Origin of the sequence: Actinospica sp. (genome assembly GCF_035552695.1) — a bacterium.
In the GTDB taxonomy this organism is placed as follows: Bacteria; Actinomycetota; Actinomycetes; order Streptomycetales; family Catenulisporaceae; genus Actinospica.
Map to the genome: position 1 here is coordinate 1 of NZ_DASZKT010000113.1, position 57,209 is coordinate 57,209.

The window sequence follows — 57,209 nt, forward strand, 5'->3', positions numbered from 1 at the left end:
CGGCTCGACCTACCTGCAGCTGCTCGAGCCGCTGCACGCCGAGTCGCCGATCGCCAAGTTCCTGGAGAAGAACGGCGAGGGCGTGCACCACGTGGCCTTCGGGACCGCGGACGTGGTCGCCGAGACCGCCGCCGTCACCGATACCGGCGTACGCGCGCTCTACGAGGAGCCGCGGCACGGAACCTTCGGCTCGTCGATTAACTTCCTGCACCCGAAGGACTGCCAGGGCATTCTCACTGAGCTCGTGCAGTCCCCGGCCCACGAATAACGAGCAGCCGCAGCACGGAACCTTCGGTTCATCGATGCAGCAACACCCAGCACCCCAAGGAGCAACATCCAGCACCCCAAGGACTGCCAGGGCAATCTCACGAAACTGGTACAGTCCCCGTCCCATGAGTGACGACGAACTCGCCGGGCTGGCCGGGCCGATCGGGCTCGGCCAGGGCGAGAAGGTGCCGAACCAGCTGCGGATCCTGGCGGCGCAGGAGAACCTGGGCACGCTGCGGTCGGTGCACCGGCCGACCACCTGGCTCGGCAGGATCACCGTCCGGGGCCGGTTCTTCGTTTTCGACCAGGGCGTCGTGCTCGAGCAGGGGGACGGGGCGCGGCTCATGCTGTTCCGGGTGGGCACGATGCGGATCAGGGAAATGGGCGGGATCTTCCTGCTCGCAGGGCCGCACGGGCGGGTCAAGTACGTGGCCACGCAGTGGTCCGACGGCGGGGTGCTGGCCAACGCGCTGACCGGCTGGGCGCCCACACACCCGTGGCAGTAGGCGGACCCGGGTAGACTTTCCGGTCTGGTTTCCATCCCAGTCCATTTCCGGAAGGGCCCCGAATTGCCACAGCCCGACGCCGCGTCCGCCGAGATCGAGCGCGAGCAGCTGCACGTAGACCGCGTCTACGAACGCCTCGAGGCCACCCGCGCCCGGGCCCGCGCCTACGAGGCCGAGGGGCACCTCCGCGCGCAGTTCGGGCACGAGGGCGGGCTCGTCGAACGCGACTCGATCGTCTACCAGGCGGCGATCTGGCTGCAGCGGCTCGACGCCGAGGAGGAGGGACTGGTCTTCGGCCGCCTCGACTTCGAGGACCGCGAGGTGCAGTACATCGGCCGGCTCGGCGTGCGCGACGAGGAGTACGAGCCGCTGACCGTCGACTGGCGTGCCCCGGCCGCGGCCGTGTTCTACCAGGCGACGCCGGTGGACCGGCGCGGAGTGGTGCGCCGCCGCACGATCAAGAGCGCGGGCAAGCGGGTGACCCGGCTGGACGACGACCTCCTCGCGCCGGAGAGCCCGGTGGCCGGCGAGCTGACCGTGATCGGCGACGGCGCGCTGATGGCGGCGCTGACCCGCAAGCGCGGCACGGTCATGCACGACATCGTCGCCACCATCCAGCGCGAGCAGGACCTCGCGGTGCGCTCCCCCGGCGACGGCGCGACGCTGATCACCGGCGGTCCGGGCACCGGGAAGACGGCCGTGGCCCTGCACCGCGCCGCCTACCTGCTGTTCAACGAGCGGCGGCGCTTCGAGTCGGGCGGCGTGCTGATCGTCGGTCCGTCCCGGGTGTTCACCGCGTACGTCGAGCAGGTGCTGCCCTCGCTCGGCGAGCACACGGCCGCGCTTCGCTCCCTCGGCGAGCTGCTGGACGGGGTGCACGCGACGCGGCACGACCCGGCCGCGGTCGCGGCGGTCAAGGGCGGTATCACGATGCTGTCGATCCTCGAGCGCGCGGTGCGCACCGCGCCGCCCGGGGTGCCGGAGACCTTCCGGACGACGTATCAGGGCAATGTCATCCATCTGGACCGGCGGGCGCTGGGCCGGGCGCGTTCCATCGCCCTCGGCCGCGGCAACTCGGCCGGCGGCGGCCCGCAGCCGAACGCGCAGCGCGCGCACGCCGCGACGGCGCTGCTGGAAGCCGCGTGGGAGCGGCTGCCGCGCGAACTGCGGGACCGGCGGCGGACCGAGCGCGCCCACTTCGACCGGGAGCTGCGCGACCGGAGCGAGTTCGACCTCTTCCTCGAGGAGTGGTGGCCGTACCGGAGCCCGGTCCAGGTGCTGCGCGGGCTCGCGGACGAGGCGACGCTCAAGGCCTTGGCAGGTCCGGACCTGAGCGACGAGCAGATCCGGCTGCTGAGCGCGTCCTGGCAGCACGGGGACGACGACTGGTCGGTGGAGGACGTGCCGCTGCTGGCGGAACTCGACCAGGCGCTCGGCCCGGTCCCGGTCGAGGAACGCGAGCCGGAGGACCCCTTCGCGGACAACAGCGTGCTCGAGGTCTCCTCGTGGGTGGACCGCAACGCGGCGGCCAAGGGGGACGCCACCCGCGAGACCTACGCGCACGTGATCGTGGACGAGGCCCAGGACCTCTCGCCGATGCAGTGGCGGGTGCTCGGCCGGCTCGGGCGGCGCGCGTCCTGGACCGTGGTCGGCGACCCGGTGCAGTCCGCGTGGCCGGACCCGGAGGAGTCGCGGCAGGCGATGGAGCTCGCGCTCGGCGATCAGCGGCGCTACCGGCACGAGCTGCGGACCAACTACCGGAACTCGGCCGAGATCTACGAGTACGCGGCCCGCTTCGCCAAGCGCGCGATGCCGAACGCGGACCTGCCCGAGGCGGTCCGGAAGACGGGCTTCCCGCCGGAGGAGTTCGGCGACCTCGACGCGGCCGTACAGGCCGCTCTCGACGCGGTGGAGGGCACCGTTGGCGTCATCACGACGCTCGCGGCGTACGACAGGCTGTCCGCGCGACTGAGCCCCCTGCGCGAGGCCGAACCGCGCCTCATCGTGCTGACCGACCTGGACGCGAAGGGGCTCGAGTACGACGCGGCCGTGGTGGTCGACCCGGACGCGATCGCGGGCGAGTCCCCGGCCGGTCTTCGCACGCTCTACGTCGCGCTCACCCGGGCGACGCAGCGGCTCTACGTGGTGACACGCGACTAGCCATCCGTGCAGGCGGTAAGGCTGAGGCCGCAAAAAGGTGGCCTCAGCCCCTAGCCAACGCGGACCCGGATCGGCATAGTTACCCGCAAGTAGCAACGCCGCTGCTCTAGCGACCATCCATCCGGAGGCCGACACCCCATGAGCATTGAAGAGATCCGCGCTGCCGTCCTGAGCGGCACCGCGACGCCCGAGGACTACGCCCGGCTGCCGCTGCCCGACTCGTACCGCGCGGTGACCGTGCACGCGGACGAGGTCGGCATGTTCGAGGGCCAGACCACCCGGGAGAAGGACCCGCGCAAGTCGCTGCACCTGGACGACGTGCCGCTGCCCGAGCTCGGCCCGGGCGAGGCCCTGGTCGCGGTGATGGCCAGCGCGATCAACTACAACACCGTCTGGACCTCGATCTTCGAGCCGGTGCCGACCTTCGCCTTCCTGCGCAAGTACGGCCGGCTCTCCGCGCTGACCAAGCGGCACGACCTGCCGTACCACATCATCGGCTCCGACCTGTCGGGCGTGGTGCTGCGCACCGGCGCCGGGGTGAACAAGTGGAAGCCGGGCGACGAGGTCGTGGCGCACTGCCAGTCCGTCGAGCTGGAGGACGCCGCCGGGCACAACGACACGATGCTGGACCCGGAGCAGCGCATCTGGGGCTTCGAGACCAACTTCGGCGGCCTGGCCGAGATCGCGCTGGTCAAGACGAACCAGCTGATGCCGAAGCCGGGCCACCTGACCTGGGAGGAGGCGGCGAGCCCCGGCCTGGTCAACTCGACCGCGTACCGGCAGCTGGTCTCCCGCAACGGCGCCGGGATGAAGCAGGGCGACGTCGTGCTCATCTGGGGCGCCTCCGGCGGCCTCGGCTCGTACGCCACCCAGTACGCGCTGAACGGCGGCGCGACCCCGGTCTGCGTCGTCTCCTCGCCGCAGAAGGCTGAGATCTGCCGCGCGATGGGCGCCGAGCTGATCATCGACCGGAACGCCGAGGGCTACCGGTTCTGGTCGGACCCGCACACGCAGAATCCCAAGGAGTGGCAGCGTTTCGGCGCCAGGATCCGGGAGCTGACCGGGGGTGAGGACCCGGACATCGTGTTCGAACACCCGGGCCGGGAGACCTTCGGCGCCTCGGTGTACGTGGCCAGGCGCGGCGGCACTATCGTCACCTGCGCCTCGACGAGCGGCTTCCAGCACGAGTACGACAACCGGTACCTCTGGATGAACCTGAAGCGGATCGTCGGCTCGCACTTCGCGAACTACCGGGAGGCCTGGGAGGCGAACCGGCTGATCCAGAAGGGGATGATCCACCCCACGCTCTCCCGCAGCTACACCCTCGAGAACGCCGGCCAGGCGGCCTTCGACGTCCATCGCAATCTGCATCAGGGCAAAGTCGGGGTACTGTGTCTTGCACCGGGCGAGGGACTCGGCGTCCGTGACGCCGCGTTGCGCGATCGTCACCGGAGCGAGATCGATCGCTTCCGAGACGTCTAGAGCCGGAGCCCGGTCATCTGACACCATAGGCACTCATGGGATACGGGCGCGTGGACGAACGGACCTCGTACGGTTCACGCCCCCACCATGCCTATTCCGGCAACGGCGGGTACCCGGAGAACTACCCCGGGCAGCCCGGCATGCCGCCGCAGGCCCCGCCGCCGCAGCAGGAGCAGCTGAGCTACAACCGCTACGAGGTGGACGCGCACCTCGACGAGATCGAGGCAGAGCTCACCCGGCTGCGGGAGGAGCGGGACGAGGCGGTCAACCACGCCGAGGACCTGGCCTACCAGATCGAGGTGCTGCGCTCGAAGCTGCACGAGTTCCGGCGCGGCCTGCACCCGCAGTTCAACAACATCTCCGGCCGGGTCGACCAGATGATGCGCAACGCGCAGCAGCAGGCCGACCAGCTGCGCGCGCAGGCCCAGCAGGAGGCGCAGCGGCTGCACTCCGAGGTGGCCGAGCGCCGGGCGCTGCTCGAGACGGAGCTCGCCGAGCGCAGGCAGGGCGTCGAGGCGCAGGTCAACGAGTCGGTCGCGTGGGCCGAGCGGGTGCGCAGCGAGGCCGACCAGCTGCGGCACCGGGCCATCGAGGAGGCCAGGGCGCAGGCGGCCGAGGAGATCAGGGCCCTGCGTGAGCAGGCGCAGGCCGAGGTGATGCGGGCGCAGGAGTTCGCCAACCAGATCAGGGCCCAGGCACAGGCCGAGGTCGACGCGGGCCTCGCCGAGGCGCGCAAGCGGGTGTCCGACGGCGAGCAGCGGGCGGTGGCGCTGCAGGAGGCCGCGGCGAAGCAGAACGCCTCCGCGTCCACCAGCGCGCAGAAGCTGTTGACGATGGCTCAGACCGAGGCCACCCGGGTGCAGGCGGAGGCCGAGGAGGTCGCCTCCCAGCTGCGCGCCGCCGCCGACCAGGCCGCGGTGAATCTCAAGGCGGAGTCGACCGCGGAGGCGCGCCGGCAGATCGACGAGGCGACCGCCGAAGCGGCCCGGATAAGGGCCATGGTTCAGGCCGAGACCACCGAGCTGCGTGAGACTACTGAGACGAACGCGGCTCGGTTGCGTGAGTACACAGACAGCGAGTCCACCCGGCGGCTCGCGGTGGCGGATCAGGACGCTGCGAGGGCGCGGGCCGAAGCCGAGGCGCGCGCCGCGGAGCTCACCGCCGAGGCGAACGCGACGGCGCTCGCGGTGCGCGAGAGGGCGCGCGCGGAGGCCGAGCACACCACCCAGAACGCCACCGCGGTCGGGGCCCGGCTGCGCACCGAGGCCGAGCAGGCCGCCGCGAAGCTCCGCGCCGCGGCCGAGGAGCAGGCCCGGTTGATCGGCGCCGAGGCCGCGTCGCAGGCCGCGACGACGCGCGAGACCGCGGACCTGGCCGCGGCCGAGCGCGAGGAGCAGGCCGCGCGGGCGTTGGCCGACGCGGCGGCCGAGGCCGAGCGCGCCATCGCCGAGGCCCGCGCGTCGGCGCAGGCGCTGAGCGACGACGCCGCCGCGGATCTGGAGCACCGGCAGAACGAGACCGCGCGGCTGCGCGAGGAGGCCGGGCAGCTGCACACCGACGCGCAGCGGCTGCAGGGCGAGGCCGCGGGCCTGCACGAGGAGGCCTCGGGCGCGCACGGCGTGGCCACCGCCGCGGCGAAGGAGATCACCGACCAGGCGTCGGCCGAGGCGACCGCGCGGCTCGAGGCGGCGCGGGCGGAGGCCGAGCGGCTCGTCAACGAGTCGACCGAGGCGGCCGAGTCGCTGCGGGTCACCACCCAGACGGCGGCCGACAAGCTGGCCGCGGAGTCCACCGCCAAGGCGACGAAGCTGGTCGAAGAGGCGAGCGCCGCCGCGGAGAAGGCCATAGAGGACGCCCGGGCGGCGGCGAACACGCTGCGCTCGGAGGCCGAGGCCGACGCGGCCAAGCAGCGTCGGGACGCCGCCGAGGAAGCCGACAAGATCCGCACGGACACCGAGGCCGGCGCGGAGACCATGCGCGACGCCGCGCGCAAGGAGGTCGCGGCGCTCCGCGCGAAGAACGAGGAGCAGATCGCGGCCAAGACGGCCGAGGCCGAGCGCACGGCGACCGAGAAGCTCGCCGAGGCGCAGCGCTCCGCCGACGCGCTCAAGCAGACCGCGGTGGCCGAGGGCGACACCCTGCGCGAGGCCGCGAAGGCGGAGGCCGCGCGGCTGCGCGAGCAGGCCGAGGCGGACGCGGGGTCGATCCGGGCCCGCGCCGAAGGGATGATCTCCTCCGCGCAGCAGGAGGCCGCGACGGTCAAGGCCGAGGCGGAGACCGCCGCGCTGACACTGAAGCAGCAGGCTGACAAGGCGCTCGCCGACGCCCGCGCGGACGGCGAGCGTTCGCTGGGCGAGGCCAGGACCGAGGCGCAGCGGCTGCGCGAGGAGGCGGCGGCCGAGACCAAGGCGCTGCGGGACAAGGCGGACGCGGACACCACCGCGCTGCGCGAGCGGACCGACGCCGAGACGGCCGAGCAGCGCGCCAAGGCCGCCGAGGACGCGCGGCGGATGCGGGACGAGGCCAAGGCCGAGGCGACCCGGCTGCGCGAGGACGCCATGTCGGTCGCCGCCAAGGCCAAGGTCGACGCGGAGAAGCTCACCAAGGACACGATCCGGGAGAACGCGGAGGCCATCCAGGCCGCGCGGGACGAGGTGGGCAGGATCCGGGCCAGTGCGGACGGCGTGCTGGAGAACGCCAAGAAGCAGGCCGAGGAGAAGCTCGAGGACGCCCGTCGGCGCGCCGAGAAGGCCGTGGACGACGCGAGCGCCGCCGCCGAGCAGTCCCGCAAGCAGGCCATGGAGAAGCTCACCAGGGCCGGCAGCGAGGCGGACGAACTGGTCGTCACCGCGCGTCAGGAGGCTGCGAAGATCGCCGCGGGCGCCGCGGCGAACGCGGAGAACTCCAGGGCCGAGGCGCGCTCCGCGGCGGACAAGATCACCGCCGACGCGCGCGCGGAGGTGGACCGGATCCGGGCGGGCGCCGAGGGCATCACGGACAAGGCGCAGGCGGACGCGACCAAGCTGCTCACCGACACCCGGGCGCAGGCCGAGCGGCTCGGCTCGGACGCGAGCGCGCAGGCCGACCGGACCACCGGGGACGCCAGGAAGAAGGCCGCCGACACGCTGCAGACCGCGGCGCGGCAGGCGGACGAGCTCGTCGCGCAGGCGCGCCGGGAGCTCGAGGACGCGCGCAAGGAGGCGGCCAAGACGCTCGCCGAGGCGCACGCGGGCGCGGACAAGCTGCGCAACACCGTCGCCGACCAGGTGGCGACCGCGCAGCGGGAGGCGCAGCGGCTGCGGCAGGAGGCCGCGGCCGAGACCTCCGCGCTCAAGGCCTCGGCGGAGAAGGCCGCCGACGCCATGGTGGCCAAGGCCAGGACCGAGGCCGACAAGTCCAAGGCCGAGGCGCAGCGCGACGTCGACGCCATGATCCGGCGCCGGGACGCGATCACCGACGAGATGGCCCGGGTGCAGGGCGTGCTGGACGCGCTCACCGGTCCGCTGCCCGGGTTCTCGGCCGACACACCGAAGAAGCAGTAGCGTCGCGAGCCTGCTGGGACGGAGGACGCGCACGTGTATCGCGAACGTGTAACAGTACGAAGGACCGGGAGGTCGATGGGTTCCACTGAGTCGACCGACAGATAATGTGATGACGCTGCGGCGCCACTCCTCCAGGTGGGATGCCGACGCGAATCCGCTCGACGCGTACACACCAGGCTCGGAATCGTGACAGGATTGCCCGAGACCTCCCACGACGTACGCCGCTAGACCAGACACTGTGCCGACAGCCGTACCGCCGGGCCAGCCGAAAGATTCGACCTACCCTCGACGGTCAAGTCAGAGACGGAAAGTAGATGAGCGAGACCACCTCTCCCCTCGGCCTCGAAGTCGTTCGCAGGGGCTACGACGTCGCCCAGACGAACGAGCGTGTCACGAAGCTGACCACGGAGCGAGACACCGCGCACACGCGGGTGTCGGCGCTGGAGAAGCGGATCGAGGAGCTCCACCTGGAGAACCAGTCCGTGCAGGCCCAGCTGTCCGACTCCGAACCCTCCTACGCCGGTCTCGGCGCCCGGGTCGAGAAGATCCTGCGCCTGGCCGAGGAGGAGGCGAAGGACCTTCGCGAGGAGGCCCGCCGCGCCGCCGACCAGCACCGCGAGCTGGCCGAGCAGGCCGCCGCGCAGGTGCGCACCGACGCCGAGAACTACGGCAAGGAAGTCCGTGCCAAGGCCGAGGCCGAGGGCGTGCGGACGAACGAGCGCGCCAAGGAGGAGGCGAACCAGACCCGCGCGGACGCGGCCAAGGACGCCGCCGCCAAGCGGGCCGAGGCCGAGGCGCACTACGAGGAGATCCGGGCGTCGGCCGCGGCCGCCGCGACCGACTTCGAGACCAAGCTCGCCAAGCGGCGCGAGCAGTCCGAGCGCGACCTGGCTGCGCGTCAGGCCAAGGCCGAGAAGCACCTGGCCGAGGTCGAGACCCGCAGCGAGCAGATCCGCCTCGAGGCCGAGAAGATGCGCACCGACGCCGAGCGCCGCGCGCGTCAGACCATTGAGACCGCGCAGCGCCAGGCGGACGACATCATCGCCGACGCCCGGGCCAAGACCGACCGGATCCGCTCGGAGGCCGAGCGCGAGCTGGCGGCCCTGACGCACCGCCGCGACTCGATCAACGCCCAGCTGCACAACGTGCGCGAGATGCTCGCCACGCTCACCGGCGGCGCCGCGGGCGGCGCCCTGGCCGGCCTGATGGGCGGCGGCGTCGGCACCGACGACAACGCCGACGACTCCGTTCCGGCGCAGTCCCGGTAGGCTCACGCGGTCGTCGATCCCGGCGGTTCGGTTCGACCGTACGACTGCGAGGATCCCCTGGGTGGACGCGTCCGCCCAGGGGATCCTCGTCGTTCCCGGGTCGGCCACCCCGCTCCCGCCCCGCCCGGCTTCTCCCCTTTATGCTCTTGAACCATGGAGGAGGCCGAGACCCAGCAGGCGACGCGGAGCACGAGCGCGGCTCCCGCCGCGGTGACCGCCCCGGCCGAGCCTCCGTCCCCCCGGCGGCGCGGGCTGCCCTTCCGCCGCTCGCACCCGTACTACATAGGGTTCGTCGGCGGCCTCGGCGTCATCGTCTGCTACTACCTGGCCCAGGCCCTGCTCGTCGTCACCACCGAGCTGATCCTGATCCTCATCGCGCTGCTGATCGCCGTCGGGCTGAACCCGCTCGTCGAGAAGCTCACCGCCCGCGGCATGCGGCGCGGCTTCGCGGTGCTGATCGTCGCGGGCGGCGGGCTGCTGCTGATCGCCGCGTTCATCACCGCGATCGCGCAGCCGCTGGCCACCCAGACCAGCGGCCTGATCGGCTCGATGCCGCAGCGGCTCGAGAACCTGGAGCGCAACGGCACGATCGCCAACCTGGACCAGCGCTACAACGTCGTCGGTCGGCTGCAGACGATGTTCTCCGGGGCGGACACGGCGCAGGTGATCGCGGGCAGCATCCTGGGCTTCGGCGAGTTCCTCATCACCTCGATCTTCGAGACCTTCACGGTGCTCGTGATGACGATCTACTTCCTCAGCTCCCTGCCGGCCATCCGCACCGCGACGCTGCGCTTCGTCCCCGCGTCGCGCCGCTCGCGCGTGGCGCTGCTGTCCGAGGGCGTGCTGGACCGGATGGGCGGCTACGTCTCCGGCGCCGCCACCGTCGCCGCGCTCGCCGGTCTCGCCGCGTTCCTGATGCTGGGCGTGCTCCAGGTGGAGTTCCTGCTGCCGCTCGCCCTGCTGATCGCGCTCACGGACCTGATCCCCTTGGTGGGCGCGACGATCGGCGCCCTCGTCGTGACCATCATCGTGTTCCTCGACTCCCCCGCGAAGGCGCTGGCCGCGGCCGTGTTCTTCGTCGTCTACCAGCAGTTCGAGAACTTCGTCATCTACCCGCGGGTGATGTCCCGCTCGGTCGACGTGCCGCCGATGGTCGCGGTGATAGCGGCCCTGATCGGCGCCGCGCTGCTCGGCGTCGTCGGCGCGCTGCTCGCGATCCCGCTGGCCGCCGGCGCGATATATCTTTTCCGCGAGGTTGTCCAGCCGCGTCAGGACTCGATGTAGCCCGCACGCCCGTGACGTGGCCGAAGAGCGCGCGACGGCCGAGGGTAAAGCGGATTAAAAGGCTGTTTCAGACCCAGGTAATGAACCCTCCCGGCTTCTTTCGGGCCCGCGCCTGTGATTAGGTAAGGACCGGTGGGGCTGAAACGACGCCGCAGTCGAGTGCGGCGCAGCCCGCGTGCCTCGGGATGGCGACCTCGGCCTGCCCGGCGGATGTGCTCAGGCACCCGCGGGGCAGGCCGCGCTGTTCGGAGCCGCTCGGAAAGCGCACGCAGCGAAGAGTCCTGCCATAGGCGGCTGCCCGGCGCGCTGCGGATTCGCTACAGTGGAGAGAAATAAGGGCGACGTGAACGCAGGCTGCGCGGGGAAGGCGGGGCGGGAACCATGAGCGGAGCGGGGTCAGCCTACGCGGCAGAGATCGGTGCTTTGCAGGCGTACCAGAAACAGATCCTCACCACGCTGGACGGGCTGATGGCCGGGAACGCGGCCCTGCTGGCCGTGGAGGCGGTGACCTCGACCTTCGGCGGGGTGGGGGCCAACAACGGCCTCGGCACCTTCGACGAGGCCTCCCAGCTCAGCACCACGTACAACAACGTGATGCAGACCATGATGACCAACTTCAAGGAGATCACCGAGCTGGTCACGGCGATGTCGAACGCCCTCGGCAAGAGCGCGTCGAGCTACCTGGAGACCGAGCAGAAGATCACGGACTCCTTCAACAATATCGTGAAGAAGTACGAGGCCCAGTCCGGCGGATTCTCCACCCCCGGCAGCTCGACCTCGACCGCGCCGGCCCCCGCGTACGGCCAGTCCGGCACCGGCAACGCGTACTACACGGCCACCACCGCGAGCACGCCGAGCACGTCCACCACGACGACGCAGACGCAGACCTCGACGACGTCGAACACCCCGTCGAGCACCGGCACCAACTCGGGCTCGATCTCGCAGGACAACAACGCGAACTCGTCCAACAACACCAGTAGTGAAGAGTAGGCCTGGGGGAGGCAGCAGATCATGACCGACTACGGCTCCATGTCCCACCAGCAGCTGTACGACTTCGTCCAATCCGGATCCGCCGGCGACGTCGAGAGCGCCGCGACCCTGAACGCCAACCACGCCAAATCGGTGACCGAGGCGACGGACGACCTGCAGAAGACGCTGACCAACATCCAGTCCTCCTGGTCCGGCGCGGCCGCCGACCAGTTCAGCCAGCAGGCCATGGCCCTCGTCCAGCAGATGCAGCAGCACGCGCAGACCGCGGACAACACCCACACCTGGATGAACTACGCGGGCCAATCCCTCGGCTGGGCCCAGCAGAACATCCCGAGCCCGCCCAGCCAGGCCGAGCAGGACCTCGCCGCCATCAACAGCAACCCCGTCTCGGAATGGGGCCTCGGCGTCCTGACCGACGGAGCCTCGTACCTCGCCTCCAAGGCGGCCACGGACGACATCACCAAGAAGAAGGCCGCCGCGACCTCGGTGATGACGCAGCTGGCATCGGCGTACAGCACGGCGAATTCGCATCTGACCGCGAGCCATGACCCGATCGACGGCGGCTCTGACGGCAACAACGGCAGCGGAACCGACCCCAACGGCAACAAGACCGGCAACGGTAGTTCGTCGAACGGATCGGGAGGCGGCGGTTCCGGCGCCGCCATGATCATGCCGATGCCCATGGCCATGCCGATGAGCAACTCCGGTAGTGGGAGCGAGGGCGCCAGCGCGCGAATATCGACCGGAAGCTACGGGACCGGCTCGAGTTCCTCGGGCAGCGGTAGCGGAATCTCGGGCTCAGGCGTGACCGACACTCATCTGCCCACGTCGACGGTTACCTCGGGCATGGGCGACCTGCCCACGTCGGGCGTCCCCAACACCACGCCTAACAGCGTCACCAACTTCGGCAGTGGGAACACAGGCGGCAGTGGGTACACCGGCGGCGGGATTCCCGGCATGGGCAGTCCAGGCGGCGTGAGCGAATTCGGCGGCGGCGGCGGTGGCGGTGGCACGGCCGGACTGACCGAGGGCGAAGGCGGGGTCGGCGGCTCAAGCCGATTCGGCTCCGGAAAGCTCGGCGGCTTGGGCGGCGGCAGCCTCAGCGAGAAGGGCGCGGGCGGCTTCGGCTCGACCGGCCTCGGGGGCGGAGGAGGCGCAGGCGGCTACGGCGGCAGCGGCGCTGGACGCAACTCCGCTCTCAGCGGCGGTACCGGCACCGGCGAACTCGGCCAGGAAGCCGGAGGCACCGGCACCGGCACGCAGACCGGTTCGGGCACGGACTCGGCCGCCGGGACGAGCGCCGCCGCCGCGGCCGGTGAGGCTGAAGGCGCGAACTCCAGCCAGAACAACATGATGGGCGGCGGCATGGGCGGAATGGGCCGCGGCGGCGGGGGCGGCGGTGGCCAGGGCGAACGCGGCGGTCGCGCCAGTTGGCTCAAGGAAGACCCGGACTACTGGTACGGCGACAAGATGAAGGACGCCGCTCCGCCCGGAGGCGTCATCGAATAGCGCGTCGCGCTAGCCTGGTCCGGGTATGGCATGGGCGACATTGACGTACTGGGGCGCAGGGGAGCAGCGGATGCAGCGGGAACAGCGGTTGAGCCGGAAGGTTCGTGGGCGGGCGCTCGCGCTCGGTGGAGCGCTCGCCTTGGCGTTCGCGGGTTCCGGCACGGCATTCGCCAGTACGCAGAACCCCATCGCGGCCAAGGAATGGGCGCTCAACACGCTGAACGTGACCGCGGTTCGCCAGCAGTTTCAGGCACACGGTGCGGGCGTGCTCGTCGCGGTGATCGACTCCGGAGTCGACGCGAATCAGCCGGACCTCAAGGGCCGCCTCGTCGATGGCGTGAACCTGGTCGATCCGAGCAGCCCAGCCTCGGACTACAGCGACACGACCAGCGATTCACACGGCACGTCTGTCGCGACCGTCATCGCCGGTATTCCGCACACCGACACCAGCGGGAACTCCTACGGCATGATCGGATTGGCGGATCAGGCCAAGATCATGCCTATCAAGGTGGTCGAGGGTACCGGAGCGAGCGACTCGTCGATCATCGCCGGGGTCGAATATGCCGTCAGCCACGGCGCTCAGGTCATCAGCATCTCGCTTGGCGGTGCAGGTAGCGATCCGAGCTTGACGAGCGCCATCAACGGAGCCCTCGCTCATGGTGTGGTGGTCGTCGTCGGCGCTGGCAACGACGCGAAGAGTGGCAACGCCTCGAACGACCTCGCGACTGTGCCCGGGGTGATCGATGTCGGGGGCGTCGACTCGAACGGGCAGAAATACTCGTTCAGCCACTACGGTCCCGATGTCGACGTCGCGGCTCCGGCCAACGACATCGAGGTCGGCTTGGCCAACGGGCAATACGGCGAGGTGTCGGGGACGTCGCAGGCGACACCTTGGGTCTCGGGCGAGGCGGCGCTGTTGATTGCGGCGCATCCCACGTGGACGTCGGGGCAGATCGTGGCGGCGGTCATCGACAACACGATGCAGACCGCGGGCGGGCAGACGAAGGCAGGGCAGCGGGTCGACGACAACGTCGGGTACGGAGTGATCGACCCGGTGGCGGCGCTCGGGGCGTCGGAGCCGGCGAGCACGACGAATCCGTTGGGCGGACCGGCGATCACCGGTAAGCCGGGCGCGTCGGCGTCTGCGTCGACGGGCTCGACTGCTACGGGCGGGTCTACGACCGGCACCACGACGCCGACGGCGTCGAGCAAGAGTTCTTCGAAGGCGCCGCTGTACATCGGGATCGCGGTGGCGGTGGTCGTGGTGATCGCGCTGCTGATCTTCCTGCTCACGCGCGGCAGCCGGAACCGCGGTGGGAAGGGTGGTCCCGGCGGAGGCGCGAGTGGTGGGGGCGGTGGTGGCGGCGGGAACGCGTACTACCCGCAGCAGACGCCGCAGGGCGGGCAGTACGGTCAGCAGTCGCCGCAGCAGCCGAATCCGCAGCAGCAGCCGAATCCGTACCAGCAGCCGCAGCAGGGCGGATATCCGCCGCCGCAGGGCGGGTACGGGCAGCAGCCGGGTCCGGGGCAGCAGAACCCGTATTCGGGGCAGTAAGAGGAAGCGATCGAGGTCGGTGCCGCTCACGGGCAACAAGCCGTGGGCGGCACCGTCGTCATTGGATGGGTGCACGTATCCCTGGGCGCGGGTGTTCTTGGGCGCGGGCCGTCTTGGACGCCGGTCGCCTTAGGCGCAAGTCGCCTTGGGCGCGGGCGTTCTTGGGCGCAGATCTCCTTAAGCGAAGGTCGCCTTGAGCGCAGGCCGCCTTGGACGCCGGTCGTCTTGGGCGCAGATCCCCGTCCGGAGACGGCCCTTTTGGGGCGGGTCTTGTGCCCTGCTACCTACCTACCTACGCGCTGTACTTCTCCGCCGGGCCGAAGCGGCCGTCGTATTCGGCGGGGAGCGGGGCGGCGGGCGGGTTCACGGTGCGGACGATCTCGTCGAGGACGATCCGCACGTACTTCTCCCCCACCCACAGGTGCTTGGCGCCGTCGACGGCGATGAGGTCGCAGCCGCGGGCCTTGGCCGCCGGGGTGAGGAGCGCGGCGAAGCGCTCGCGGGCGGCCGGCGGCTTGAGGTAGTCGTCGTGCTCGGGGACGAGGATCTTGACCGGCTTGCCGGAGTCGGCCCAGCGCTCGATGTCCGCCTCGCCGGCTCGGTGCAACGGCGGGGAGAGCAGGATGGCGCCGCTGATCTGCGGTTCGCAGCCGTAGCACAGGGCGAGCTCGGTGCCGAAGGACCAGCCGACGAGCCAGGGGTTCGGCAGCTCCCGGTGATCCACGAAGTCGATCGCGGCGGCCACGTCGTACTGTTCGGCCACGCCGTCGCCGAACGTGCCCTCGCTGGTGCCGCGCGCCGAGCTGGTGCCGCGCGTGTTGAAGCGCAGGACCGCGAGGTCGGCGAGGGCGGGCAGGCGCCAGGCGGCCTTGCGGTAGACGTGGCTGTCCATCATCCCCGCATGCGTGGGCAGCGGGTGCAGGGTGACGAGCGTGGCCACCGGCGGCCGCCCCTCCGGCGGCAGCGCGAGTTCGCCGACGAGGGTCAGGCCGTCAGCGGTCTTGAGCTCGATGTCCTCGCGGAGCGCGGGCAGGATGCTGTGGGCGGTGATCTCGGTGCTCGTCACCCGTCCAGGTTAGTTCACCGTTCCGGCTGCCAGCGCACGGCGGGAGGCCTGGTCCGACTGACGCGTGGTTTCCGGCAGCCGGTATTTGGGCGCCAGCCGCAGGGCCAGATCGGTCGCGGCGTCGAGCGAGATGTGGTGGCCGACGGAGACGAAGACGGGCTTGATGTTGGGCTGAGTGCGCAGAACTCGGCCGATGACCTCGTCTTCGTCGACGAGGTCCGATCGGTCGCCGCGTGCTTGCCCCGGTTCGTCGAACGTGCCGATGAACGTGGTCTTCGCTACGCCGAACGTCGGCACGTCCGTGAGCACGCCGAGGTGGCAGGCAAGGCCGAAACGGCGCGGATGGGCCAGGCCATAGCCATCGCAGACCAGCAGATCCGGCACGCACGTGAGCTTGTCGAGCGCGTCCACCAGTGCCGGAATCTCTCGGAAGGCGAGCAGGCCGGGTACGTACGGAAAGTCGACCGAGCGCAGCGCGGTGGCCGTCTCGACGACCTCGAGGGTCGTGGCATCGAGTACGGTCACCGCACCGGCGACGCGGGACTCGTCCACCGCGTACGCGACATCGAGCCCTGCGATCCAGCGCAACGGCTCCGGCGCCGGGCCCTCGGCCCGCACCAGCGGCCGAAGCCGGTCCTGCTCGGCGATCGCCTCGGCCTCGGTCGCGGGTACGGAAAACGGTTCGAGCTTCACGGTTCGGCAGCCTACGCGGCTACGCGTCGAGCGCCGACGCGGCGGCGACGGTGCCGGCCGGAAGCCGCGTGCCGTGCTCGGTCGTCGCAGCGTGGGCTCCACGGCCGCGTCGAGCCCTAGCCGCTGCCCCCGCGTCACGAACACCTCCGACTGCCCCGGCTGCGTCCGCAGCGCCCGCCCGATCACCTTGCCATCGTCCACGGGGTCCCTCGAAGACGTCGCCGGTCTTCCGGTCGATGCCGACGGCCGTCGCCGCGCCACTGCTCGGCCTTCTGGGCGACGGTGTCCACGTCCTTCTCGGCGTTCGCCTTCATATCGGTGGCGATCTTGGAGATCTCGTCGGCCTTCGCGGCGTCGGCCTCGGTGGAGCGCCTGAGCAAGCTCTCGAGCTTCTCCCGGCTGTCCCCGTAGAGCTTCTCGACCGCGTTGCCCGAGTGTGCCAGAACACGAATCCGTAGGGCTCAGCCGGGGAAGGTGTGCGCCAGGTCCGGGAGGCCGCCGCCCGAGAAGGAGAGGCGGATCGTGGGCCGGGTCTCGCCCTTGCCGAATTCGGCGGTGAGGGCGACGCGGCGGTAGCCGGCCGTGCCGGCGGGGCCGAGGGAGCCGGGGTAGCGGGGGCCGACGGCGAATTCGTGGTCGAAGACGACGCGGCCGACGCGGGTGATGCGGATGCGCGAGCGAACGGAACCGGTCTCCTCGCCCTCGCGGCCGAGCACGACGTCCTCGCGCCAGATCAGCTCGGCGTCCTCGGCGAGGTCGAGGTTGGCGTGCACGGCGTGGTTCGCGCCGCGGACGGCGATCAGCGGCTCGGGGGCCCAGTCGAGGCGGGCGCCCGGGCCGACCTTGACCTCGAAGGCGAGGGTGGACTGGGCGCCGCCGGGTCCGGGCAGCGCGAGGGCGGCGGCGATGCTGCGGACCTCGACCTTCGCGCCCGCGCCTACGTCGAACCGGTACGCCAGGTCGTCGCCGCCGATCGGGCCCGCGGTGCCGCCGACGAGGTGGATCCGGGCCGTGTCGAGGCCGTCCGGGTGCGCGGCGCGGCGCATCAGCAGCGGGGTCTCGCCGGCCAGCGTGACGAGGCTGGTCGTGCCGTCCTCCTGGGCGCGGGCGACGATGCGGGCGCGGGCCTTCACGCGGCGGCCGGCGCTCTGTGCTCTGCGATCAGTTTCCTGATCCAGTCGGCGACGGCCGGGGCGCCGGGGTGCTCGCTGAGCGAGGTGAACAGCGTGGGCAGCGGCATTTCCCTGGCCACGCCGCCGGGTCCGGTGGCGCGCCGGGCCGCGGCGTCCCTGCGCATCACCTCGAGGTCGGCGGGCACGTGCGGCGCCAGGTCGGTCTTGTTGACCACCAGCAGGTCGGCGGAGGTGATTCCGGGGCCGCCCTTGCGCGGCAGCCGCTCTCCCCCGGCGACGTCGATCACGAAGATCTGCCGGTCGATCAGGCCGGTGCTGAAGGTCGTGCCGAGGCTGTCTCCACCGCTCTCGATCAGCACCAGGTCCAGTGGATCGAACGCCGCCTCGAGCGCCTCGACCGCCTCCAGGTTGGCCGCTATGTCCTCGCGGATCGCGGTGTGCGGACTGCATCCGGTCTGTACGGCGGTGATCCGCTCGGGCCCGAGGACGCCGTGGGCCAGCAGGAGTTTCGCGTCGTCCTCCGTATGGCCGTCATTCGTGACGACGGCGATCGACAGCTCCGCGCGCAGGGTCCGGCACAGGGCCGCGACCAGCGAGGTCTTACCGGAGCCGACCGGGCCGCCGATGCCTATCCGCAGCGTGCCGCGCGAATCAGGGGTCTTAGGATGCAAAGAGCCGCACCTCCCACGTGGTGTGGACCTCCGCGGCCAGGTCGAGCAGCGGGGAGCCGAGCGCCGGCAGCATGCTGAAGTCGTTCCTGAGCTGGGCCATCCTGGCCAGCGTCAAGGCCTTGGCGGCGGTCCGGTCGGCGGCCGGGGCCAGCTTCGCGAGCAGGCCGGAAACCTCGTCGGGGTTGAGACCGAGCAGCCGGATCGCCGCGTTGGCCGGGACGGAGAGCGTGCCCTGCACCGAGCACAGCGCCGCGTCCTCCGCCGGAAGCCCGGCCGCCGCGCAGACCACGCCGAGCGCGAGCGGCTGGTGCGGGCCGTCGGCGGTCAGCGGCGCGAGCAGGTTGAGGCGCGGCACGGGCCAGGTCGCGCGGGCCGTGCGCAGCAACTGCCTGCCGAGCCGCCGTGACGTGAGCCGCAGCGTCGGGGCGAGCAGGCGTACGTCGTACTCGTGGTCGATCGTTTCAAGGGTCGCCGCGTCGTCACATTGGCAGGCCGCGGCGGCGAAGGACGCGGCGACCAGAGCGGCCGAATTCAGACGTCCGGTCAGGAATTCGTGAAGAGAAGCGGTGTCGCGCACTCGGCCCGCCGCGGCGGCGGATTCGAGGCCGCCGGAATGTGCGTGTGCGCCTGCCGGGAATCTCGAGTCGGCGAGCAGAAGCAGCGCGGATCGGGTCATCTGAAAGTAGGGCATCGTTTGGTAGGTAGACGGCGTTGCTGTCCTTCATATCAGCTTTGGTACGGCCGTGCAGCAGGTGCCAGAGAACGTTTTCCGCCACGCGGCGGATCGGCCGGGGCTCAACCTCGCGCGCCGAGGTCCTCCGGCCGGTCGAGGTCGCGCGGGTCGGCGACGGCTTCGCAGGGTACGAGGGTGATCTCGTCGCGGTGGGCCTGCAGGTATGCCCGTGCACCGACGTCGCCGGTGAGTGTCGGGCGGAGTTCGGCCCAGTGCGCACGGCCGATGAGCACGGGGTGACCACGCCTGCCTCCGTATGCCGCGGCAACGAGGATCGATTCGTTATCCGACTCGTGCTGCGCGCCGAGCACGGCGGCAACTGCCTCAGCGGTGATGTCGGGCTGGTCGACAAGCAGCACGAGCGCGGCGGACGCGTCCGGGGCCGCGCGCTCGACCGCATCCAGGCCCGCGCGCAGCGAGACGCCCATGCCGTCGGCCCACTCCTCGCTCACGGCGACGAACGCTCCGGCGGCCTCCGCGTACGACGCGGCCTGCTCGATCTCCGCGCCGAGCACCGCGCACACTTGATCGCAGCCCCCTGCGAAGGCCGTCCGGACGGCGCGCGAGATCAGCGGCTCGCCGCGGTAGTCCAGGATCGCCTTCGGTCCGCCCATCCGGCTTCCGCCGCCGGCCGCGAGCACGATGCCCACCACGCTCATCCGCCTCACCGGGCCCGCAGCGCGAGAAACAGGTCCACTTGGTCCTCCAGCGTGGTCGGGTCGCGTCCGGTCAGCTCGGCGATCCGGGCGATCCGGTATCGCAGGGTATTGACGTGGATGTGCAGTTGCGCGGCACACCGGCTCCAGGATCCCGAACACTGCAGGAACACGTCGAGGGTCTCCTCGAGCGCGGCGTGGTGCCGTTCGTCGTGCGCGCGCAACGGGCCGAGCAGCCGGTTGACGTAGCCGGCGCGCAGTTCGTCGGGGACGTGCGCGAGCAGCGCCTGATGCGTGGCCAGGTCGGTGTGTCCGGCGACGTGCAGCCGGTCCGGGCCGCGCGCGGCGAGTCCGAGGGCGTATCCCGCCTCGCGCACGGCGGCGGACAGCCCGGTCGCGGTGGTCACCAGATCGCTGACGCCGACGTGGACCCGGTCCAGGCCGAGTGCGGGCGCGACGGCTTTGAGCCGCGCGGTCAGCCGCTCCACCGCGTCCCCGTCGCTCCGCGGCTCGCCGATGATCCCGACCGCGCGCCCGTCCGGCAGTTCGGCTCCGGGCAGCGGCTTCGTGCCCTGCGGGTCGTCGATCAGGGCCCGCAGCACGCGGACGGCCCGGTTGTTGCCCTCGACCGTCAGCACCACGACGCGCAGCCCGTCCACCGCGGAGAGCCCGACCGGCCGCAGCCGCGCCACGATCTCGGCGACCGGCCCCTCCCGCGCCGCCAGCTGCGCGAGTTCCCGGCCGAGCTGGCGCAGCGGCTCGCGGGCCTCGGCGAGCCACTGCCGTTCCGCGCTGAGCAGGCGCGCGGCGCCGCGGGCCACGTCGCGCCGCTGCGGCGGCCAGTTGCGCGAGTCGCCCTCGAAGACCACGTACCAGTCGTCCACCGGCATCGACGAATCGCCGCTGACCGTGAAGACGCTGTAGCTCTCGCCGCGATACTCGACCCGCCGCTCCGGCTGCCCGGCCGTGCGCAGCGACTCGCGGGTGATGACGTGCACCAGCTGCGGCACGACGGACGTGCCCGGCTCGACCAGCACGTCCCCCGCCGCGCTGATCAACAGCCCTTCGAGCCCTGACTCGGCGGAGATCAGCTCGAGGATCCCGCTCACGCCGCGCCCGGCGCCCGCGCCGAGCAGCCTGCGGTGCCGGGCCAGCAGCTCGCCGGTGTCGTGCGCGCGCAGCTCGGAGGTGCGGCGGGAGAACCACTCGCTCAGCTCAGCGAAGGAGAGCCGTCCGGGTACATGCAGCAGCGGCACGTTGTGCCGGGCGCAGGACGCGACAAGGTCGGGTGGGAGCGCCTCGTCGGTCGTGTCGCCCGCCGCGATGGCCGCCGCGTGGCCCTCGGCGACGGCGGTGACGAAGCGTTCGCTGGCGGCCGCGGCGTCCCCTTCGCCCTGCGCCGTGCGCCAGAGCAGCCCGGTGACGACGAGTTCCCCGCCGCGCAGGTAGCGGTTCGGCTCGGGCAGGTCGGTGACCATGATCGACCGCACCTCCCGGTCCAGCCCGGTACGCCCGGTCACCATGAGAAGACCGAGCTCGGCGCTGTCGACCAGATCACGCAGCCGCATAGTGCGGATACGGTACCGCGCCCGCGCCGCGGGCAGCGTGGACGAAGTGCGGATCGGCCTGAGGGTGCAGTGCGTGTGGGGCGCGGAGCGCGGACCGCGATCGGCGCGGATCGCTGCCCGCGCGGCTCAGCGCTTGCGCTGCTTGTACGACTTCCCCGACCATTCGCGCAGCGCGGCCGTGAAGTGTTCGGCCTGGTCCTCGGGCACGGCCTGCTTGGGGATGACGAAGCCCTCGGACTTCTTCCCCGCCATGATCACCCACGCGCCCGGCTGGTCGAGCACGCTGCGCACCTTGCCCCAGCTGTACCCCTTCGCGGTGCCCGAGCCGCCGTACCGGATCCCGTCCTCGGCGAGCTTCACCCGCGCCACCCCGGCCAGCCGCGCGGCGTCGGCCCGCATCTTGCGCGGCAGGTGCACCAGCGCGTAGACCAGCATGACCAGCGCGTAGAGCCCGAGCAGCGCCGCCGGCATCCACATCTTGGGCCGGTCGCCCTGCAGATAGAACGCGAGGCACACGCCCCCGCACACCACCATCAGGGCCGCGGTGTACAGACTGTTCTTCCGCTCGGACCGCAGTCCCAGCGCATCGGTCACGTCGTCCGCGCCCAGCTCGAACTCGACGGTTATGGGTTCAGCCACGAGCAGCAATCCTAGGGTGCGGTGTCAAGCGATGGGTGGACGTCATTCGCTCCGGACGACGTTGTGGTGGATCGGGCCGTCGGTCTCGTGGAGGGGGCGGCCGGTGCCGCCGCGGGAGGCGGCGATGATCTCGGCGAGGATGGAGACGGCGACCTCTTCGGGGGTTCGGGCGCCGAGGTCGAGGCCGATCGGGGAGCGGAGGCGGGCGAGGGCCTCCGGGGGGACGCCGAGGGCTTCGAGGCGGGCCACGCGGTGGGCGCAGGTGTGACGGGAGCCGATGGCGCCGACGTAGGCGACCGGCATGCACAGGGCTTCGCGCAGGACGGGGACGTCGAAGCGCTCGTCATGGGTGAGCACGCAGATGGCCGTGCGCGGGTCGGTCGGGGTCTCGACGAGGTACTTGTGCGGCCAGCTGACGACGACTTCGTCGGCCCACGGGTAGCGGTCGCGGGTGGCGAAGATGGGGCGGGCGTCGCAGACGGTGACGTGGTAGCCGAGCAGCTTGCCCATCTTGACGAGGGCGTCGGCGAAGGCCACGGCGCCGAAGATGAGCAGGCGCGGCGGATCGGTGGGCTCGGTCATCGGTCGGCCTTCCAGGCGCGGGTCGACGCGGCGCGCCTCGACGGTGATCTCGCCGCCGCAGACGAGGTTGGGGGCCAGGTCATCGTCATCGTCCGTTTCCGCGTACGTCTCGCGGAGCGGGGTCGGGTCGTCCGCGCTGCCCAGGACACGAAGGCAGAGGTCGTATACGGCGGCGTCCACACAGCCTCCGGAGACGCTGCCGACGACCTGCCCGCTGCCGTCCACGGCGAGCGCGGGGCCGACGTCGCGCGGGGTGCTGCCGTGCACGGACACGATGCTGGCCAGGGCGTAGGGGTGGCCGGCGGTGTGCCAGGCCTCGATGTGGTCGGTGAGGTCAGACATCGTCATCCCCCAGCGCGATCTGGTCGGGCCGCAAGGGGATCCGATTCAGCGGCCGGCCGCAGGCGTCGCGGACGGCGGCGACGATCGCGGGGGTCGAGGACAGCGTCGGAGGCTCGCCGGCGCCGCGCAGGCCGTACGGGGCATTGGGGTCGGCGAATTCGAGGATGCGCATGTTGAGCGGCGGCATGTCGAGGATCGTCGGGATCAGATAGTCCGTGAACGACGGGTTGCGCACGAGGCCGTCGCGGGTCTGGATCTCTTCCATCAGCGCGAGGCCGAGGCCCTGCGCGGTGCCGCCCTGGATCTGGCCCTCCAGGGAAAGTCGGTTGAGGATCTTGCCGACGTCCTGGACCACGTCCATCTGCACGACGTGGACCAGACCGAGCTCGACGTCCACGTCGACGACGGCGCGGTGCGCGGCCATCGCGAACTGGACGTGCGAATCGCCCTGGCCGGTCACCGGATCGAGCGGGTTCGTGCGGCGGTGGTGGAACTCGCGGGTGGCCTCGACGACGTCGGTGCCGAGTACGTCGCTGAGCTTGGCCAGCGTCCGATCGCCGAGCACGAGGGCGCCTTCGGCGAGGTGGATGTCGGACCAGGATTCGTCCGCGGCCAGGAGCGAAGGAAGCCTGTGCCGCGCGAGTTCGAGGACTTCCATCCGGACGGCTTCGCAGGCCGTCTTGACCGCGCCGCCGGTCATGTACGACTGGCGGGACGCGGAGGAGGAACCCGCCGAGCCGACCTGCGTGTCCGCGGGCAGCACCACGGCGTGCTCGACCCCGAGTTCGGTGCGCGCGATCTGCGCCTGCAGCGTGACCAGGCCCTGACCGACCTCGGCCGCCGCGGTGTGCACGGACGCGATCGGTTCGCCGCCGGAGATCTCCAGGAGCACGCGCGCGGTGGAGAAGTCGTCGAAGCCCTCGGAGTAGCAGATGTTCTTGATGCCGACGCCATAGCCGACACCGCGTCGCACGCCCTCGCCCCTGGTCGTGTTGCCGTAGCCGCCAGGTGGCAGTTCCCTGCGACCGCCCTTCCCCGGCGCGGGCGGCATCGGCATGGTCACGAGTGCCTCGAGGATTTCGCGCAAGGGGGCGGGGCCCTCGATCCGCTGCCCGGTGGGGAGGATCGAGCCCTCTTTGACGGCGTTGACGCGGCGGATCTCGACGGGGCTCATGCCCAGTTCGGCGGCCAGCGCGTCCATCTGCGACTCGTAGGCGAAGCAGGCCTGGACGGCCCCGAAGCCCCGCATCGCCCCACACGGCGGATTGTTCGTATAAAGGCCGTACGCCTCGATCAGCACATCGGAGCATTCGTATGGTCCGATGCCGAGCGAGGCCGCGTTGCCGACAACCGCCTCCGTGGTCGAGGCGTACGCGCCGCCGTCGAGCAGGATCTCGACCTTCGCGAACACCAGCCGGCCCTCCGCGTCGGCGCCGTGCGTGTATTTCATCACCGCCGGGTGCCGGTGTACGTGCCCGAAGAAGGATTCCTTGCGGTCGTAGACCATCTTGACCGGGCGGTGCGTACGCAGCGCCAGCATCGAGGCGTGGATCTGCATCGACAGGTCCTCGCGTCCACCGAACGCGCCGCCGACGCCCGCGAGCGTGAGCCGCACCTTCTCGGGCGGCAGCGCGAGGCAGGGCGCCATCTGCTCCTGGTCGACGTGCAGCCACTGCGTGGCGATGTGCAGGTCGACGCCGCCGTCCTCAGCCGGGATGGCGAGTCCTGATTCGGGGCCGAGGAAGGCCTGGTCCTGCATGCCGACCTCGTACTCGCGGGTAACGACGACGGCCGCGCGGCCTCGAACGTCCTCGGCGTCCGGATCGCCGTGCCGAACCGGCTGGTAGCGCACGATGTTGTTCCCGCGGTCCGCGTGCACCCGCGGGGAGCCCGGGTCGAACGCGGCGCGGTGCATGTCGGAGACCGGCTCGAGGACTTCGTACTCGACGGCGATCAGCTTGCAGGCGCGCCGGGCCGTGTCCAGGTCGTCGGCGGCGACGATGGCGACCGGCTCGCCGTGGTAGCGCACCTCGTCGGTCGCGAGGACCGGGCAGTCGTCCACGATCAGGCCGTACGTCTTCTTGCCGGGGACATCGCCGCTGGTGAGCACGGCGTGGACTCCGGCCATCTCGGCCGCCGCCGCGGTGTCGACGCGCAGGATCCTGGCGCGCGGGTGCGGGCTGCGCAGGGTCGCGCCGTAGAGCATGCCCTCGACCCACAGGTCGGAGGAGTACGCGAACTCACCGGTGACCTTGAGCACGCCGTCGGGGCGAACCGGGCTCCCGCCGACGCCCCTGTTCACAGCAGTGGAAGCGGTGACGGTCATTCAGCCCGCCTCCATCATCCGCAGGTGCGCGGCCCTGGCCTCGCGCGCGAGTTCGGCGGAATCCACGGTCCGCAGCTCGCCGTCCTCGACCACGACCTCGCCGTTCACGGTCAGCAGCTTGAGCGGCGCGGGCGGGCCGAAGACGAGGGCCGCCACCGGATCGGTGATGTCCGCGTGGCCGAGGCCGTCCAGCTTCCACAGCGCGATGTCGGCGAAGCGGCCCGGAGTCAGCGAGCCGATCTCGTCCTGGCGACCGAGCACCCGGGCACCACCGGCCGTGGCCAGCCGCAGCGCCGTTCGGGCGTCGATCGAGCGGTCGGCCGCGCCGGTGAGCGCCCGTAGTCGCGATACGTAGACAGCCTGGCGCAGCTCCTCGACGAGCATTCCGGATTCCTGCGAGGCGGCGCCGTCCACGCCGAGGCCGACCGGCACGCCCGCGTTCAGCAGGGTCTTGATCGGCGCGAGGCCGGCCCCCAGTCGGCCATTCGAGCTAGGGCAGTGCGCCAGGCCGGTGGCGGTAGCGGCCATTCGGGCGATCGCCGCGTCGTCGAGGTGCACGCCGTGCGCGAACCAGACGTCCGCACCCATCCAGCCGAGCGATTCGACGTACTCCGCAGGAGTGACCCCGAACTGCTCGCGGCAGTAATCGTCCTCATCGACGGTCTCGGCCAGGTGCGTGTGCAGCCGGACGCCGAGGTCCCGCGCGAGTTCGGCGGACTGCTTCATCAGCTCGCCCGTCACCGAGAAGGGTGAACAGGGCGCGAGCGCGATCCGGGTCAGCGAGCCGGGCGAGGGGTCGTGATACCGGTCGACGGCGTCCTTGCTCGCGCTGAGGATCTCGTCCAGGTCCTCGACGACCGAGTCCGGCGGCAATCCGCCGGCCGACTCGCCGAGATCCATCGAGCCGCGCGTCGCGTCCAGCCGCACGCCCACCGCGCGCGCGGCCATGATCGTCGCGCCGAGCAGGTCGCCGGAGCCGCGCGGGAACAGGTAGTGGTGGTCGGACGACGTGCTGCAACCGCTGAGCGCCAGCCAGCCGAGCCCGGCGCCGGCCGCCGCGTACACCGCGGGTTCGTCGATCCGGGCCCAGCGCGGATAGAGCTCGACGAGCCACTCGAAGAGGGTCGCGTCCTGGGCGAGGCCGCGGAAGATCCACTGATAGAGGTGGTGGTGTGAGTTTACGAGCCCGGGGGTGGCAAGGCACCCACTACCGTCCACCACCCGGGCTCCATCGTGCCAGCGGACCGGGGCAGCTCCGGGGCCCACCTGCACGATTCTGCCGTCGGAGACCACCACGTAACCGACGGCATACTCGGAACCACGCTCGTCCACGGTAGCGACGGCGCAGTTCTCGATAACGAGGGTCCCGCTCATCCGCTTGCCCCCACCGGCGGCTGTGGAACGGTCGGGTGGGCGAGCGCCGCGCGAACGGCGTCGATCACCTTCTCGTATCCGGTGCAGCGGCACAGGTTCCCGGCCAGCGCTTCACGGACCTCTTCGTCATCGAGGTTTATGATTGTACGACCTCGGACCCGGTATTGGAGGTCACGGACCGCCATCAAAAATCCCGGGGTGCAGAAGCCGCACTGCACCGCGCCCGCCGCGACGAAAGCCTGCTGCACGAGACTGAGTCCTTCCTCGTCGGCCAGCCCCTCGACCGTCGTCACCGAGGCGCCCGCGGCTTGGCCCGCGGCGACGAGGCACGAACAAACCGGCGTGCCGTCGAGAAAAACCGTGCACGAACCGCACTCGCCTTGTTCGCACGCGTTCTTCGCGCCGGGCAGCCCGAAGTGGTCGCGCAGCGCGTTCAGCAGCGAGGCGTACGGCGGCACGTCGGTCGCCACGCAGGTCCGGCCGTTGATCGTCAGCTGAAGTCGCATCCCGGCAGTGGTCATGCCGCGCCCCGGATCCATCCCAGGGCCCGTATCGCGAGCACCTCGAGCGCGTGCCTGCGGTATGCCGCCGAGCCGCGGACGTCGTCGATCGGCTGGGCGGCCCGCGCGACGAGCTTTCCGAAGCGGGCGGCGGCGGCCTCGGTGACGCTCAGCGTGTCCCAGTCCAGCTCCCCGACCAGGAAGCGCTCGGCGGCCCGGGCGGCGAGCGGGGTCGGTCCGGCCGAGCCGATGCCGGTGCCGACGGTGCGCGCCTCCAGGTCCAGGGCGATGGCGAAGGAGCAGACGGCGATCACCATCGCGTTGCGGGTGCCGACCTTCGAGAACTGCTGCGGTCCGGCGGCGGTCGGGATCACGACGGCGCGAATCAGCTCGTCCGGCTCCAGGGCGCTGCGCTTGACGCCGGTGAAGTATCCGTCGACCGGGATGCGCCGTACGCCGCGCTGGAAGGACTCCGCCTCGACCACGGCCCCGGTCGCGAGCAGCACGGGATGCACGTCGCCCGCCGGGGACGCGGTGCCCAGGTTCCCGCCGACCGTGCCGCGGTTGCGGATCTGCGGCGAGCCGACCGTGCGCGCGGCCATCGCCAGGGCGGGCAGCCGGTCGGACAGCTCCTCGATGATCCGGGTGTAGCTGACCCCCGCGCCGAGCTGCACGGAGCCGCCGACCACGTCCCAGTCCTTCAGCTCCCTGATCCGGCTCAGGTCGAGCAGCGCCTCGGGCCGGCGCAGGTCGAAGTTGAGCTCGACCATCACGTCGGTGCCGCCGCTGACCGCGGTGGCCTCGGGCCGCCGCTGCTTGATCCGGAGCGCGTGTGTCCAGTCCTCCGCGGTCATGAACTCCACCAGGCCCACTCCCTTCCACGGTTCCCCCCAGTGAACTGCGCGGGACGCGGCGTATCCATGGGGCGGAGCACCGAAGCCGGGCCGCGCGCGCACGTGGCCTTCTCGGAGGATCCTCCAGGTCCGCCGCCGTCCCCCTGAGGTAGCACCGGCGCCGTCGGCGGACCATCCCGGAGGCGGACGACGCTCAGGTGGCGAACTGGCTACCTTTGGGGCCGTCCGTTAAGAGTTTCAAGCTCCGGGGAGTGAGCCCACCATGATCGAGGCGGCAGGCCTCAGCAAGCGCTACGGGGACAAGCTGGCCGTGGACCAGCTGTCGTTCTCGGTGAAGCCCGGTCAGGTGACCGGGTTCCTCGGCCCCAACGGCGCCGGGAAGTCGACCACGATGCGGATGATCCTGGGCCTCGACGCCCCGACGTCCGGCGCGGTCACCGTCAACGGCAAGCCGTTCCGCCAGGCCGCGCACCCACTGCGCGAGGTGGGCGCGCTGCTCGACGCCAAGGCGGTGCACGGCGGCCGCAGCGCGTACAACCACCTGCTCTGCCTCGCGCAGACCAATAATCTGCCGAAGAAGCGGGTCGACGAGGTACTCGCGCTGGTGGGCCTGAACGCCGTGGCGAAGAAGCGCTCCCAGGGCTTCTCGCTCGGCATGGGCCAGCGGCTCGGCATCGCGGCGGCGCTGCTCGGCGACCCCAAGGTGCTGATGTTCGACGAGCCGGTCAACGGCCTGGACCCGGAGGGCATCCTCTGGATCAGGAACCTGATGAAGGCGCTGGCCGCCGAGGGCCGCACGGTGTTCGTCTCCAGCCACCTGATGAGCGAGATGGAGAGCACCGCCGACCACCTGATCGTGATCGGCCGCGGCAAGCTGGTCGCGGACTGCACGGTGCAGGAGTTCATCGACAACAACTCCGAGCTGTCCATCCGGGTGCGCACCCCGCAGCTCGAGCAGCTCGGCGCGCTGCTCGCGGAGAAGGGCGGCATCGCGCGCGCCGACGGCGAGGACGCGCTGGTGGTGACGAAGCTGGGCATGACCCAAATCGGCGACCTGGCGTTCGACAACCAGATCCGGGTGCACGAGCTCAGCCCGATCCAGGCCTCGCTCGAGCAGGCCTTCATGGAGCTGACCAAGGACAGCGTCGAGTACCACGCGGCCGTTCCGGCCGGTAAGGGGGCCTGAGCATGAGCGCGATGACCGACACTCCGGCCGTCTTCGGCGGCATGACTCCGCTGCCGGAGGCGAGCGGCCGGGCCGGCTTCAGCGGTGCGCTGCGCTCCGAGTGGACGAAGATCCGCTCGGTGAAGTCGACGACCTGGACCCTGGCCGCTGCGATCATCATCGGCGTGGGTATCAGCGCCCTGGGCAACTGGGGCCAGGCCAACCACACCACCGAGACCGCGGCCCAGCTCGCGCAGAAGGACCTGGTGCAGCGCACCATGTTCGGCATCATCCTCGGACAGCTGGTCATGGTCGTCTTCGGCGCGCTCGCGGTGACCGCGGAGTACTCCACCGGGATGATCCGCACCAGCCTTTCCGCGCAGCCGCGCCGGGGGAACGTCTTCCTGGCCAAGCTGGTGGTCCTGACGGTGGTGGCCTTCGTCGTCGGCGAGATCATCTCCTTCGCCTCGTTCTTCATCGGCGCGCACTTCTGGGCGACGAAGGGCGTCTCGCTGAGCCTGAGCACGCACGGCGCGCTGCAGGCCGTGGCCGGCGGCGGGCTCTACCTCGTCGGCGCGGCGCTGCTGGCCTTCGGCATCGGCGCGGCACTGCGGCACACGGCCGGGGCCATCACCCTCGGCGTGGCGCTGCTGTTCGTGATCAACATCATCACGAACTTCATGCCGACCTCCTGGCAGCAGGACATCGACAAGTGGCTGCCGTACAACGCCGGCAGCCAGGTCTGGGCGACGCAGCACACGGCCGACGTCGGCACCGCGTTCGGCGCCTGGGCCGGCTTCGGCGTGTACATCGGCTACGCCGTGATCGCGCTGCTCGCGGGCCTGTGGGTGTTCCAGCGCCGGGACGCCTAGAAATTCATCAGAGATCCAATTTCACAACAGAGCTCTGATACTGGTAGATTCCGGAAGCGAGGGCCCCCTCGACGGCGTGGGTAGACGCCGAGGGGGCCCTCGCCTCTCCTTTTTCCGAGCGCGGCGGTGCGTCAGGCAGTACCGTGTACGGGAGAGGGGGCACCATGATCGAAGTCAAGGACCTCGTCAAGAAGTACGGCGACACGACCGCCGTGGACCACCTCAGTTTCGCGGTCGAACCTGGCCGGATCACCGGCTTCCTGGGGCCGAACGGGGCCGGGAAGTCCACCACGATGCGGCTGATCCTCGGTCTCGACCGGCCGACCTCCGGCAACGCGCTCATCGACGGCAAGCCGTACCGCGATCTGCGTGATCCGCTGCGATACGTCGGCGCGCTGCTCGAGGCGCGGGCCGTGCACGGCGGCCGCAGCGCGTTCAACCATCTGCTCTATCTCGCGCAGACGCAGGGCGTGCCGAAGAAGCGGGTCTCCGAGGTCCTGGACCTCGTCGGCCTGAGCGCGGTGGCCGGCAAGCGCACCAAGGGCTTCTCGCTCGGCATGGGCCAGCGGCTCGGCATCGCCGCGGCGCTGCTCGGCGACCCCGAGATCCTCATCCTCGACGAGCCGGTCAACGGGCTCGACCCCGAGGGCGTGCTCTGGATCCGGCAACTGCTCAAGGCCCTCGCGTCGGACGGCCGGACCATCTTCGTGTCGAGCCACCTGATGAACGAGATGGCCGTGACCGCCGACCACCTGATCGTCATCGGCCGCGGCAAGCTGCAGGCGGACATGCCGGTCGGCCAGTTCATCGCGCAGTTCTCGGACACCGCGGTGCTGGTACGCACGCCGCACGCCGACTCGTTCCGGGCGGCGGTCGGCGAACGCGGCTGGTCCGTCGCGAACACGAACGACGCCGGCGCGCTGATCGTCACCGGCAGCACCGCTCCGCAGATCGGCGAGCTCGCGGCCGAACGCGGCCTGGTGCTGCACGAACTCACGCCGCAGAAGGCCTCGCTGGAAGAGGCGTACATGGAGCTCACCCGGGAGTCCGGCGAGTTCGCGCACCGGTCCGCACCCGTTCTCGGAGGTTCCGATGGCCGCGCGTGACAGTGTTCTGACTCCGACCACGATGCAGGCCGCCGGCACCGGCCACGCGCACTTCGGCCGCCTGCTGCTGGCCGAGTGGACGAAGATCCGCTCGGTACGCTCGACCTACTGGTCGCTGATCGCGCTGATCATCGCGTTCCTGTTCTTCAGCTGGCTGTTCCCGTATCTGACGGTCTCGAACTGGAAGCAGGCCACGCCGACGCAGCAGGCGAACCTGATCGAGGACCCGATCGGCTCGATCATGAGCTCGGGGCTGTTCGTCGGCCAGCTCGCGGTCGCGATTCTCGGCGTGATGGTGACGGCGAGCGAGTACTCCACCGGCATGATCCGCTCGACGCTGCTGGCCAGCCCGCACCGGGTGCGGATGCTGGCGGCCAAGTCGATCGTCTTCGCGCTGCTGATCCTGGTGATCGGCGAGGTCATCGCCTTCGCCGGCTTCTTCATCGGCCGGCAGACCTTCAAGAGCCTGCTGACGGTGAACCTGAGCAGCGGGGACGTCCGGCAGGTGTTCGGCGTCGGCCTGTACCTGGGCATGCTCGGCCTGTTCTCGCTGGTCCTGGGCTCGCTGATCCGGCACGTCGCGGGCGCGATCACCGGCATCGTCGCGCTGCTGCTGGTGATCAGCAACCTGATCCAGCTGATCCCCGGCCGGGTCGGCAAGTACCTGTACACCTACGAGCCGACGAACGCCGGCTTCGCGATCATCGGCAAGCGGCTGCCGGACAACTTCCTGATCAGCTCGTGGGAGGGCTACGGCGTGTTCGCCGCGTGGACCGCGCTGCTCTGGGCGCTGGCCGCGTACCTGCTCGTGCGCCGGGACGCGTAAGGTCCCCGCAGCTCAAGAGGCTGTACCGCTAAAAGAAGCCGTACCTCTAAAGCCTGCCCGAATGGTTGATTCCCGACTATTCGGGCAGGCTTGTCTCCATGATCCAAGCGACCGCGCTGACCAAGCGCTACGGTCCCCGGCTCGCGGTGGACCAGGCGGATTTCACCGTCGCGCCGGGCAAGGTGACCGGCTTCCTCGGGCCGAACGGCGCGGGCAAGTCGACCACGATGCGGATGATCCTCGGCCTGGACCGGCCGAGCTCCGGCTCGGTGACCATCAACGGCGTCCCGTACCACCGGCTCGCCGCGCCGCTGCGGGAGGTCGGCGCGCTGCTGGACGCCAAGGCCGTGCACGGCGGACGGACCGCGTACAACCACCTGCTCGTGCTGGCGAAGGCGAACGGCCTGCCGCGCGGCCGGGTGGACGCGGTGATCGACCTGGTCGGCCTGCACAGCGTGGCCAAGAAGCGGTCCGGCGGATTCTCGCTCGGCATGGGCCAGCGGCTCGGCATCGCGGCGGCGCTGCTCGGCGACCCGGGAATCCTGATGTTCGACGAGCCGGTCAACGGCCTGGACCCGGAGGGCATCCTCTGGATCCGCAACCTGATGAAGGCGCTGGCCGCGGAGGGGCGGACGGTCTTCGTCTCCAGCCACCTGATGAGCGAGATGGCGCTGACGGCGGATCACCTCGTCGTGATCGGCCTCGGCAAGATCCTCGCCGACGAGCCGATGGCCGACTTCATCGCGAAGAACTCGGTGAGCTACGTCCGCGTGCGCTCCCCGCAGATGGCGGATCTAGGACCGAAACTGGCCTCGCGCGGCTGGCGGATCGAGCCGCAGCCGGACGCGTCCGTGCACGTGTTCGACGCGCAGCCCGCGCAGATCGGAGACGTGGCCGGGACCGCGGGCCTGTGGCTGCACGAACTGACGCTGGTTCAGTCCTCGCTCGAAGAGGCGTTCATGCGGCTGACGGCCGGTTCGGTCGAGTACCACGCGGGCCAGACGGGCGACGCGGGTCTGGCGGGCGGACAGCGCGTGCCTGATGGAACGGCCATGCCGGGCTGGGGCACGCCGGTCCCGCAGGAGATCCAGAACTCGCAGGTCAAGGAGCGTACCCAGTGAGCGCCACCACCACCCGCGCCTTCCGCCTCGAGGGACCGGCCCGGCGAATCACGTTCGCGGAGGCGATGGACAGCGAGTTCGCCAAGATCCGCAGCGTGCGCTCCACCTACTGGACGCTGCTGATCTGCCTGGTGGTATCGGTCGGGATCTCGCTGCTGATCGCGGCCGTCACCTCGGCCAACTGGGACACGATCTCGCAGAGCGACCGCGCGACGACGGGCATGTCGACGGTGGTCACGGGAGTCTTCTTCGGCGTGCTGGTGACGGGCGTGCTCGGCGTCATGGTCGTATCCACCGAGTACGGCACCGGCATGATGCGCACCTCACTCACCGCCTTCCCGCGCCGCGCCACGCTGTTCCTCGCGAAGGCCAGCGTGCTCGCCATCGTCGTGCTACTGCTCGGAATCGTCATCGCGTTCGCCTCGTACGCGGTGGCCAGCCCGTTCTTCACGAAACACGGCGTGGACCTGTCGCTGAGTCAGGCAGCCAACCTGCGCGCGCTGCTCGCCGTGCCGGTGTACCTGACGCTCGTCGCGCTGATGGGCCTCGGCCTGGGCTTCCTGCTCCGGCACACCGCCGGCGCGATCTCCTCGCTCGTCGGCCTGTTCTTCGTACTGCCGATCATCACGAACTTCCTGCCCGGCACGACCGGCAAGGACATCAACAAGATCGTGCCCTCCAACGCCGGCAGCGCCATGATGGCCACCCACGCGACCACATCGAACGGCGCCCCGGAACTCTCCCCCGCCGGCGGCCTCGTCGCCCTGCTGATCTGGACCGCGGTGCTACTCGTCCCGGCGTTCTGGGCCTTCCGGCATCGGGACGCCTAGGGCGGTGGCGGCCCTACCGCCGCTGGCGTCGCCCGCGCGAGTTCCAGCAGGCGGTGTGCCAGTGGCGGCGTTCGGTGACGCCGCCGCCGGAGCCGTATTCGGGGACGCTCGGCCAGGCGACGAGGTGGGGCGTGCCGGGCGGGATCTCGTGGTCGCAGCCGGGGCAGCGGTAGGTCTTGGTCGCGGCCGCGCCGGTGACCTGGCGCACGATCCAGTCCTCGCCGTCCGGGGCGGACTCGGTGCGCTGGTAGCCGAAGGAGCGCGAGAGGTCGTCCGGGTCGGGCGTCGGACGTGACCACTTGGAGTTCTTGCGCGGGCTCACGAATCCATTCTCGCAGCCCGCGCGCGAACTTCGGGGACCTGGCTCAGGACGTGTGGTCGCGGAATCCGCGACTGGTCTTGCGGCCCAGGTATCCCGCCGTGACCAGGTGCTCGAGCAGCGGGGCCGGGGCGAAGCCGGGCTCACGGAACTCCAGGTAGAGCACCCGCTCGATGGCCAGCGCGACGTCCAGGCCGACCACGTCGAGCAGCTCGAACGGGCCCATCGGGTAGCCGCAGCCGAGCTTCATCGCGGTGTCGATGCCGTCGGCCGTCGCGTAGTGCGCCTGGAGCATCTTGACCGCGTCGTTCAGGTACGGGAAAAGCAGGGCATTGACGATGAATCCGGCGCGGTCGGCGCAGTCCACCGGGTGCTTGCCGAGCCGCTCGCACAGCTCGTGCACCGTGGTGAGCACGTCCGAGGCGGTGGCGACGGTGTGCACGACCTCGACCAGCTCCATCACCGGCGCCGGGTTGAAGAAGTGGATGCCGACGACGTCCGCCGGGCGGCTCGTGGCCACCGCGCAGTCGATCACCGGGAGGCTGGAGGTGGTCGTGGCCAGCACCGCGCCCGGCTTGCAGATCCCGTCGAGTTCGCGGAACAGCGCCGTCTTCACCTCCACGTCCTCGATCACGGCCTCGATCACCAGGTCGCAGTCGGCCGCGTCGGTCAGGCTGCCGCTGGAGGTGAGCCGGGCCAGCGCGGCGTCCCGCTCGTCCGCCGCCAGCTTGCCCTTGGCCACGGCCCGGCCGAGCGACTTCTCGACCGCCGCCCGCGCCGCCTCGGCCTTCTCCTTGGAGCGGGCGATCTGCACCGTCTCCAGGCCGGCCTTGACGCAGACCTCGGCGATGCCGCCGGCCATGGTGCCCGAGCCGACCACGGCGACGCGGTCGACGGTGCGGCCGGGCGCGGCGTGCTTGGCGCCCTCGGAGGTCAGGTCGTCCGGGACGACGGTGGGCACACCCGGCTGCTCGTAGGTGTAGAAGCCGCGGCCGACCTTGCGGCCGAGCAGTCCGGCCGTCTTCATCTGCTTGAGGATCGGCGCGGGGGCGTGCAGCCGGTCGCGCGACTGCTTGTACATCGTGTCGAGGATCTCGTACGCGGTGTCCAGGCCGATCAGGTCGAGCAGCGCGAGCGGGCCCATCGGCAGCCGGCAGCCGAGCCGCATCGCGGCGTCGATGTCCTCGCGAGACGCGTAGCGCGCCTCGTACATCGTGGCGGCGTGGTTGAGGTAGCCGAACAGCAGCGCGTTCGCGATGAAGCCGGCCTTGTCGCCGATCACGACCGGGCTCTTGCCGAGCCGCGCGGCCAGGGCCTCGACGTCGGCCAGCACCTCGGGCTCGGTGACGACCGTGCGCACGACCTCGACGAGCTTCATGACCGGCGCCGGGTTGAAGAAGTGGATGCCGACGACGCGGCCGGGGCGCGAGGTGGCCACGGAGATCTCGGTGACCGAGAGCGAGGAGGTGTTGGTCGCGAAGATCGCGTCCGCGCCGCAGATCGAGTCGAGCTGCTGGAACAGCCCCCGCTTGAGTTCGAGCCGCTCCGGGATCGCCTCGATGACGAGATCGACGCCGGCCAGGTCGGCCAGGTCCGTCGTGAAGGTGACGCGGTCGAGCAGCGCCGCGGCGTCCTGCGCGCTCAGCTTGCCCTTCGAGACCGCGCGCCGGGTCGAGTGGGCAACGTGCGCCCGCCCCCGGTTGAGCGCGGCGGCGTCCTGCTCGACGCCGTACACCCGGATGCCGTTCCTGGCCAGCACCTCGGCGATGCCCGCACCCATGGTGCCCAGGCCCACCACGCCCACTGTCTTGAAGTCCCGCGCCACTGCCGACTCCCTTGTCCGCTCGGTACCGTCCCGCGCTCGGGGTACGGCCACTTGTTACCGGTCAGTATCCAACCTACCGGCACCGGACGTCAGTGTGAATGCGGCCACAGTACCGGCCGGCCCGATCATCCGACCGGCCTCGGCGACCGCCGTGCGGAACGAAAGCCGTGAGACCGGTCGACGCCGCCTTCCCCGCACGCGCCCTCCACTGCGCATGCGGCGGCCTCGACCGGTCTCTCCCCGCCGGGGTTCCCTCGTCACGGAGTTCTCCGCGAAGCCCACCCCACCACACGGGTCTGACAGTTTTCGGACCACCACTCCCTTCCGTGTACTCGAACGAGTGAACACCCCGTGCCCGGGGCGTTCACCACCCGCGCTCAGCAGTCGCGCAGTTCCGGGGACTGGTTGAGCAGCTGGGCCCGCGGGGAGACGAAGCGGCGGTAGGCGCCGGACTCCATTCCCGGCTCCCCGTCCGCGGCCGGGAAGACGGCGACCCGGTGGCAGTTCTGGAACGCGAGTTTGACTCCGAAGTACCGCTCGAGGCAGCCGCGGATCGCGTCGGACGCGAGGGCCCGCAGCAGTTGCCCGCGCTCCGGCTCCGTGGCCGGCGGAGTGGTGTTGTCGGCGAACGGGCCGCCCTCGACGTGCAGCCGCGTCGACAGAGTGCTGATCATGGACCAGGCGTACGGCAGCGAGGTGCGCACGCAGTCGGCGAACTCGGCGTCGGCGATCTCGCCGCGCTCCGCGGCCGCCAGCAGATCCGGTGTGACGTCCAGGGACATGTGTGGGCTCCACTCTCATTTCGTGAGGCGTCGCAGCTGTCATGGTGCGCTCACAGAAATGAATGACCGCGCCGGGGGCTCCTCACACCTTCACCGAGGGGGCGCTCGATATTCACGCGTGACCGGACGTCCGTTCAGCACACTGATCCGACCGTCGCACGCGTCGGGCGACGCGTGCGAACGACGCACGCGCCTGGACTAGGCTGACCGGATGCGCCTCGTCATCGCCCAGTGCAGCGTCGACTACGCCGGACGCCTCGCCGCCCACCTGCCCAGCGCCAAGCGCCTGCTCATCCACAAGGCCGACGGTTCGGTGCTGGTGCATTCGGACGGCGGCTCCTACAAGCCGCTGAACTGGATGAGCCCGCCGTGCACGGTCAAGGAGGAGCCGGGCCTGTGGACGGTGACCAACAAGGCGGGCGAGAAGCTGATCATCCGCCTGGAAGAGGTCTTCCACGACGAATCCCATGAGCTCGGCGTCGACCCCGGCCTGCAGAAGGACGGCGTCGAGTCGCATCTGCAACAACTTCTGGCCGCGCAGATCGAGACTCTCGGCCCCGGTTACCGCCTCGTCCGGCGCGAATACCCCACCGCCATCGGCCCGGTGGACATCCTGTGCAAGGACGCCAGGGGCACGACCGTCGCCGTGGAGATCAAGCGCCGCGGCGAGATCGACGGCGTCGAACAGCTGACGCGGTATCTGGAGCTCCTCAACCGCGATCCGCTGCTCGCGCCAGTCCGGGGAATCTTCGCCGCGCAGGAGATCAAACCCCAGGCGCGGGTGCTGGCCACCGACCGCGGCATCGGCTGCCAGGTGCTGGACTACGACGTACTGCGCGGTTTCGACGACGTCGAATCCCGGTTGTTCTAACGATTGCTCTCTCGATTGCCTTGCCCCGCAACGGACCCTACGCGGTGTCACCTCCGGTGGAGTAAAGTGCGCGGGTATTGACTGTCATGCCTGAGGGGGAGCGCTCAGTCGCCTCCCGTGGACAACTGAGGATTGCGATGAGCTTTTTGGCAAAGGCAATGGAGGTCTCGGAGAAGGCCTTCGAGGAGACCGAGCACAGCATCGAGGAGTGGAACATCCACCGTCACGGTGCGAAGCTGCTCCTCAAGCTGGGCATAGCCGTCTACGCGGAGCAGCGGCTCGGCGGGGACCACGGGCCGGTCGAGCGGGTGTTGGCCGCGCTGGACGGGCACGCGTCGGAGAACGGCGAGGTGGACCTCGACCACCTGCACGCCGCGCACCAGGTGCTCGGCGACGAGTTCATCAAGGAGCACGACATCGACGCCGCCGCCGAGGCCGGGGTGAAGGCCGACGCCAACGCCTGAGCCGTCTCGGCGCGGGCGCGGTGAATCCGGGAGGAATTCTCGGGTGAATCAGCGTTAAACACCTGTGCCGGGAACACGACGTTCAGCCGTGTTCCCGGCACAGGTGTTTTTCTTGCTAAATCGGGCGAATCAGGCCACGAGGCTGAGCACTTTGCCCAGAATCGCCGTCAGATCGTAGTCACGCGGCGTGAATACGGCCTTCACTCCCTGTCGCAACAGCACTTCGGCGTCGGCCTCGGGAATGATCCCGCCGACGACGACGGGCATCTCGGCCGCGCCGGCGTCGGCGAGCAGGCGCAGTACGTCCGGGACGATGCGCAGGTGCGAACCCGAGAGCACGGACAGGCCGACGACGTCCACGTCCTCCGCGACGGCGGCCGCGGCGATCTGCGCCGGGGTGAGCCGGATGCCCTGGTATACGACCTCGAAGCCGGCGTCGCGGGCGCGCACGGCGATCTGTTCGGCGCCGTTGGAGTGGCCGTCGAGGCCGGGCTTGCCGACCAGCATGCGCGGCCTGCGTCCGCGCCGTTCGCCGACCTCGCGCACCTGCTCGCGTAGCGCGGCGAGTTCGGGCGAGACCTGCGTGCCGACGGCCGCCGCGGCGACGCCGGTCGGGGCGCGGAACTCGCCGAAGACCTCGCGGAGTGCGCCGGCCCACTCGCCGGTGGTGGCGCCGGCGCGCGCGCATTCGAGCGTGGCGGGCATCAGGTTCACGGCGGAGTCGGCGGCGTCCTTGCGCAGCCGGGCCAGCGCCGCGTCGACGGCCGCGTTGTCCCGCTCGGCGCGCCACACTTTCAGAGCGTCCGCGGCGGCCTGCTCGACCGCCGGGTCCACGCTCTGGATCGCGGCGTCGAGGTCCGCGGTGAGCGGGTTCGGCTCCGTCTCCCGGAACTTGTTGACGCCGACGACGATCTGCTCGCCGGTCTCGATGCGCGCCCGGCGCTCGGCGTGCTTGCCGACCAGCTGCGACTTCAGATATCCGGATTCGACGGCCGGGACGATGCCGCCCATCTCCTCGATCCGCCGCATCTCGGCCTTAGCCGCCTCGGCCAGTTCGTCGACCTTCGCCTCGACGACGTGCGAGCCGTCGAAGAGGTCGCCGTATTCGAGCAGGTCCGACTCGAAGGCCAGGACCTGCTGGAGGCGCAGCGACCACTGCTGGTCCCAGGGACGCGGCAGGCCGAGCGCCTCGTTCCAGGCCGGAAGCTGCACGGCGCGGGCGCGGGCGTCCTTGGACAGCGTGACCGCGAGCATCTCCAGCACGATGCGCGCGACGTTGTTCTCCGGCTGAGCCTCCGTCAGGCCGAGCGAGTTGACCTGCACGCCGTACCGGAAGCGGCGCGCGGACGGGTCGGTCACGCCGTAGCGCTCGCGGGTGATCTCGTCCCAGAGACGGGTGAACGCGCGCATCTTGCAGAGTTCTTCGACGAAGCGCACACCCGCGTTGACGAAGAAGGAGATCCGCCCGACGACGAGGTCGAAGCGCTCCGGCGGGACCTGGCCCGAGTCGCGCACGGCGTCGAGCACGGTGATCGCCGTGGACAGCGCGTAGGCGATCTCCTGGACCGGCTCGGCGCCCGCCTCCTGCAGGTGGTAGCTGCAGATGTTGATCGGGTTCCACTTCGGCATCGCGTTCACGGTGTACGCGATGGTGTCCGTCGTCAGCCGCAGCGAGGGGCCGGGCGGGAAGGCGTACGTGCCGCGCGAGAGGTATTCCTTGATGATGTCGTTCTGCGTGGTGCCGGCCAGCAGCGCCGGGTCCGCGCCCTGCTCCTCGGCGGCGACCTGGTAGAGCGCGAGCAGCCACATCGCGGTGGCGTTGATCGTCATCGAGGTGTTCATCTCGGCCAGCGGGATGCCCTCGAACAGCCGCGCCACGTCGCCGCGGTGGGCGACGGGAACGCCGACCTTGCCCACCTCGCCGGCGGCCAGCTCCGCGTCCGCGTCGTAGCCGGTCTGGGTGGGCAGGTCGAAGGCCACGGACAGGCCCGTCTGCCCCTTGGCCAGGTTGCGCCGGTACAGGGCGTTGGACTCGGCCGGGGTGGAGTGGCCCGCGTACGTGCGCATCACCCAGGGCCGATCCCGATCCCGCTGCTCCGTTGAAGACATGGACGGACCGCACCTTCCGCTGCTCGGTCGCCGCTGAAATCAGTCGGCGCTCTCGATCGGATCCTACTTGGCGGTAACTTGGGTGGGAAGGGGGATCACCAGAGGCGTCCCCGTCTCCGGATCCTCGATGATCCGCGCCCGCAGCCCGAAGGCCTGTTCGACGAGCTTAGCCGTGATGACGTCGCCGGGCGCGCCCTCCGCGATGACGGCGCCCTCACGCAGAACGATCATGTGCGAGGCGTAGCGGGCGGCCTGGTTGAGGTCGTGCAGAACGGCCACGACGGTGCGGCCCGCGGCGTGCAGCCGGGCGCACAGGTCCAGCACCTCGATCTGATGCGCCAGGTCGAGGTAGGTCGTCGGCTCGTCGAGCAGCAGCAGTTCGGTGTCCTGAGCGAGCGCCATCGCGATCCAGGCGCGCTGCCGCTGGCCGCCGGAGAGAGTGGCCACGGGACGTTGGCTGAGGTCGGTCAGCCCGGTCTCGGCGAGGCAGCGTTCGATGACGACGCGGTCGGGCTCCGACTCCCGGCGCAGGGCTCCCTGATGCGGAAAGCGGCCGCGGCTGACGAGTTCGGCGACCGTGATGCCGTCCGGCGTGATCGGGGACTGAGGCAGCAGGCCGATCGTGCGGGCCACGTGACGGCTCGGGTATTCGCCGATCGCCCTGCCGTCCAGCAGCACTGTTCCTGCTGCGGGCTTGAGTACGCGCGCGAGGGCGCGGAGCAGGGTGGACTTGCCGCAGCCGTTGGCGCCGATGATGACGGTGAACGAGCGGTCCGGGATCTCGACGTCCAGGTCGCGCATGACCTGGCGACGGCCGTAAGCCAGGGTGAGGCCGTGCGTCGCGAGCCTGCTCATAGCTGTCCGATCTTGCGCTGGTGGGCGAGGAGGTAGATGAGATAGCCGCCGCCGAGCACGCCCGTGACGACTCCGACCGGCAGCTCGCGGCCGGGGATCGCGTGCCGGGCAAGGTAATCGGCCCACTCCATCAGCGCGGCGCCGAGTAGGAGTGTCGGAACCAGGTTGGGGCCGCTGCGTCGGGTCAGTCGGCGCGCGATGTGCGGGGCGCAGAGGGCGACGAACGCGATAGGGCCGGTCTGCGACGCCGCCGTGGCCGCCAGCAGCACCGCGCCGGTGAGCGTGAGCAGTCTGATTCGCTCGCCGCGCAGGCCGAGGCCGGTCGCGAGGTCGTCGCCGAGTTCGAGGATGCGCAGCGACCGGGAGGCGAGCAGGATCGCGGGGGCGATGAGGAGCGTGGCGACGGCGAGCAGGACGACGCCCGGCCATGAACTCCCGTCGAGGCTCCCCGTGATCCACAGCGACGCGGCCGCCGCGTCGACGATGTTCGCGCGGGTGATCAGGTATTCGTTGACGCCGCTGAGGATCGTCGCGATGCCGATGCCGACGAGAATGAGCTTGGCCCCACCCGTCACGCCGCCTCGGCGCGCGACGAGATAGACCGCGACCGCGCAGCCGACCGCGCCGATCCATGCGGAGGCGGCGACGGCCACCACTCCCCCGCCGAGCGCGAGGATTCCGACGAGCGCTCCCGTCGCGGCCCCCTGCGTGAAGCCGAGCACGTCCGGGCTGCCGAGGGGATTGCGCGTGACGGACTGGAAGACGGCTCCGGCGAGGGCGAGCGCGGCGCCTGCCAGGACCGCGGTGAGCATTCGCGGCAGGAGCAACTCGTTGATGGTGAATGCGTCGGCTTCGGTGATGCCGCCGGTGAATTGGCCGACGTTGACAGTGAGGATCGCGGCGACGGCGGCGAGCGCGATGAAGACCGCTGAGACGGCCGCGGAGCGCTTCATGGCCGCCGCCCGACGACCGTGAGCAGGAAGACCGGTCCGCCGACGACGGCCGTGAGGACTCCGACCTCGATCTCTGAGGGCCGCGCGATGACCCGGCCGACGATATCCGCGCCGAGTAGCAGAATCGGAGCCAGGATCGCGCTGTACGGCAGCAGCCAACGCAGGTCGGGACCGGTTATTCGCGCGGCTATCTGGGGGACCATCAGGCCGACGAACACGATCGGCCCGCACGCGGCCGTGGCCGAGCCGCACAGCAGCACGATGGCGATGATCGCGACGGCACGAGTGAGCGCGGGTCTACCGCCGAGGGCCGTGGCGGCATCGTCACCGAGGGCCAGGGTGTTGAGCGGCTTCGCGCAGCCGAGCGCGAGGAGCACGCCGACGAGGATGAACGGCGTGATCCGCAGCACGGTGCCGGGTTCGGCGTCCGCGAGGGATCCGACCGTCCAGAAACGCATCCGGTCCAGCGCGTCCGTGTCCAGCAGTTCAACCGCGCCGACGTACGAGTAGAGCGCCGCGTTCACGGCGGTTCCGGCCAGCGCCAGCCGCGCGGGCGTGCTCGAACCTCCGCCGCCGATCGCGTAGATGAGCACTGAGACGACCGCCGCGCCGCCGAGCGCGAACCAGATGTACCCGCCAAGGCTGGAGATGCCGAGCAACGCGGTCGCCGTGACCACCGCCGCGGAGGCGCCCGCGTTCACGCCCAGCAATCCGGGGTCGGCCAGAGGATTGCGGGTCAGCGCCTGCATCACCGCCCCGGCCAGGCCTAGCGCGGTCCCGGCGAGCAGGCCGAGCAGCGTGCGCGGCAGCCGCATCTGGTGCACGACGGCGTACGCGCCGGACGCCGGATCGGTGAGCCCGTGCCAGACCGCGGACGGAGCGAGCGGCAGGGATCCGACCGCGAGGCTCAGGACGCAGACGACCAGTAGGGCGCAGAGCGCGACAGCAATTCCGAGGGCTCGGCGGGTCGGCATGGGACTCCCGGGGGCTTGATCGAAGCTTAGGTTAGGCTACCCTAAGTCACACCATTTCGAGAGAGGACCGCCCATGGCCCTGCCCGCACTCCGGACCGCCGGCCGGCACAGGACTCGCCCCGGCCTGATGACACACCCGAGCCGCCGCCGCGTGCTGAAATCCGGCCTCGGCGCTGGGCTCGGACTCGGGGCGATCGGACTGCTCGGGGCGTGCAGCGCGACCGTCTCGACGGCTGACGCCTCGTCGAGTGCGAGCGGCGGACCCTGGACGTTCATCGACGACCGCGGCGCGGCCGTGCGCCTGGACTCCGCGCCCACGAAGGTCGTCGCGTACACGGGAACGGCCGCCGCGCTCTACGACTTCGGCGTCACCGACCGGATCGTCGGCGTGTTCGGGCCGACCAGGCAGGCCAACGGCAAGGCGGACCCGATGGCGGGCAACCTGCCGGTGGACAAGCTGACCGTACTCGGCAACGCGTACGGCGAGTTCGACGTCGCGAAGTACGCCGAGCTCAACCCACAGCTGCTGATCACCGACATGTGGGAGAAGGACTCGCTCTGGTACGTCCCGGCGGCAAGCCTGGCGAAGATCGAGAAGCTCGCGCCGACGATCGGGATCACCGTCGCGAGCGAACCGCTGACCACGCCGCTCGCGCACTACGAGAAGCTCGCCGGACTGCTCGGCGCCGACCTGACGGCGTCCGCCGTGGTTACCGCCAAGACCGCGTTCCAGCAGGCCGTCGAGCAGTTGCGCAGCGCGGCGAAGAGTAAGAGCACGATCACGGTCATGGCCGCTTCGGCCAGCGCCGACCTGCTCTACATCAGCAACCCGAAGATCTATCCGGACCTGAGTTACTTCGAGCAACTCGGCGTCTCGTTCATCCGGCCCACGAACGTGGTCGGCGGCTTCTTCGAGAGCCTGAGCTGGGAGAACGCCGGAAGGTACCAGGCCGACGTGATCCTGCTGGACGACCGGACCGGCACCCTGCAGCCTGCCGACCTGACCGGCAAGGCCACTTGGACCGCGCTGCCCGCGGTGAGGGCGGATCAGATCGTCTCCTGGAACTCCGAATCGCGCTATTCGTATACGGCGATCGGCCCGATCGTGCAGGGCTTCGCCGACGCGCTGCGAAACGCGAAGAAGGTGGCCTGAGATGGGCTACCGGTTCTTCGAGTTCGAGGTCGCGCGCACGCGCCGGGTCAGCCCGAGCGTGCAGCGGGTCACGTTCCGCGGCGCCGCGCCCGGCGGCCTGGCCGAGTTCGCGTCAGGGGGCCGGGACCAACGCTTCAAGCTCTTCTTTCCACAGCCCGGCCAGGACCTCGCGAACGTACCGGTGGAGGCGGGCGAGAACTGGTACGCGCGGTGGCGCGCAATGGACCCGAGTGTGCGTGCCCTGATGCGCACGTACACGGTGCGCGAGCAGCGGCGCGAACTCGGCGAGGTGGACGTGGACTTCGCGGTGCACCTGAGCCCGGGCCCGGCCGCGGCGTGGGCGCTGCACTGCCTGGCCGGGGACCGCATCACCGCGCTCGGCCCCAGCGAGGCGGACAACGCGGGCATCGACTTCCGCCCGCCCCCGGAAACGGACTGGATCCTGCTGGCCGGCGACGAGTCGGCACTCCCCGCCGTCGCCGGAATCCTCGAGTGGATCAGTCCGGCCACGCCGGTCCGCGCGTGGATCGAGGTAGCCCACTGCGACGGCGTCCAGGCGCTGCACACCTGGGCCGACGCCGAGATCACCTGGCTCGTCCGCGGCCGCGGACCCTCGCTGACCCACGCCGTAAGCGGGGCCCGCCTGCCCGACGGCACGCCCTACGCCTGGATCGGCGGCGAAGCCGGAGAAGTCAGACGCCTGCGCCGCCACCTCGTCGGCGCCGCCCCCGACGCCCGCGCCTTCGACCGCAAACGCGTCACGTTCACCGGTTACTGGCGACGCGGCGCCACCGAGGAGGAACTGCTCGCCGAACTCTACGCGGGCAGCGCGGCGGCGCAGTCGGCCAGGGCGTAGGCGCTATCCACCGACCATCAACGGCCTCGTTCGCCCATGCGGGTGAACGAGGCCGTTGATGGTCTCGAATATGTCGCTTGTTCGGCTCAGCCCCGACGGGCGTGCTCGACGAGGGCGAGGATTCCGCGGGCGATGCCGCCGTCGAGGTCGCGGACGGCGAAGGTGCCCGCCATGCTGGCCGCGGCGAGGGCGCAGGAGCGGTCGTCCAGGCGCCTGCGGGCACGAGTGCCGGTCACTATCTCCAGCCGGTGCGCGGCCGGGTCCACGGCGAGCAGCACGGACTCTGACGCGGCCGGGCCGAGGGCGCCGTGCCGGTTCAGGGCCTCGGCGCGCGGCTCGGCGCCGAGGTCGCCGACGAAGACCGACCAGTTCAGGCCGGTGCGCTTCTCGGCGATCTTGATGGCCCGTTGGATCTGCGCGGACTCGATCACCGTCGCCTCACCAGGAGCCACTTGCGCCACCGGTTCCGCTCGAGGCGGCGCCGGCCTTGGCCTCGGTACCCGTCTTCTCCTCGGCCGGGGCCGCGGCCTCGGTCTTCGCGGCGGACTTGGCGTCCCAGCCGATCTCGGCCCGGTTGCTGTCGCCCTTGACCCAGCCGGGCAGCATCACCAGGAAGGTGATCACCAGGAACAGGCCGACCGGGATGCCCACGAAGATTCCGATCGTGGTCAGCACGGACAGCCGGGGACCCGCGTCCTCGCCCTGGAAATCGGTCGCGAAGGCCGAGCCCGCGGCCAGCAACGGGACGGCGGTCAGCGCGGCCACGGTCCCGGCCCGCACCGCGGCACGCTTTGCTGATCTGATAGTCACAGCACAACGGTACTCGACTCGGGTTCCGGCCATGCAGCCAGGTCGCGTATCGATGGCGAAGATCAACCCAGTATGCGCAGCGCCCGGGCCAGCGAGCGGACCCGCGGGTTGCGGGCGAGGTCCTCCAGCAGCACCGGCGAGCCCCGGCCGTCGGCGAGCGGGTACCGCCAATTGGGGTACGTCTCCGCGTCGGTGCCCGGCAGGTTGTGCGGGCGACGGTCGCCGACCGCGTCCGGCAGGTACACCCCGACCAGCCGCGCTGGCGTCCACGCCAGGTAGCGGTGCAGCGCGTCCACGGTCTCCGGCTCGCCCGCGCCACGGCGCAGCAGGCCCTCCCGACGCAGCGCGGCGAGCCAGTCGGACGCGTCCAGCGACTCCCCCGCGAGCACGGCGGCGGTCGGCGGCAGATCGTGCGTCGTCACGGTCGCCAGGCTCTCGGTCCGCCAGCGCGCCGCGTGCAGCGGATTGCCGTTCGCGTCGCGCTCGAACCAGAGCACGCTGGTGCCGAGGATCCCGCGGCTGGCCAGCGACGTGCGCACCCACGGTTCCACGGTGCCGAGGTCCTCGCCGATCAGCAGCGCTCCGGACCGGTGCGCCTCGAGCGTGAGCACGCCGAGCATCGCCTCGTGGTCATAGCTGACGTACGTGCCCTGATCCGCTGTCGCGCCCTCGGGGATCCACCACAGCCGGAACAGGCCCATGACGTGGTCGATCCGCAGTCCGTGCGCGTGCCGCAGCGTGCCCTGGAGAATCCGCCGGTACGACGAATAGCCCGTCTCAGCGAGCTTGTCCGGCCGCCAGGGCCGCGAGCCCCAGTTCTGGCCCGAGGTGTTGAACTCGTCCGGCGGAGCGCCGACCATCACGCCGTGCGCGTAGACCTCGGAGTCGGCCCACACGTCCGCGCCGTCCGACTGCGCGCCGATCGCGAGGTCGTGGATGATCCCGTACGGCATCCCGGCCCGCCGGCACGCGGTCTTCGCGGTCGCGAGCTGCTCGTCGAGCAGCCACTGCAGCCAGCAGTGGAAGTCGATCTCGGCCGCCTCGGCCTTCTGCCACGAACGCGTCCGCGCGCTCTGCGGGTTGCGCAGGCCCTTCGGCCAATTCGACTCGTCCCGGCCGTGCCGCTCGACGATCGTCATCCAGGTGGCGTGGGTCCGCAGCGGCTCGGCCTCGCGGCGCAGGAACGCGCGGAAGTCGGCGTCCCGGCCGGGGCCTCGCTCGGCGATCGGCAGTTCGTAGAGCAGCCGCAGGGCACTGATCTTCGCGTCCCACACGGCGTCCCGGTCGATCAGATCGCCCGCGGGCCCGGCCTTGCGCAGGTCGTCGCCGAGCGAATCGACCTGCTGGCGGATCGACGGCGGGGCGTACGCGTATTCGTACGTGGATTCGATCCGCAGATGCGCCGGGTCCACGTAGCGGCGCGAGGCGGGCAGGTAGGGAGAGGGGTCGATCGGCTTGACGCCGCTGGAGGCGTGCAGCGGGTTGATGACGAGGAATCCGGCGCCGAGGTCGTTGCCCGCGAGCAGCGCCAGCTGCGTGAGGTCGGCCAAGTCGCCCATGCCCCAGGACTGCTGCGAGCGCACGGCGTGCAGCTGCAGCGTGAAGCCCCAGGCCCGGCCGCGACCTTCGGCCGACGCCGTCTCCAGCCGGTTCGGGGCGACCGCGAGCGGGCAGCTGCGCGATTCGCCGCCGATGTGCCCGCTCAGCGTGTGCCAGCCGAGCGGCAGCCCGGCGGGGATGGCGTAGTCGTATTCGGCGAAGCCGTCCACCTCGCCGACCCGGGACCGCACCTGGGAGACGTCGTAGCGCCGGCCGCCGTTCTCGAGCTCGATCCACAGCCGCGGCGCCGTGTCGACCGGGGCGTGCACGGTGACCTCGTCGCCGCGCCCGGTCCCGCCGCCCGGCTCGGCGCGCAGCACGATGCAGGTCGGCAGCGGTCGCCGGACGCGCCGGTTGCGCAGCGCTTTTCGGCACAGCGCCGTGGTGCTCGCGGGCACGCCGAAGGCGGCGAGCACGGCGATGAGCGTGGCCGTGGACACCTCCACCCGACGGCCTTGCCAGTCGTGGTATTCGGTGGCCACGCCATAGGCGCGGGCCAGCGCGAGCAGATCGGGCCCGGGGCTCATGCAGGTAATTCTTCCGTGCCGAGGCGTTCGGTGAAACCCCGCCGCGCCGTATCAGATCTCAACGGGTCGTCAGACTGGCGGCCACCCGGGGCAGAAAGTACTCCCAGCCCTCGCGGTGTTCGCCGGGCGCCGGGTCCTCGGCCGCGACGACGACCCCGGCGCGCGGGGCGTGCACGACCTCCAACCGGGTTCCGAGCGCGTCGGCGAGGGCCGCGGGCGAGACCGACACGGTCACCCCGTAGCGCCCGGCGGCCTCCGGCTGGTGCGACCAACCCCAGGTGAAGGCCAGCAGATGGCCGGGCACGTACTCCTCGACGACGCCGATCATGGTCTGGCCGAGTGCCGGGAAGCGGGCCAGGTACTCGCCGCCGGATACCAGATGGGTCGTCAGTTCCGCCGTCCACCACTGCCGGACCAGGTCCGGGTCGGTGAACGCGGCCAACGCGCGCTCCGGCGGCACGCCCGGCAGCACCAACTCGGCGCTCACCGTCGCGGCGTCGGTCGCGATCGCGAGCTCGTACTGCGTGGCCAATGCGCATTCCCCTCGGGCACGCTGACGTGCCCGCGCGGCGGCGGGGACGTCAGCGTGCGCTGCTAGGCGGCGAGCGGGCTGACCGCCGGGAACATTCCCGGCTTCGCCACGGGCGCGGCGTGCGCTACAGGCTCCTCCGTCACGGCCTGAACACCGTCCGGAAGGGTCTCGGATACGAAAAGACCGTCCGGGCCCTTGGGCTCGAACGGCAGAAGATCCACGTCGGCGCCGTATCCGCGCAGGTACGGCAGCCACCGTTGGTCTGTCCGGCCCGACGAGAGGATCCGCCAGGCCGAGCCGTTCGGTTGTACCGGCAGCCGCTTCATCCGCCAGCCCAGATCGCCCAGCGGGCGGTCGGCCTTGACGTGATTGCAGCGCCGGCAGGAGGACACGACGTTGTCCCACGCGTGCTGGCCCCCGCGCGAGCGCGGGATGACGTGGTCCACGCTGGTGGCGGGCGCGTCGCAGTACACGCAGCGGCCGCCGTCCCGGGCGAAGATCGCCCGGCGGGTGAGCGGGACCCCGCGGCGCAGCGGGACGCGGACATACCGGGTGAGCTTGACCACGGAGGGGGCCGGTAGCTCCCAGCCGACTCCGTGCGTTCCCGCGGCGTGCAGGCTGGCGCCCGTGCCTTCGAGCGTGACGGCCTTGTGGTTGAGGACGAGGACCACCGCACGGCGTTGCGGAACGACGCACAGCGGTTCGTAGGAAGCGTTGAGGACCAGCGAATGGGGCAACGGAGGCTCCTTCGTCAGCGCCCGGCACGTGGCTCGCACCGAACTCCGGGTACCCCTCGACCGACAACGCCGGTGTCCGTCTACGTCGAACCCGCGGGCGGTACGGCCATGACGGAACCATGGCCCCTCCGCCGCGCGCCGGGTTTGCCGACCGACTCGGACCCGTACGGGCCCGCATCGGGCTGACAATCACACACCCGACCGCGTCGCCCTTCGCAGGGCATCATCTGCGCGGCTGCCTGGGCAACCGCACACAACCTAGTGTGGCTGTGGGAGTTGTTCCCGCGCCACCCTGTTTTCACTCCGGCACACGCCGCGAGCCTGCTGGCAGCCTCGCATCACGGCCGGGGTGCGGTCAACGGTAGTCAACGTCCGGGGACGCCCTTCCGTTCCCGCCGCTGCACGACACGGATCATTCCCGGCGCCGACCACCCCGGGCCGAACGGCAAGGTACCGACGGGCGGCCATCGGCCGACGGCTCGGTGGAACGCTCAGGTGAGAGCCTTGCTCGGTCCTGGCGCGGGTGGACGGCCGCGCGGTGCCCTCATCCGGATCCGCTAGGTTGTGCGTGGTCCGAGCGAGAGGATGACCAGACCCGTGTCCGCGATAGCCGCAGCCAGTTCCGCCCCCTCGTCGCACAGCCCTTCGCCGAAGTCCACGAGCGCGAACTTCGCCCCGCAGAACGTCAGGAGCTGGGTGGACACGCACGGCTCGCTGCTGCTGAACAACGGTCTGAAGATCGTCGGCATCATCATCGTGTGCTTCCTGCTGCGCAAGTTCATCGCGCGCACGATCACCAAGGTGGTGCGGCACGCGGCGCAGGTGGCCGAGAGCCGCGCGGGCCGGATGCTGGAGGGCTCGGGGCTGGTCGCGACCGAGCGGACCAGGCAGCGCACCCAGGCGATCGGCTCGGTGCTGCGCTCGGTGTCCTCGACGGTGATCTTCGTCGTCGGCACGCTCATGGTCATCTCGGTGCTGCAGATCTCGATCACCCCGATACTGGCCTCGGTCTCCGCGGTGGGCGTCGCGGTCGGCCTCGGCGCGAAGGACGTGATCACCGACTTCCTGGCCGGGATCACGATGATCTTCGAGGACCAGTACGGCGTCGGCGACGTGATCGACACCGGCCTGGCCAAGGGCACCGTCATCGAGGTGGGCCTGCGGGTGACCAAGCTGCGGGACGCCGACGGCGAGATCTGGTACGTGCGCAACGGCTCGATCGCCCGGGTCGGCAACCAGTCGCAGGGCTGGGGCCGGGCCGTGGTGGACGTCCCGGTGCACTACGGCGAGGATTTCGGCCAGGTGCACGAGGTGCTGGCCGTGATGGCCGAGGAGCTCTACGCCGACACGGCCTGGCGCCCGAAGTTCCTGGACGAGCAGCCGCCGCAGGTGCTCGGCATCGAGAACCTCGACGGCGGCGCCGTGGTGATCCGGGTGCAGGCCAGGACCGCGCCGCAGAAGAACGTCGAGGTGACGCGGGAGCTGCGGCGGCGGATCAAGGGCGCGCTGGACGCCGCCGGCATCGAGGTCGTCACGGCCGCCTGAGGCCGTGCGCGACCGTAAGCCCCGCTCGGCTCAGGACCGCTCAGTACGCCCCGCCGGCCGACGACGCACTGGTGGACGTCGCGGTGCGGCGGTGAACTTCGTTCGGGATCTCATGCCCCTTCAGTCGGGGAAGGGCTCCGAAAGGTTGCCGGGGACTTTATTCAGGTGCCCTGCCCTGCGCGGCCCTGCTAGCGTCCCCTCCCATGTATGGCTCCATGTGCGCATTCGGCGCGCACTTCACCCGGATCCGCCTCGCCTAGCGGCGGGCCGATCCTCTTCGATCCTCGACGCCCCGCCGCATCCGGTCATCCGCCGGTGCGGCACTTCGTGCTGCCCGGCTCCGATCACTTTCAGCCGCGGAGCACTCATGGACACGTACCAGCGCCAGGATTTCGGCCAGAACTTCCTCGCCGACCCACGCCTCATCGCCGCCGTCGAACGCCTCGTCAGAACCGGGACGTCCGGCCCCATCATCGAACTCGGCGCCGGCGACGGCGCGCTGACCAGGCCGTTGGCCCAGCTCGGCCGCCAACTCACCGCCCTGGAGATCGACCCTCGACGAGCCCGCCGCCTCGCCGCGAAGGTGCGCGCCTACGGGGCATCGAGCGCCGACACCGAGGTCGTCTGCGCCGACATCCTGCGCTACCGATTCCCCGACACCCCGCACACCGTGGTGGGAAACATCCCCTTCCACCTCACCACCGCCATCATCAGGAAGCTGCTGGCCGAACGCGCTTGGACCTGCGCGGTGCTGATCGTGCAATGGGAGGTCGCGCGCCGCCGGGCCGGCGTGGGAGGGGCCAGCATGCTCACCGCGACCTGGTGGCCCTGGTACGACTTCCGACTCGTCCGCCGCATCCCGGCGGCCTCGTTCCGCCCGGTGCCATCCGTCGATGCCGGCCTGATGACCATGCACCGCCGACCCGCCCCGCTCGTCACCGAGCAACGCGCTTATCAGGCCTTCGTCAAACAGGTCTTCCAGTCCCCCGGTCGAGGACTTCCCGCGATGGTCCTGCGCACAGGCCGGGTGCGCCGAGCCGAACTGCACGCGTGGATCCACCGAAACCGGATTGCAGCCCGCGCGTTGCCCAAGGACCTGACCGCCGAGCAGTGGGCCGAACTCTGGACACTGGCCGGCGGTCAAGGGCAGCGGCGGTCCTAGCCTCCCTGGGTCCGGGCCGGGCTTCCGTTGGTGCTGTCGCGGCCGGACAGCCTCGCCAGGGTGTTCGCGGACATCGAGTTGCGGACGTTGATGATCACGGCGTCGTGGCGGTAGCTGTCCTCGGACCAGGCGAGCGGCTGGCCGGTGGGTGAGGAGGCGAGCCAGCGCTGGCGCAGCAGGGGGCTGCCTCTGCGTACGCCGAGGAGCCTGGCCTCGAGGGTCGTCGCGCTGACGGCGTCGATGAGGTGGTCGCCGTGCGCGTGCACGAAACCCAGAGCGGTGAGCTGCTCGGTGATCGAGCCCATCGTCAGATCCATGGCGAGTATGTGCTCTGCGACCAGTCCCGGGAAGAACGAACGCTCCACCATGACCGGCTCGTCGTCCAGGGTTCTGATGCGCTGGAGTCGCAGCACGTCGTCTCCCACGCTGACGCGCAGCCGGTCGGCCTCCTCCTGGCGCGCGACGCCGACCTCGACGCTGAGCACCTTGGCACCGGGGCGGTGGCCGCGCGACGTGGCCCACATGGAAAAGCTCTGCATCTCGGCGAAGCTGTGCGTCGGCACTTCACCGAGCACCACGCGCCGTGCGCCCTGCCGTGCCGCGACACTGCCGTCCTGTTCGAGTACGGCCACTGCCTGACGTACCGTCCCACGGGACACCGCGTAGTGTGCCGCGAGCTCTCCCTCGGACGGAAGCAACGTGCCGATCGCGTACTCCCCCTGCCGGATCGCCTCCCGCAGCTCCTGCGCAATCTGCTGGTAACGCGCCGCCATGCCGCCTCCTTTCTCGCTCTGGACTTTAGCCCGCAACCGTACCGCGAGTGCACCGCGATCGGACCGTGATATTCGCCTGGGACGATGACACGCCAGGCCTGGAGCAGTTATTGCGCCAGGCTAAACCGGGAAATCGCACCCTGTTCACCGTCGCGTTACCGTGGCCCGGCTAAATCCACTTGTCCAGACAGGTTACGTCGGGATGGGCGGTGTCCGGCAAGGGGCGGCGGCCGGTGGAACGCGAACGGAGCAACAGTGGCGTCAGCCCGGATGATCGTGGTGGGAGGCGGGGTCCTCGGCACCATGCACGCGTACGAGGCCTGCCTGCGCGGGCTCGAGGTGGTGCATCTCGAGCGCGAGGCGGGTCCGCGCGGCGCGTCGGTGCGCAACTTCGGCCTCGTCTGGCTGTCCGGCCGTGCCGACGGGCACGAACTGGCCCTCGCCCGCCGCGCCCGGCGGCGCTGGGCCGAGATCGCCGAGGACGTGCCCGGGGTCGGGTTCCGGCCGCGCGGCTCGATCACCGTCGCCCACAACGAGGCCGAACTGGCCGTCGCGAAGTCCGCCGCCGACTGGTCCGGCGCGGTCGAGCGCGAATTCGAGTTCCTCGACGCCGACGCCGTCCGCGAGCTGAACCCGGCGCTGCGCGGGGAGTTCCTCGGCGGCCTGTTCTCGCGGGCCGACGGATCGGTGGAGCCGGGCCAGGTGCTCGGCGCGATCCGTGCGCGGCTGGCGGATTTCCCCGGCTACACCTGGCTGCCGAACCGCCAGGCGGTGGAATTGGGCGACGCCAGCGTGCGCGACCACACCGGCGCCTGGCACGCGGGCGACGTGGTCGTACTCGCCACCGGCGCCACGCTCACCGGCATCGCGGGAGCCGAACTCAGTGCATTGCCGATCCGCCGCTGCCGGCTGCAGATGATGCAGACCGAGCCGCTCGGCGAGGAGCTGACCACATCCGTGGCCGACGGCGACTCCTTCCGCTACTACCCCGCCTACCGCGACGCGGGCCTGGAACTGCTCGACCCGCAGGCGCCGATCGCCGCCGAGCACCGGATGCAGCTGCTCATGGTGCAGCGCGCGGACGGCGGCCTGACCATCGGCGACACGCACGCGTACGACGAGCCCTTCGACTTCGCCGTCGAGGAGGCGCCGTACCAGCACCTGCGCGAGGTGGCCGGGGCTCTGCTCGGCCGCGAACTGCCCGCCGTACGGCGCCGCTGGGCCGGCGTCTACTGCGAGACCACCGACGGCTCGATCTACTCCCGCTCCGCGGTGCGGCCCGGCGTCATCGCCGTGACGGCCCCCGGCGGACGCGGCATGACCTGCTCCGCAGGAATCGCCGGGGAGACCTTCGACGGATTGGACCTCGCATGAGCGAGCTTGCGAGCGAATCATCAAGCTCAGCGCACGTGCGAACGCACACCGAGCGCCAGCGAGGTGGCGAGAGCACTACGCCGATCCGGCTGGCCTGCCTGGACATGGCGGGCACCACGGTCGCCGACGACGGTCTGGTCCTGGCCGCGTTCGCCGCCGCCCTGGACGCCCTCGAGGTCGAGTCCGCGGCCGACCGCGAGCGGATGACGCGGTACGTCGTGGACACCATGGGCGAGTCGAAGATCACCGTCTTCCGCGCGCTGTTCGGCGACGAGGCGGCCGCACAGGAGGGGAACGCGGCCTTCGAATCCGCCTACAGCGGGCGGATCTCGCTCACCCGCGCGCTGCCCGGCGCGGTCGAGACCTTCGAACAGCTGCGCGCCGCGGGCCTGAAGATCGCGCTGACCACCGGTTTCTCCCGGGCCACCGCCGACGCGCTGCTCGGGCACCTCGGCTGGCACGGACTGATCGACCTCTCCCTGAGCCCGGGAGAAGTCGGCGGCCGGGGCCGGCCGCACCCGGACATGATCCTGGCCGCGGCCGCCCGGCTCGCCGGCGACGACCCCCGGGCCGTCGCGGTGGTCGGGGACACGGTCTCCGACATCCGCTCCGGGACCGCATCCGGGGCGACCATCGTCGCGGGCGTGCTCACCGGAGCGCACGACCGCCCCGCACTCCTCGAGGCCGGCGCCACCCAGGTGCTCGACCAGGTGGCCGAACTCCCGGCCCTGATCGAGGAGTACCGAAGTCCCCCTCTCAACCTCACAGAAGGCTGATACTCCGATGCACCGGATAGCCAAGCTCGCCTGCGCGGCCGCCGCCGTTTCGCTGGCCGCCACCGCTTGCAGCAGTAACTCATCCACCACCTCGGGCTCCGGCTCGTCGGCCAACTGGGCCACTGTCACCTCGGCCTCGGCCGGCGGAGGCATGGACGCGCTGGTCGCGGCCGCGAAGAAGGAGGGTTCGCTCAACGTCATCGCCCTCCCGCGCACCTGGGCCAACTACGGCAAGATCATGGACGACTTCACCGCGAAGTACGGCATCAAGATCACCGACACCAACCCGAACGGCTCCTCCGGCGACGAGATCAACGCCATCGAGAAGGAGAAGAGCCTGTCCTCGGCCCCGGACGTGGTGGACGTCGGCAACTCGCACGCGCTGCCGAACACCAAGCTGTTCTCCAGCTACGAGGTCGCGACCTGGGCGGACATCCCGACCGCGCTCAAGGACGCGAACGGCAAGTGGTTCGGCGACTACGGCGGCTACATCTCCATCGGCTGCGTCGCGGCCAAGGTGGCCCCGGCCCCGTGCCCGAAGACCTTCGCCGACCTGCTCAACTCCTCCTACGCGGCGGACTACAAGGGCAAGGTCGCGATGAGCGGCGACCCGACGAGCGCCAACGCCGCGTTCTCCGCGGTCTGGGCGGCCTCGCTGGCCAGCGGCGGCTCGCTGGACGACATCAAGCCGGGCATCACCTTCTTCTCGAAGCTGAAGTCGAACGGCGAGTACAACGCCGTGGTCGACACCGAGTCCACCATCGAGGCCGGCTCGACCCCGGTCACCGTCGACTGGGAGTTCAACAACTCGCAGTTCGCCTCCGACCTCAAGGCCAAGGGCATCGACATGACCGTCGCGATCCCGACCGACGGCCTGTACTCCGCGTACTACGACCAGGCCGTCAACAAGTACGCGCCGCACCCGGCCGCCGCCCGGCTGTGGGAGGAGTACCTGTACTCCACCGTCGGCCAGAACGACTTCATGGGCGGCTACGCCCGTCCGGCCGAGTTCGCCGCGATGCAGTCGGCCAACACCCTCGACGCCACCGATGAGAAGAACCTGCCGACGGTCTCCGGAACGGTCAACTACCCGACCGCGTCGCAGCTGACCGCCGCTCAGAACACGATCACCGGCTCGTGGGCCTCGGCGCTCGGATAATGATCCGCATCGTCAAGAAGCTCGGTGCCTGGGGAGCGGTCCTGCCGCTCCTCGGGTACTGCGCCATTGCGCTGGGTCTTCCGGTGTGGGCCATCCTCTGGGAGGGCGTGCACCAGACGAACCCGAACACGCAGCAGACCGCGACGACGCTGTCGAACCTGACGGCGTCCTGGCACGGTATCTACCTGACCGGCCTGCTGACCTCGCTTCGGCTCTCCCTGCTCTCCTCGGTCATCTCGGCGATCGTCGGCCTGCTCGCGGCATACGCGATCGCGCAGTCGAAGGGCCGCTACTTCAAGCAGGCGGTGCTCACGGCCTCGGGCGTGCTGGCCAACTTCGGCGGCATCCCGCTGGCCTTCTGCTTCATCGCGACCATCGGCACCGGCGGGGTGTTCCTGTCCTGGATCGAGAGCGTGTGGCCGAGCTTCTCGCTGGAGACCTTCGCCGGCGTGGCCCTGGTCTACCCGTACTTCCTGATCCCGCTGATGGTCCTCACCACGCTGCCGGCGCTGGACGGCCTGCGCGAGCAGTGGAAGGAGGCCTCGGCGAACCTGGGCGGGACCTCCTGGCAGTACTGGCGGCACGTCGGCGGCCCGCTGCTGCTGCCCGCCGCGCTCGGCGGATTCGTGCTCTGCTTCGGCAGCGGGTTCGCCGCGTACGCCACCGCCAAGGCGCTCACCAGCGGCACGGTTCCGCTGGTGACGACGCAGATCGCGAACATCCTGTCCGGCAACGTGATCGCCGGCGAGGACAACCTGGGCATGGCGCTGGCCTTCAACACGATCATCATCTGCGGCCTGATGATGGCCGTCTACCTGCCGCTGCGTAAGCGCAGCGCGAAGTGGTTGGAATCATGACGACGATCACCGAGCAGTCCCCGGCTGCGGTCGACGCGCCGCAGAAGCGCGGTCTCGACCTGCGCCGGGTCCGCTGGTGGCGGGTCGTCGTACTGGGCGTGCTGGCGGTCTACTTCCTGGTGCCGCTCGCGGCGACCTTCTGGTTCACCGTCTACACGCCGGGCACGCACAGGTTCAGCCTCGCCCCCTACAGCCAGATGTTCAGCGCGCCGGGCTTCGGCACCAGCGTGCGGATGACGGTCGAGGTGGCGCTGCTGACGATCGTGATCCTCTACGTGCTGCTCGTCCCGGCGATGATCGCGGTGCAGCTGCGGCTGCCGAAGCTCAAGCCGATACTCGAGTCGCTGGCCATGGTGCCGCTGGTGCTCTCCCCGGTGGCGCTGGTCGTCGGCGTGCAGACGGTGCTCGGCTGGGGCCTGAACCAGGACCCAGGCACGCCGCTGTTCCAGCTCGCCGCGGACCTGCAGAACCAGACCTTCCCGCTGATCCTGCCGATCGTCTACGTGCTGATCGCGCTGCCCTTCGCGTACCGCTCGCTGGACGCGCAGCTGCGCACGGTTGACCTCAAGACCCTGGT

The 57,209-nt window shown here is 70.7% G+C and carries 53 protein-coding genes and 1 pseudogene (1 of these 54 running past the window's edge); 27 read left to right on the forward strand and 27 right to left on the reverse strand.

All coding sequences use genetic code 11. The annotated features are described in order from the left end of the window. From VG296_RS13645 to VG296_RS13690, 10 genes are all read left to right on the forward strand, one after another. Positions 1 to 268 (forward strand): VOC family protein (locus VG296_RS13645; protein ID WP_325566060.1); only part of this gene is annotated, 268 nt, incomplete at its 5' end. A gap of 124 nt (positions 269 to 392) precedes the next feature. Then, the gene (locus tag VG296_RS13650) at positions 393 to 773 is read left to right on the forward strand and encodes a hypothetical protein (RefSeq protein WP_325566061.1); all 381 of its coding nucleotides are present in this window, start codon (positions 393 to 395) and stop codon (positions 771 to 773) included. Between the two features lie 63 nt (positions 774 to 836). Further along, the gene (locus VG296_RS13655; protein ID WP_325566062.1) at positions 837 to 2,933 is read left to right on the forward strand and encodes a HelD family protein; all 2,097 of its coding nucleotides are present in this window, start codon (positions 837 to 839) and stop codon (positions 2,931 to 2,933) included. A 144-nt stretch (positions 2,934 to 3,077) separates the two neighbouring features. Then, entirely contained in the window at positions 3,078 to 4,415 is a 1,338-nt protein-coding gene (gene ccrA / locus VG296_RS13660; RefSeq protein WP_414641093.1) for a crotonyl-CoA carboxylase/reductase, read from the forward strand. Between the two features lie 35 nt (positions 4,416 to 4,450). Further along, positions 4,451 to 7,957 (forward strand): hypothetical protein, encoded by a 3,507-nt coding sequence (locus VG296_RS13665; RefSeq protein ID WP_325566064.1) that lies wholly within the window; start codon positions 4,451 to 4,453, stop codon positions 7,955 to 7,957. A 314-nt stretch (positions 7,958 to 8,271) separates the two neighbouring features. Next, on the forward strand, positions 8,272 to 9,225 hold the full coding sequence (locus tag VG296_RS13670) for a cellulose-binding protein (protein WP_325566065.1): 954 nt from the start codon (positions 8,272 to 8,274) through the stop codon (positions 9,223 to 9,225). A gap of 153 nt (positions 9,226 to 9,378) precedes the next feature. Further along, positions 9,379 to 10,509: an AI-2E family transporter gene (locus VG296_RS13675; protein WP_325566066.1), complete on the forward strand. Its 1,131-nt coding sequence runs from the start codon at positions 9,379 to 9,381 to the stop codon at positions 10,507 to 10,509. A gap of 381 nt (positions 10,510 to 10,890) precedes the next feature. Continuing rightward, positions 10,891 to 11,499 carry a hypothetical protein gene (locus VG296_RS13680; protein ID WP_325566067.1) on the forward strand — a complete coding sequence of 203 codons (609 nt, stop codon included), beginning with the start codon at positions 10,891 to 10,893 and terminating at the stop codon, positions 11,497 to 11,499. A gap of 21 nt (positions 11,500 to 11,520) precedes the next feature. Beyond that, entirely contained in the window at positions 11,521 to 13,008 is a 1,488-nt protein-coding gene (locus VG296_RS13685; RefSeq protein ID WP_325566068.1) for a WXG100 family type VII secretion target, read from the forward strand. A 70-nt stretch (positions 13,009 to 13,078) separates the two neighbouring features. Continuing rightward, entirely contained in the window at positions 13,079 to 14,563 is a 1,485-nt protein-coding gene (locus VG296_RS13690; RefSeq protein WP_325566069.1) for a S8 family peptidase, read from the forward strand. Positions 14,564 to 14,855: 292 nt separating this feature from the next. Here the strand turns inward: VG296_RS13690 and VG296_RS13695 are convergent, their stop codons facing one another. The 14 genes from VG296_RS13695 to VG296_RS13760 form a co-directional block, all read right to left on the reverse strand. Next, a complete protein-coding gene (locus VG296_RS13695) occupies positions 14,856 to 15,629 on the reverse strand; it encodes an alpha/beta hydrolase (RefSeq protein ID WP_325566070.1) in 774 nt (257 codons plus the stop codon). A gap of 9 nt (positions 15,630 to 15,638) precedes the next feature. After that, the gene (gene nfi / locus VG296_RS13700; protein ID WP_325566071.1) at positions 15,639 to 16,322 is read right to left on the reverse strand and encodes a deoxyribonuclease V; all 684 of its coding nucleotides are present in this window, start codon (positions 16,320 to 16,322) and stop codon (positions 15,639 to 15,641) included. A gap of 182 nt (positions 16,323 to 16,504) precedes the next feature. Then, entirely contained in the window at positions 16,505 to 16,702 is a 198-nt protein-coding gene (locus VG296_RS13705; RefSeq protein ID WP_325566072.1) for a hypothetical protein, read from the reverse strand. A gap of 81 nt (positions 16,703 to 16,783) precedes the next feature. Next, on the reverse strand, positions 16,784 to 17,455 hold the full coding sequence (locus VG296_RS13710) for an urease accessory protein UreD (protein WP_325566073.1): 672 nt from the start codon (positions 17,453 to 17,455) through the stop codon (positions 16,784 to 16,786). Beyond that, positions 17,452 to 18,126 (reverse strand): urease accessory protein UreG, encoded by a 675-nt coding sequence (ureG, locus tag VG296_RS13715; RefSeq protein WP_325566074.1) that lies wholly within the window; start codon positions 18,124 to 18,126, stop codon positions 17,452 to 17,454. The genes VG296_RS13710 and ureG overlap by 4 nt, the downstream gene beginning before the upstream one ends. After that, the gene (locus VG296_RS13720) at positions 18,116 to 18,802 is read right to left on the reverse strand and encodes an urease accessory protein UreF (RefSeq protein WP_325566075.1); all 687 of its coding nucleotides are present in this window, start codon (positions 18,800 to 18,802) and stop codon (positions 18,116 to 18,118) included. Before VG296_RS13720 ends, ureG begins: the two co-directional genes overlap by 11 nt. 119 nt (positions 18,803 to 18,921) lie before the next feature. Beyond that, positions 18,922 to 19,518 carry a nucleotidyltransferase family protein gene (locus VG296_RS13725; protein WP_325566076.1) on the reverse strand — a complete coding sequence of 199 codons (597 nt, stop codon included), beginning with the start codon at positions 19,516 to 19,518 and terminating at the stop codon, positions 18,922 to 18,924. Between the two features lie 5 nt (positions 19,519 to 19,523). Continuing rightward, a complete protein-coding gene (locus VG296_RS13730) occupies positions 19,524 to 21,083 on the reverse strand; it encodes a helix-turn-helix domain-containing protein (RefSeq protein ID WP_325566077.1) in 1,560 nt (519 codons plus the stop codon). Positions 21,084 to 21,209: 126 nt separating this feature from the next. Next, positions 21,210 to 21,722 (reverse strand): YcxB family protein, encoded by a 513-nt coding sequence (locus VG296_RS13735; protein WP_325566078.1) that lies wholly within the window; start codon positions 21,720 to 21,722, stop codon positions 21,210 to 21,212. A 42-nt stretch (positions 21,723 to 21,764) separates the two neighbouring features. Beyond that, positions 21,765 to 22,646, reverse strand: coding sequence for an XdhC/CoxI family protein (locus VG296_RS13740; RefSeq protein WP_325566079.1), 882 nt, complete (start codon positions 22,644 to 22,646; stop codon positions 21,765 to 21,767). Continuing rightward, the gene (gene pucD / locus VG296_RS13745) at positions 22,639 to 24,972 is read right to left on the reverse strand and encodes a xanthine dehydrogenase subunit D (protein ID WP_325566080.1); all 2,334 of its coding nucleotides are present in this window, start codon (positions 24,970 to 24,972) and stop codon (positions 22,639 to 22,641) included. The genes VG296_RS13740 and pucD overlap by 8 nt, the downstream gene beginning before the upstream one ends. Beyond that, complete coding sequence (locus VG296_RS13750; RefSeq protein WP_325566081.1) at positions 24,973 to 26,346, reverse strand: 8-oxoguanine deaminase; 1,374 nt, start codon at positions 26,344 to 26,346, stop codon at positions 24,973 to 24,975. Further along, positions 26,343 to 26,852, reverse strand: a complete 510-nt coding sequence (locus tag VG296_RS13755) for a (2Fe-2S)-binding protein (protein ID WP_349259552.1) — start codon at positions 26,850 to 26,852, stop codon at positions 26,343 to 26,345. The genes VG296_RS13750 and VG296_RS13755 overlap by 4 nt, the downstream gene beginning before the upstream one ends. Positions 26,853 to 26,863: 11 nt before the next feature. Further along, a complete protein-coding gene (locus tag VG296_RS13760; RefSeq protein WP_325566121.1) occupies positions 26,864 to 27,700 on the reverse strand; it encodes an FAD binding domain-containing protein in 837 nt (278 codons plus the stop codon). A 262-nt stretch (positions 27,701 to 27,962) separates the two neighbouring features. On the opposite strand from VG296_RS13760, the gene VG296_RS13765 reads away from it, so the two are divergent. From VG296_RS13765 to VG296_RS13790, 6 genes are all read left to right on the forward strand, one after another. Continuing rightward, positions 27,963 to 28,886: an ABC transporter ATP-binding protein gene (locus VG296_RS13765; protein WP_325566083.1), complete on the forward strand. Its 924-nt coding sequence runs from the start codon at positions 27,963 to 27,965 to the stop codon at positions 28,884 to 28,886. 2 nt (positions 28,887 to 28,888) lie between these two features. Continuing rightward, complete coding sequence (locus tag VG296_RS13770; RefSeq protein WP_325566084.1) at positions 28,889 to 29,737, forward strand: ABC transporter permease subunit; 849 nt, start codon at positions 28,889 to 28,891, stop codon at positions 29,735 to 29,737. Positions 29,738 to 29,901: 164 nt separating this feature from the next. Next, a complete protein-coding gene (locus VG296_RS13775; protein ID WP_325566085.1) occupies positions 29,902 to 30,843 on the forward strand; it encodes an ABC transporter ATP-binding protein in 942 nt (313 codons plus the stop codon). Beyond that, a complete protein-coding gene (locus tag VG296_RS13780; RefSeq protein ID WP_325566086.1) occupies positions 30,830 to 31,669 on the forward strand; it encodes an ABC transporter permease in 840 nt (279 codons plus the stop codon). Before VG296_RS13775 ends, VG296_RS13780 begins: the two co-directional genes overlap by 14 nt. 98 nt (positions 31,670 to 31,767) lie before the next feature. Continuing rightward, positions 31,768 to 32,790 (forward strand): ABC transporter ATP-binding protein, encoded by a 1,023-nt coding sequence (locus VG296_RS13785; RefSeq protein ID WP_325566087.1) that lies wholly within the window; start codon positions 31,768 to 31,770, stop codon positions 32,788 to 32,790. After that, the gene (locus VG296_RS13790; protein ID WP_325566088.1) at positions 32,787 to 33,620 is read left to right on the forward strand and encodes an ABC transporter permease subunit; all 834 of its coding nucleotides are present in this window, start codon (positions 32,787 to 32,789) and stop codon (positions 33,618 to 33,620) included. The genes VG296_RS13785 and VG296_RS13790 overlap by 4 nt, the downstream gene beginning before the upstream one ends. Positions 33,621 to 33,633: 13 nt before the next feature. Here VG296_RS13790 and VG296_RS13795 read toward each other — a convergent pair whose 3' ends face one another. The 3 genes from VG296_RS13795 to VG296_RS13805 form a co-directional block, all read right to left on the reverse strand. Then, the gene (locus tag VG296_RS13795) at positions 33,634 to 33,942 is read right to left on the reverse strand and encodes a hypothetical protein (RefSeq protein WP_325566089.1); all 309 of its coding nucleotides are present in this window, start codon (positions 33,940 to 33,942) and stop codon (positions 33,634 to 33,636) included. A 43-nt stretch (positions 33,943 to 33,985) separates the two neighbouring features. Continuing rightward, positions 33,986 to 35,764, reverse strand: coding sequence for a 3-hydroxybutyryl-CoA dehydrogenase (locus VG296_RS13800; protein WP_325566090.1), 1,779 nt, complete (start codon positions 35,762 to 35,764; stop codon positions 33,986 to 33,988). A 377-nt stretch (positions 35,765 to 36,141) separates the two neighbouring features. Then, positions 36,142 to 36,546: an SCO5389 family protein gene (locus VG296_RS13805; RefSeq protein WP_325566091.1), complete on the reverse strand. Its 405-nt coding sequence runs from the start codon at positions 36,544 to 36,546 to the stop codon at positions 36,142 to 36,144. A gap of 211 nt (positions 36,547 to 36,757) precedes the next feature. Here VG296_RS13805 and nucS point away from each other — a divergent pair, with 211 nt between their 5' ends. Further along, on the forward strand, positions 36,758 to 37,417 hold the full coding sequence (gene nucS, locus VG296_RS13810) for an endonuclease NucS (protein ID WP_325566092.1): 660 nt from the start codon (positions 36,758 to 36,760) through the stop codon (positions 37,415 to 37,417). A gap of 137 nt (positions 37,418 to 37,554) precedes the next feature. Continuing rightward, the gene (locus tag VG296_RS13815) at positions 37,555 to 37,881 is read left to right on the forward strand and encodes a hypothetical protein (protein ID WP_325566093.1); all 327 of its coding nucleotides are present in this window, start codon (positions 37,555 to 37,557) and stop codon (positions 37,879 to 37,881) included. Between the two features lie 129 nt (positions 37,882 to 38,010). On the opposite strand, the gene VG296_RS13820 is transcribed toward VG296_RS13815, so the two are convergent. From VG296_RS13820 to VG296_RS13835, 4 genes are all read right to left on the reverse strand, one after another. Then, complete coding sequence (locus VG296_RS13820; protein ID WP_325566094.1) at positions 38,011 to 39,990, reverse strand: methylmalonyl-CoA mutase family protein; 1,980 nt, start codon at positions 39,988 to 39,990, stop codon at positions 38,011 to 38,013. Between the two features lie 63 nt (positions 39,991 to 40,053). After that, complete coding sequence (locus VG296_RS13825) at positions 40,054 to 40,845, reverse strand: ABC transporter ATP-binding protein (RefSeq protein WP_325566095.1); 792 nt, start codon at positions 40,843 to 40,845, stop codon at positions 40,054 to 40,056. Next, the gene (locus VG296_RS13830; RefSeq protein ID WP_325566096.1) at positions 40,842 to 41,798 is read right to left on the reverse strand and encodes a FecCD family ABC transporter permease; all 957 of its coding nucleotides are present in this window, start codon (positions 41,796 to 41,798) and stop codon (positions 40,842 to 40,844) included. The genes VG296_RS13825 and VG296_RS13830 overlap by 4 nt, the downstream gene beginning before the upstream one ends. Next, positions 41,795 to 42,772: a FecCD family ABC transporter permease gene (locus tag VG296_RS13835; protein WP_325566097.1), complete on the reverse strand. Its 978-nt coding sequence runs from the start codon at positions 42,770 to 42,772 to the stop codon at positions 41,795 to 41,797. Before VG296_RS13835 ends, VG296_RS13830 begins: the two co-directional genes overlap by 4 nt. Before the next feature lie 127 nt (positions 42,773 to 42,899). On the opposite strand from VG296_RS13835, the gene VG296_RS13840 reads away from it, so the two are divergent. Continuing rightward, positions 42,900 to 43,925: an ABC transporter substrate-binding protein gene (locus VG296_RS13840; RefSeq protein ID WP_325566098.1), complete on the forward strand. Its 1,026-nt coding sequence runs from the start codon at positions 42,900 to 42,902 to the stop codon at positions 43,923 to 43,925. A gap of 1 nt (position 43,926) precedes the next feature. Continuing rightward, positions 43,927 to 44,781, forward strand: a complete 855-nt coding sequence (locus VG296_RS13845) for a siderophore-interacting protein (RefSeq protein ID WP_325566099.1) — start codon at positions 43,927 to 43,929, stop codon at positions 44,779 to 44,781. A gap of 86 nt (positions 44,782 to 44,867) precedes the next feature. On the opposite strand, the gene VG296_RS13850 is transcribed toward VG296_RS13845, so the two are convergent. The 5 genes and pseudogenes from VG296_RS13850 to VG296_RS13870 all read right to left on the reverse strand — a co-directional run. Continuing rightward, positions 44,868 to 45,233, reverse strand: coding sequence for a DUF5130 family protein (locus tag VG296_RS13850; protein ID WP_325566100.1), 366 nt, complete (start codon positions 45,231 to 45,233; stop codon positions 44,868 to 44,870). Then, positions 45,220 to 45,591 carry a hypothetical protein gene (locus VG296_RS13855; RefSeq protein WP_325566101.1) on the reverse strand — a complete coding sequence of 124 codons (372 nt, stop codon included), beginning with the start codon at positions 45,589 to 45,591 and terminating at the stop codon, positions 45,220 to 45,222. The genes VG296_RS13850 and VG296_RS13855 overlap by 14 nt, the downstream gene beginning before the upstream one ends. Positions 45,592 to 45,653: 62 nt before the next feature. Then, the gene (gene malQ / locus VG296_RS13860; protein ID WP_325566102.1) at positions 45,654 to 47,717 is read right to left on the reverse strand and encodes a 4-alpha-glucanotransferase; all 2,064 of its coding nucleotides are present in this window, start codon (positions 47,715 to 47,717) and stop codon (positions 45,654 to 45,656) included. Positions 47,718 to 47,775: 58 nt separating this feature from the next. Continuing rightward, complete coding sequence (locus tag VG296_RS13865) at positions 47,776 to 48,249, reverse strand: SRPBCC family protein (RefSeq protein WP_325566103.1); 474 nt, start codon at positions 48,247 to 48,249, stop codon at positions 47,776 to 47,778. Between the two features lie 224 nt (positions 48,250 to 48,473). Then, positions 48,474 to 48,986, reverse strand: a pseudogene (locus VG296_RS13870) (HNH endonuclease); the annotation flags it as partial. 597 nt (positions 48,987 to 49,583) lie between these two features. Here VG296_RS13870 and VG296_RS13875 point away from each other — a divergent pair. Both VG296_RS13875 and erm read left to right on the forward strand, forming a co-directional pair. Further along, a complete protein-coding gene (locus tag VG296_RS13875) occupies positions 49,584 to 50,531 on the forward strand; it encodes a mechanosensitive ion channel family protein (protein ID WP_325566105.1) in 948 nt (315 codons plus the stop codon). Between the two features lie 367 nt (positions 50,532 to 50,898). After that, positions 50,899 to 51,693, forward strand: coding sequence for a 23S ribosomal RNA methyltransferase Erm (gene erm, locus VG296_RS13880; RefSeq protein ID WP_325566106.1), 795 nt, complete (start codon positions 50,899 to 50,901; stop codon positions 51,691 to 51,693). Here the strand turns inward: erm and VG296_RS13885 are convergent. Then, positions 51,690 to 52,466 (reverse strand): GntR family transcriptional regulator, encoded by a 777-nt coding sequence (locus tag VG296_RS13885; protein WP_325566107.1) that lies wholly within the window; start codon positions 52,464 to 52,466, stop codon positions 51,690 to 51,692. The genes erm and VG296_RS13885 overlap by 4 nt on opposite strands. 270 nt (positions 52,467 to 52,736) lie before the next feature. On the opposite strand from VG296_RS13885, the gene VG296_RS13890 reads away from it, so the two are divergent. The 5 genes in view from VG296_RS13890 to VG296_RS13910 are tightly spaced (at most 35 nt apart) and all read left to right on the forward strand, a layout consistent with a single transcriptional unit that may run on beyond the window. Then, positions 52,737 to 53,840, forward strand: a complete 1,104-nt coding sequence (locus VG296_RS13890) for a TIGR03364 family FAD-dependent oxidoreductase (protein WP_325566108.1) — start codon at positions 52,737 to 52,739, stop codon at positions 53,838 to 53,840. A gap of 35 nt (positions 53,841 to 53,875) precedes the next feature. After that, positions 53,876 to 54,616, forward strand: a complete 741-nt coding sequence (locus VG296_RS13895; RefSeq protein WP_325566109.1) for an HAD family hydrolase — start codon at positions 53,876 to 53,878, stop codon at positions 54,614 to 54,616. Positions 54,617 to 54,623: 7 nt separating this feature from the next. Further along, positions 54,624 to 55,775: an ABC transporter substrate-binding protein gene (locus VG296_RS13900; RefSeq protein ID WP_325566110.1), complete on the forward strand. Its 1,152-nt coding sequence runs from the start codon at positions 54,624 to 54,626 to the stop codon at positions 55,773 to 55,775. Beyond that, positions 55,775 to 56,632: an ABC transporter permease gene (locus VG296_RS13905; RefSeq protein WP_325566111.1), complete on the forward strand. Its 858-nt coding sequence runs from the start codon at positions 55,775 to 55,777 to the stop codon at positions 56,630 to 56,632. The genes VG296_RS13900 and VG296_RS13905 overlap by 1 nt, the downstream gene beginning before the upstream one ends. Beyond that, positions 56,629 to 57,209, forward strand: partial view of an ABC transporter permease gene (locus VG296_RS13910; protein ID WP_325566112.1) — the 5' portion only. 313 nt of this gene lie beyond the right edge of the window; the window shows 581 of its 894 coding nt (coding positions 1-581); the start codon lies at positions 56,629 to 56,631; the stop codon falls past the right edge of the window. Before VG296_RS13905 ends, VG296_RS13910 begins: the two co-directional genes overlap by 4 nt.

Coding starts and splice junctions, on each gene's coding strand:
- VG296_RS13670 (WP_325566065.1), top strand. CDS start 8,272: ATGAGCGAGACCACCTCTCCCCTCGGCCTCGAAGTCGTTCGCAGGGGC.
- VG296_RS13755 (WP_349259552.1), bottom strand. CDS start 26,852: ATGCGACTTCAGCTGACGATCAACGGCCGGACCTGCGTGGCGACCGAC.
- VG296_RS13725 (WP_325566076.1), bottom strand. CDS start 19,518: ATGAGCGTGGTGGGCATCGTGCTCGCGGCCGGCGGCGGAAGCCGGATG.
- VG296_RS13905 (WP_325566111.1), top strand. CDS start 55,775: ATGATCCGCATCGTCAAGAAGCTCGGTGCCTGGGGAGCGGTCCTGCCG.
- VG296_RS13730 (WP_325566077.1), bottom strand. CDS start 21,083: ATGCGGCTGCGTGATCTGGTCGACAGCGCCGAGCTCGGTCTTCTCATG.
- nucS (WP_325566092.1), top strand. CDS start 36,758: ATGCGCCTCGTCATCGCCCAGTGCAGCGTCGACTACGCCGGACGCCTC.
- VG296_RS13720 (WP_325566075.1), bottom strand. CDS start 18,802: ATGACCCGATCCGCGCTGCTTCTGCTCGCCGACTCGAGATTCCCGGCA.
- VG296_RS13650 (WP_325566061.1), top strand. CDS start 393: ATGAGTGACGACGAACTCGCCGGGCTGGCCGGGCCGATCGGGCTCGGC.
- VG296_RS13805 (WP_325566091.1), bottom strand. CDS start 36,546: ATGTCCCTGGACGTCACACCGGATCTGCTGGCGGCCGCGGAGCGCGGC.
- VG296_RS13835 (WP_325566097.1), bottom strand. CDS start 42,772: ATGCCGACCCGCCGAGCCCTCGGAATTGCTGTCGCGCTCTGCGCCCTA.
- malQ (WP_325566102.1), bottom strand. CDS start 47,717: ATGAGCCCCGGGCCCGATCTGCTCGCGCTGGCCCGCGCCTATGGCGTG.
- VG296_RS13775 (WP_325566085.1), top strand. CDS start 29,902: ATGATCGAAGTCAAGGACCTCGTCAAGAAGTACGGCGACACGACCGCC.
- VG296_RS13815 (WP_325566093.1), top strand. CDS start 37,555: ATGAGCTTTTTGGCAAAGGCAATGGAGGTCTCGGAGAAGGCCTTCGAG.
- erm (WP_325566106.1), top strand. CDS start 50,899: ATGGACACGTACCAGCGCCAGGATTTCGGCCAGAACTTCCTCGCCGAC.
- VG296_RS13765 (WP_325566083.1), top strand. CDS start 27,963: ATGATCGAGGCGGCAGGCCTCAGCAAGCGCTACGGGGACAAGCTGGCC.
- VG296_RS13890 (WP_325566108.1), top strand. CDS start 52,737: ATGATCGTGGTGGGAGGCGGGGTCCTCGGCACCATGCACGCGTACGAG.
- VG296_RS13740 (WP_325566079.1), bottom strand. CDS start 22,646: ATGTCTGACCTCACCGACCACATCGAGGCCTGGCACACCGCCGGCCAC.
- VG296_RS13825 (WP_325566095.1), bottom strand. CDS start 40,845: ATGAGCAGGCTCGCGACGCACGGCCTCACCCTGGCTTACGGCCGTCGC.
- VG296_RS13770 (WP_325566084.1), top strand. CDS start 28,889: ATGAGCGCGATGACCGACACTCCGGCCGTCTTCGGCGGCATGACTCCG.
- VG296_RS13820 (WP_325566094.1), bottom strand. CDS start 39,990: ATGTCTTCAACGGAGCAGCGGGATCGGGATCGGCCCTGGGTGATGCGC.
- VG296_RS13685 (WP_325566068.1), top strand. CDS start 11,521: ATGACCGACTACGGCTCCATGTCCCACCAGCAGCTGTACGACTTCGTC.
- VG296_RS13760 (WP_325566121.1), bottom strand. CDS start 27,700: ATGACCGCGGAGGACTGGACACACGCGCTCCGGATCAAGCAGCGGCGG.
- VG296_RS13845 (WP_325566099.1), top strand. CDS start 43,927: ATGGGCTACCGGTTCTTCGAGTTCGAGGTCGCGCGCACGCGCCGGGTC.
- VG296_RS13675 (WP_325566066.1), top strand. CDS start 9,379: ATGGAGGAGGCCGAGACCCAGCAGGCGACGCGGAGCACGAGCGCGGCT.
- VG296_RS13750 (WP_325566081.1), bottom strand. CDS start 26,346: ATGAGCGGGACCCTCGTTATCGAGAACTGCGCCGTCGCTACCGTGGAC.
- VG296_RS13830 (WP_325566096.1), bottom strand. CDS start 41,798: ATGAAGCGCTCCGCGGCCGTCTCAGCGGTCTTCATCGCGCTCGCCGCC.
- pucD (WP_325566080.1), bottom strand. CDS start 24,972: ATGACCGTCACCGCTTCCACTGCTGTGAACAGGGGCGTCGGCGGGAGC.
- VG296_RS13840 (WP_325566098.1), top strand. CDS start 42,900: ATGACACACCCGAGCCGCCGCCGCGTGCTGAAATCCGGCCTCGGCGCT.
- VG296_RS13900 (WP_325566110.1), top strand. CDS start 54,624: ATGCACCGGATAGCCAAGCTCGCCTGCGCGGCCGCCGCCGTTTCGCTG.
- VG296_RS13680 (WP_325566067.1), top strand. CDS start 10,891: ATGAGCGGAGCGGGGTCAGCCTACGCGGCAGAGATCGGTGCTTTGCAG.
- VG296_RS13780 (WP_325566086.1), top strand. CDS start 30,830: ATGGCCGCGCGTGACAGTGTTCTGACTCCGACCACGATGCAGGCCGCC.
- VG296_RS13665 (WP_325566064.1), top strand. CDS start 4,451: ATGGGATACGGGCGCGTGGACGAACGGACCTCGTACGGTTCACGCCCC.
- VG296_RS13885 (WP_325566107.1), bottom strand. CDS start 52,466: ATGGCGGCGCGTTACCAGCAGATTGCGCAGGAGCTGCGGGAGGCGATC.
- VG296_RS13690 (WP_325566069.1), top strand. CDS start 13,079: ATGCAGCGGGAACAGCGGTTGAGCCGGAAGGTTCGTGGGCGGGCGCTC.
- VG296_RS13785 (WP_325566087.1), top strand. CDS start 31,768: ATGATCCAAGCGACCGCGCTGACCAAGCGCTACGGTCCCCGGCTCGCG.